This is a genomic window from Flavobacterium sp. C4GT6 (genome assembly GCF_036347315.1).
Lineage (GTDB): Bacteria > Bacteroidota > Bacteroidia > Flavobacteriales > Flavobacteriaceae > Flavobacterium.
Genome location: NZ_JAZGZU010000006.1, coordinates 173,015 through 215,802, shown reverse-complemented (window position 1 = coordinate 215,802; position 42,788 = coordinate 173,015). Strand labels below are relative to the sequence as shown.

Sequence of the window (42,788 nt, the reverse complement as noted above, 5' to 3'; positions counted from 1 at the left end):
TTTGGGTACGCTTTACATAATTGCTTTGTTCATCCATAATGATACTTTTTTGTGTATCGCTATTTCAGGACGTGACATATCTATATAAAGGAATTTACTCGGCAGAAACATCAACTGTAGTCTGCTCTGCAATTTTCTTATAAGTACCGTTTAAAAGTTTTTCACGAATCGCTTCATAAGCGCTAAGTGTAATATTAATATCCTCCATTGTGTGGGTAGCGGTAGGAATCATCCTTAAAAGGATAATACCTTTAGGAATTACAGGATACACAACAATAGAAAGGAAAATACCATAGTTTTCACGCAGGTCATTTACCATTACCATTGCCTCCGGGATACTACCTTCAAGGTAAACCGGAGTTACACAGGTGTTAGTATCACCAATATTAAATCCACGCTCTTTAAGTCCGTTTTGAAGTGCATTTACATTCTCCCAAAGTTTATCTTTAAGCTGAGGGGTAGTTCTAAGCAGGTCCAAACGTTTTAACGCACCTTTTACTAAAATCATTGGTAACGACTTAGCAAACATTTGCGAACGTAAGTTATATTTAAGGAAATCAATTACATCTTTATCGGCAGCAACAAAAGCACCAATACTTGCCATAGATTTAGCAAAAGTAGAGAAGTAAACATCAATACCATCCTGACATTCCTGCTCTTCACCTGCTCCGGCACCTGTTTTACCAAGTGTACCAAAACCGTGTGCATCATCTACCAACAATCTAAAGTTATATTTCTCTTTTAAGGCAACTATTTCTTTTAGTTTACCCTGCTGACCTCTCATACCAAAAACACCTTCGGTAATTACAAGAATACCTCCACCGGTGGTTTCAGCCATATTTGTAGCACGCTCAAGGTTTTTCTCTAAGCTTTCTACGTCATTGTGCTTATAAGTAAAGCGTTTACCCATGTGAAGGCGAACACCATCTATAATACATGCGTGAGAATCTACATCATATACAATAACATCATTTTTAGAAACAAGGGCATCAATAATAGACACCATACCCTGATAACCGAAATTTAAAAGGTAAGCCGACTCTTTTTGTACAAAAGCAGCAAGTTCCTGCTCTAATTGCTCGTGTACAGAGGTATGCCCAGACATCATTCTTGCTCCCATAGGGTAAGCAGCACCATACTCAGCCGCAGCTTCTGCATCTGTTTTTCTTACTTCTGGGTGGTTTCCAAGTCCAAGGTAATCGTTTATGCTCCAGTTAATAACTTCCTTACCGTGAAACATCATCCTGTTTGCCAAAGGACCTTCCAGTTTAGGGAATACATAATAACCTTCAGCCTGAGAAGCCCATTTACCTAAAGGGCCCTTATTTTTTTGTATTCTGTCAAATAAATCTTTTACCATGTCTTGAGAATTTGTGTTTTAAAAAACGCGTCAAAAGTAATTATTATATTTTTCCCGTCATAATTATTTTCAACAATACATGTAACAAATATACGGGTATTGCTACTTATATTTCAAACTTCATTATATATTTGAAGCTCACAAATCATTTATAACCAAAAACAATCAATTATTATGGACGCACAAAAAGTTGACATGTTCATCATGACTAGCGGAAAATTCTTTCAGGGACAACACCTTAACTACATTCGCGAAAGTCTTTTAAATGCAGATGAGTCTAAATGGACTATGATTCAGTCGTTAGATTTTAAAGACCCTACAACAACCTTAATCATATCACTACTTGCCGGTTCTCTGGGTATAGATCGTTTTTTTATTGGCGATACAGGCTTAGGAATAGGTAAACTTATTACCTGTGGTGGTTTGGGTATTTGGGCAATTGTAGACTGGTTCCTTATTATGGATGCTACACGTCAGAAAAACATGGAAAAACTACAGGCTATTCTGTAAAACATGACAAGAAATAAGCTATACCTGATTGTTTTTTTAGGACTTATTGCCGGATACAGTTGGCTAACATGGTCGCTCTTAGATCATAAAAGCCATACAAACGAAATCACAGTATGTTTCTTTAAAAACACAACAGGTATAGCCTGTCCTTCCTGCGGGAGCACCCGTAGCTTAATAGCCATAACAAAATGTAATTTTAGCCAAGCCTTTTTACTTAATCCTTTTGGCTACATTATCATAACCGCATTATTGGTTTTGCCTATATGGCTACTGTTTGATATTACCACAAAAAGCAACTCACTACACAAAGCTTATATTCAGTTTGAAAAAACCATAAAAACAAAGTGGATTGCTATCCTTCTTATCATACTAACTCTAGCCAACTGGGCTTGGAATATATATAAAGGATTATGAATGCATCCAAAATACAACAGGAAACTATACATCCAAATGAATACGAACAGGCATCAAACAGTTACCTTACCGCTATTGTTGCCGTTATAGCAGGATTACCGTTACCCATAGTTAACCTTATAGCTGCTATAATATTTTACTTTGGGAAGTCTAAATCATCCTACTTTATACGCTGGCATTCTATACAGGCCATATTAGCACAACTTATACTTGTACCTTTTAACAGTATAGCATGGGCATGGACAGTCGCTATGTTTTTTAGGTTAGGCAATTTTGTAGAACATCCTCAAAACCGCGACAGTAGCATTTGGCCTTATGTGATTTATATTTTTATTATTGTCCTTTTTAATATCTTTGAATTCTTCGCTGTGCTTATCACAGCCGGAAAAGTGCGTAATGGCGAAAATGTTCGCTGGTTTTTAATAGCCGGCATTACCGATCGCCTCTGTTCAAAAGAAAAAAGAGACATTTATAATATATAACACATGAAACTTGTTTTCGCTTCAAACAACAAGAACAAAATACAGGAAATAAAACATCAGCTACCGGAAGATATCGAGCTGCTAAGCCTTGAAGACATAGGTTGCACTGAAGACATCCCCGAAACAGCCGATACCATTGAAGGCAACGCCATATTAAAGGCCGATTATGTAACCCAAAAATACGGGTACAACTGTTTTGCAGATGACACCGGGCTTGAGGTAGAGGCTTTAAACGGCGAACCTGGAGTGTATTCGGCACGATATGCCGGAGAACAAAAGGATGCTAACGACAACATGGACAAGCTACTTTTAAACCTTAAAGACAAAAGTAACCGTAACGCCATGTTTAAAACCGTGATTACCCTTAACCTTAACGGAGAGCAACATTTATTTACCGGAATTGTAAATGGTGTAATAACTACAAATAAGGCAGGAGACAAAGGTTTTGGCTACGATCCTATATTCAAACCGGAAGGTTTAGACCTCACTTTTGCTCAAATTTCTATGGACGAAAAAGCCAAACTTAGCCATCGTGGCAGGGCTGTACAGCAGCTCATTGCTTTCCTAAAAAAGTAACTCCTTGATTTTCAATTTATTTAATTAAAACAATTCTGTTAAAGCTATTAGTTTATCTCGCTAATAAACAGTACCTTTGCAGCTATTTTAAAAATATATATGAATAAATTTGAACAATTAGGATTGAATGAATCGCTGCTGAGGGCGATAAACGATCTAGGATTTGAAAGTCCGTCGGAGGTACAGGAAAAGGCGATTCCCCTATTATTGGAAAAAGACACAGACATCGTCGCGTTAGCGCAAACAGGTACAGGTAAAACTGCTGCTTTTGGTTTCCCGCTAATTCAGAAGATAGATGCCGAAAATAAAAATACTCAGGCTTTAATATTATCTCCAACACGTGAACTTTGCCTGCAAATCACTAACGAGATAAAATTATACTCTAAATACGTTAAAGGGTTAAACACTGTTGCTGTATATGGCGGTGCCAGTATTACAGAACAGGCTAAGGAAATTAGGAGAGGTGCGCAAATTATTGTAGCAACCCCGGGTAGAATGCAGGACATGATTAATCGTGGCCTTGTAAACATATCTAAAATTGATTACTGTGTACTTGATGAAGCAGACGAAATGCTTAACATGGGATTCTATGATGATATCGTTTCTATTCTTTCTACATCTCCTACAGACAAAAGCACTTGGCTTTTCTCGGCTACTATGCCACAGGAAGTAGCACGTATTGCACGTGAGTTTATGAGAAAACCACTTGAAATTACAGTAGGTCACAAAAACTCAGGTTCATCTACAGTATCACACGAATTTTACCTTGTAAATGCCCGTGATCGCTATGAGGCGCTAAAACGTCTTGCAGATGCTAACCCAGATATTTTCTCGGTAGTATTCTGTCGTACAAAAAGAGATACTCAGGCAGTAGCCGAAAAACTTATTGAAAACGGATATAACGCTGCTGCACTTCACGGAGACCTTTCTCAGGCTCAGCGTGACGCGGTAATGAAATCATTTAGAAACAGGCAAATACAAATGCTTGTTGCTACTGATGTAGCTGCAAGGGGGATTGACGTAGACAATGTAACTCACGTTATCAACTACCAGTTACCGGATGATATAGAAACCTACAACCACCGTAGTGGTCGTACAGGGCGTGCAGGTAAACTGGGCACATCTATCGTTATTATCACTAAAAGCGAACTTCGAAAGATATCGGCTATCGAAAGAACTATCAAACAGAAGTTTGAAGAAAAATCTATCCCGTCAGGTATCGAGATTTGCGAAATACAGTTATTCCACTTAGCAAACAGAATTAAAGATGTTGAGATAGACCACGAAATAGACCCTTACCTTCCTGCTATTTATGAGGTAATGAAAGACCTTAGTAAAGAGGAACTTATCAAAAAAATGGTATCGGTAGAGTTTAACAGGTTTATCAACTATTATAAAAAGAATAAAGATCTATCTACTCAAAAAGGTGGTGATAATCGTGACTTTACCCCAACAGGAGGTGCGGTTCGTTACTTTATCAACATAGGTTCACGTGACGATTTCGACTGGATGAGCCTTAAAGATTTCCTTCGTGACACACTAGGTTTAGGTCGTGACGATATCTTTAAAGTGGATGTAAAAGAAGGTTTCTCTTTCTTTAATACAGAAGCTGAACATGCAGAAACGGTTCTTGATACCTTTAACAGCATGCACCTTGAAGGTCGTAAGATAAATGTTGAGATCTCTAAAAATGATGGTGGCGGAAGACGCAGAGACCACAACGGAAGAAACAGTGGCGGCGGAAGCGGAGGCTTTAAACGTAACTCACCTAGAGGTGGCGGAGACGGAAGAGACAGCAGAAACTCAAGAAGAGACGGGTCTTCTCCTAGAAGAAAAGACGGCAAAAGCGCTCCAAGAGACAGAAAGCCGAGAAGAAGCAATTAATTTTTTTTAATATAATTGTATACTAACTACAAAATATCACGTTTGTTTATTACTTTTACTTTACTAAAGCAAACAATGAGATATTTTGTAGTTATTTTATTTTTATTACTATCGTTCCCTTCTTTCGCACAAACCGAGAAGCAGGAAGACACTACCAGTGTAAGTGGTACAATAGTAAACGAGAGCAACCTGTTACCTATTGAGAACGCAACCGTTATCAATATTAATACTGTTAAAGGTACCGTGACCGATAAGCAAGGTCATTTTAACATAGCTGCAAAAACCAACGACACACTACACATTACCCTTATAGGCTACCAGCCTATTAAAGTACGTGTTACAAACGACTGGATTAAAAATACAACCTCAACAAAAATACCGCTAACAGAAAAGGCTTACGCACTGGAAGAGGTGGTTATTAACCAACACAACCTTACCGGATACTTACAGGTAGACTCTAAGCTTGTACCTGTTAAACAAAACTACCGTTACAGTATATCAGGACTTAATTATGGCTATGAGGGCGGACACACCTCTCCTAACGCTTTTAAGAAAATTATAAACTCTGTCTTCAACCCTGCCGACCTGCTTCATAACATTTTTGGTAAAAAACCTAATGAGATGAAAAGACTTAAGCAAATGAAAAAAGATGATACTGTAAGGAATTTGCTTGCTTCAAAATTTGACAGGGAAACACTGGCTGCTCTTTTAGGGGTTACCAAAGAAGATATTTCTGAAATACTGGAACAATGCAACTATTCTGAAGAGTTTATACGAACAGCAAACGATCTCCAGATAATGGATGCTATTAGCGGCTGTTATGAAGAATATAAGGCTATTAACAGGAAATAATACTATTCCTGCTCCAGGTATTTTTGAGTAATGAAATCGATATCCTTTATTGATTTCCTGCTCCAGTCAATCCTTTTATCCAGTATCTCATCATCGGTAAGCCTCCAGTTAATATCAGACTTTCTCAACCTGTTAGTTATATCCTGAATTACAATTGCTGCCGAAGACGATATATTAAGGCTTTCGGTAAAACCTACCATAGGGATTTTTAAAAACCCGTCAGCCTTCTGCATTACCTCTTCAGAGAGTCCGTTTTTCTCAGTACCAAAAAATATGGCAGCAGGCTGTGTAATATCAAACTCATCCAGCATGCACGAGTTTTCATGAGGTGTAGTAGCTATAATCCTGTACCCTTTAGCTTTTAAGCTATCAACACACTCGGTTGCCGAAGCATATCGTTTAACATCTACCCATTTTTGTGCGCCAAGAGCAATTTCCTTATCTATACGCTTACCATACTTCTCTTCTATCACATTTAATTCCTGCACACCAAAAACCTCACAGGTACGCATTACCGCACTGGTATTATGTAATTGAAAAACATCTTCAATGGCAACCGTAAAATGTTTGGTACGGGTTTGCAATATATTTAAAAATGTTTCTTTACGGTTTTCAGTAATAAACTCTTCTAAGTAATTAAGATATTGGATATCTGAGGTATTTTTCATTATTTAAGCTAAATGTTAAAAATCTTTTAGTATTTTAGAAGTGCCAAATCCAAGAAATTATATATGACACAGGAAGAATTACTCGAGCAAATCTACAAAAAAGACAGCAAAGCATTCACGCTATTGTATGACATGTATTCCAAAAGCCTTTTTGGAGTGATATTCAACCTTTTAAAAGATAAAGAAGAATCAGAAGATGTTTTACAGGAAGTTTTTGTAAAAATCTGGAAAAATATCGATTCTTACAATGAAAGTAAAGGCCGCTTTTTTACCTGGATTCTTAATATAGCACGTAACGCAGCTATAGATAAATTAAGATCTAAGGGACATAATAACAGTTTAAAAAACCTCTCTGTCGACAATTTCGTAAATATTTTAGACCACAATACTTCGGTAAGCAATAAAATTGACGCCATAGGTATTCGTGAGTTTGTAAAGAAACTAAAACCGGTGTGTGTACGCATTATCGACCTGCTTTTCTTTAGGGGATACACCCAACAGGAAGCATCGGAAGAACTTGCCATACCACTGGGCACAGTGAAAACGCAAAACAGAAATTGTATTAGAGATTTAAGAACTATATTAGAGGTATAATGAACACAGAGTATATTGAATCAGGAATTTTGGAACTGTATGTCTTTGGGTTACTTTCGGAAGAAGAAAACCTGAAGGTTAAAGAGATGGCAGACAGCAATAAGGATGTAAAAGCAGAGATACTGTCTATAGAAAAAGCCGTTATTGACCTTTCATACAGTGTATCGCCCTATCTATCGGCAGAGGTGTATAATAAAATACGCCAACAGCTTATTGAGAAACACGAAGGTGTTGTACAAATGCCACGCAAAAGCACAACAGGTTCTTACCTTGGGTGGGCTGCTGCTGTTATACTGTTATTCGGACTTGGTTTCCAATATTACCAGTACAATCAGGCTACAGAGGAAGTTCAGGCTACAAGAACAGAACGTGATAAGTTTGAGCAGATGCTTGCCAATGTAAGCGACGAGAACACACAAAACGAAAAGGCACTTGCCATTATTCGGGACAAAAACAACAATGTGGTTTCTCTTGCCGGGCAAACAGTTGCCCCGGAAGCTTATGCTAAAGTATATTTAAACAACGAAGACAATAAAATTTATGTGGATATAGCCGGTTTACCGGAACCTCCTAAAGACAAAGTATACCAGGTTTGGGCACTTAAACTGAAGCCTCAGCTTGACCCAACAAGTATTGGTGTTCTTGACGACAGTCAGAGAACTGAAAACAAAGGTATATTTGCTGTAGAGAACTTTGAAGGAGCCGAGGCGTTTGGTATTACACTTGAGCCTGCCGGTGGTAGCCCTTCACCTACTCTTGAACAATTATATACTTTAGGGGAAGTAAAATCATAAATGAAAAAAAAACTTGTTGTACTATCGGGTGCCGGTGTTAGTGCCGAAAGCGGAATAAAAACGTTTCGTGATGCAGGCGGCCTTTGGGAGGGTCATAATGTAATGGAAGTGGCTTCTCCCGAAGGCTGGCGCAAAAACCCTGCACTGGTACTCGATTTTTACAACAAACGTCGCCAACAGCTTTTTGAGGTTACACCTAACAAGGCTCACAACATAATTGTTGAGCTTGAAAACCATTTTGATGTTACCGTTATTACCCAAAATGTAGATGACCTGCACGAACGTGCCGGAAGCACCAATGTTTTACACCTGCATGGCGAACTCCTAAAAGCCCGCAGCGTTAACAACCATTATGACATTATTGAATGGACTACAGATATTTATGAAGGCGACCTGCATACCGACGGGCATCAGCTACGCCCCCATATTGTATGGTTTGGAGAGGCAGTTCCTGCCATAGAACCTGCAATAAAAATTATGGAAAAAGCCGATTACCTCATTGTAATAGGCACCTCGCTACAGGTTTATCCCGCAGCCGGATTAATTGATTTTGCAAAGCCCCATGTTACCATTTATTATGTTGACCCCAACCCTACCCAAATTCCCAATTTAAGGAATAAACTTGAAATATTTTCGGTTTTGGGATCGGAAGGTATGGAAATGGTGAAAGAGAGATTATTATCCTTTTAGTATAAAACAAAAAACAAAGGGGCTGTCTTAAAAAGATAGCCTCTTTTTGTTTTATATAAAATATTGGATTTTCTTCATATCTGATTTTGGGTATTTTCACTACCTATTTTTAGACTCACAAACAATTTTTCGTCATGAATAGGAGTTAATAAAAAAGAATAATCCTACAATATAATTATCTTAAACTTTTTCATACTTTTGTTCAAAACCACACTTTTCATTATAAAAACACATTAAGCTTTATGCTTTAACTGTATTATTTAGCCTGAAAAGATTTTAAAATTTGGAGACCATCGAACAACTTGAAAAACTAGACAATAACCTAAAAATCAAATAATTAACACAAAATGAAATTAAAATTAATACTTATAACACTTTTATTGACAGGTTCAATAGTAAAAGTTTTTGGACAAGAACGTGTAAATAGAGAAAAACTAAATTTTGAAACGACATCTGATACTCTCATAAAAGCAACTGGATGGGCTTATAACTCTACACTAGGAGAATGGATAGATTATGAAAATGTTATTTCAGACGATAAGGATTATAAGGACAAATACGAAAGTTTGCAAGGGGCTTATATGAAGTCTAAAACAAGCCAAAACTTTCAAAAAGTGCAAACAAAAACAGTTACTTATAAAGGAACAACATATTATGTATTGATTGTAAACAAATGGAATGGAAGATTCGAATATCCTTCTATCCGAGAAGATTGGTATGAATATGAACAAACTTTTGGATATATTTTTACCAAACAAGAATATCAAAAGTTATTAAAAATTGAGAATCTTATAGAACTTAAAACAAAATATATGGTAAGTATGGGTTCTAAATATCAAAAATATGACGAACAAAAATTTCTTGATTTAATTCAAACAGAAATATCAACAGAGAAAAGAAAATATTCAACTGAATACACTTTTCCTGTTATGAAATCAACAGAAGGTACTATTAGGTTTTATTTGCCAGCTAGTTTTTCAACTCAGTCAAATAATATCTTTGAAAAAAAATACTTTGAAACAGATTTTGAAAACTTCTCAAAAATAATAATAAAATAACCTACCCATAAAAAACTTACCCAAGATTTGGTATATGAGAGATTTAAAGTTGTTTTGTTCTTAATAAAAAGTTCACAGCTTAAATCTCTTGTAACGCATAATGTTGGTTATAAAAAATGTAGGGGCTGTCTCATTTTTGAGACAGCCCCTTTGTTTATATATAGTTAAAGCATAAACTACAATTGCCAGCCTACTTTTACACTAAGCTGATTAAAACTATCCCCATTTGTATCATTACCAATAATCATAGATGGAACAATGATTAACTTTTCAATCTGAAAGCGTAATGCAGGGCCAAACTCATAACCTAAAGTAACATTTTTATTACCTACATCATAAATAGAATAATAACTACCATTATATATGTTTTGATGATAATACCCAGTACGAACTCCTCCATACACTATTAAATCGAAGTATTTTGTATTAATGGGCATTAACTGAACAAAAGGAGTCACTTTAAATTCTCTTATCCGTCCATAAAATTGTTGTCGTTGCCCGGTATACGGATCATCAAAATCCCATTCTAATTTTGTATTATCCCAATAGCTTAAATTAAGCCCTACTCCTAACCATTTTTTAATATCTTTGGATATTTCTGCCCCGCCACCTAAACCAAGCATATCACCGGTTCCATAACTCCTGAAAATATATTCACCGGATATATAAGCGTTTTTAAAAAAAGATTCTTTTTTAGTTTGTGAGTAACCAAGAGAACATACTATTATTAAAAATAGAATTGTAAGGTGTTTTTTCATTATAGAGTATTTAATTGCCAGGCAAATTAAAAGTAAGTTGTACTATTTTCAAAAAAACTAGCCGGAAAAACAGCGCAGTTCCTTTAGGTATTTTTCTATTCTTCCAAATACTTATCTATTACTTTGAGAAGCTTACGACTATACCCCGGAGCATGAGCACTTACCAACTTTCCTTTTTTATCAATTACCATATACCGCGGTATAGACATTATTTTATGTCCTTCAAGCACTTTAGCATTTTTAGCCTGAGAGATTAGCAGGTTAATATCGTTTACTATCCCTTCGGACTCCATAGCTTTTACCCATTTGTCTTTTTCAGTATCCATGGAAATAAAAACATAAACCACATCTTTGCCTTTAAGTTTCTCCTTAAACGAAGGCAGTTTTCTCATTTCACTACGACAGGGTTTACACCAGCTGGCCCAAAAATCTATCAGAATAACTTTCCCTTTATTTTCCTGTACAATCACATCCAGTGATTTATTGGTTTGGCAAAAAGCAGTAAGCGAAGTAAAAATCAGTAAAAAGACAAATAGTTTTTTCATAGCCTGGTGGTTTTATGGTTAATTACAAAACAGAAAGGTAGCCGTTTTAGTATAAAAACTACCTATTTAATTGTTTTTGTGCCTTCTTTAATTGCCTGTAAAAGTTTATCTTTGCGGCTATACGTATTTTTAAACAACAAACAATGCAAAGTTTATCTGAACTGAATGCCATTTCCCCAATAGACGGGAGATATAGGAGTAAAACCGTATCGTTATCAGGATATTTTTCTGAAGAAGCACTTATAAAATACAGGGTGCTTGTAGAAATTGAGTATTTCATAGCATTATGCGAATTGCCACTACCTCAGCTACAGGGTGTAGATAAAGCTGTGTTTGAGCCGCTTCGTGATCTTTACAGAAACTTCTCGGCACAGGATGCACTACAGGTAAAAGACATAGAAAAAACAACCAACCACGATGTAAAAGCGGTTGAGTACTTTATAAAATCGGCTTTTGATAAGCTTGGACTTGAGCAGTACAAAGAGTTTATTCACTTTGGTTTAACTTCTCAGGATATTAACAACACTGCAATCCCTCTATCAACTAAAGAGGCTTTTGAAGATGTGTATATGCCAACACTTATTAAAGTAATCTCTAAACTTAAAGAGCTTACTAAAGAGTGGGCAGATGTACCAATGCTTGCCCGTACTCACGGACAACCGGCATCTCCTACCCGTTTAGGTAAAGAAATACATGTTTTTGTAGAGAGACTGGAAGAGCAGTTACGCCAACTTTTCAACGTACCTTTTGCTGCCAAATTTGGTGGTGCTACAGGTAACTTTAATGCGCACTTTGTGGCTTATCCGCAAAACGACTGGAGAAAATTCGGACTTGATTTTGTTGAAGGAACACTTGGGTTAAAACACTCCTTCCCTACTACACAAATTGAGCACTACGATCACTTTGCTGCATTTTTTGATGCTTTAAAACGTATTAATAATATCCTTATAGACCTTGACAGGGATATCTGGACTTATGTGTCTATGGATTACTTTAAGCAAAAAATAAAAGCGGGAGAGGTTGGTTCTTCTGCAATGCCACACAAAGTAAACCCTATTGACTTTGAAAACTCTGAAGGTAACTTAGGTATTGCTAATGCCATATTTGAACATCTTTCTGCTAAACTACCAATATCAAGACTGCAAAGAGATCTTACAGACAGTACAGTGCTAAGAAACATAGGCGTACCTATAGGGCATACTCTTATTGCTTTTGAAGCTACTCTTAAAGGACTTAACAAACTTCTTTTAAATGCTGATAAGTTTGAGCAGGACCTTGAGAAAAACTGGGCTGTTGTGGCAGAGGCTATCCAAACGATATTACGTCGTGAGGGCTACCCTAACCCGTATGAAGCTCTTAAAGAGCTTACAAGAACAAACCATATTATCAATAAAGATTCTATACATGCCTTTATAGGAACACTTAACGTTTCAGACAGCGTTAAAGCGGAGTTAATGAACATTACTCCTTCCAATTATTTAGGTATATTACCATAAATAAGAAATACAATGTATGCCCAACAAGATACTCATTCTATTTGCACACCCGCTGTTCGAGAAATCGAATGTGAATGACGTACTTGTAAACCACATTCCGGATAGTCCTAACATCACGTTTCATGACCTGTACCAGGAGTATCCGGAATTTGATGTTGATATGCAGCGTGAACAGGAGCTGCTTTTACTACACGACATCATTATATGGCATCACCCTATGTATTGGTATAGTTGCCCTCCCCTTTTAAAACAATGGATAGACATTGTACTGGAACACGGCTGGGCATATGGTAAGGAAGGTACGGCCCTAAAAGGTAAACTGCTCTTACAAACCATTACAACCGGCGGACGCAAAGAAAACTACTGCTCTACAGGACGCGACCGCTTTACAATACAACAACTTTTAGAACCATTCAATCAAACTGCAAAAGTTTGTAATTTGACCTACCTACCTCCGTTTGTAGTTCATGGTACACACTCCATGACCGTGGAAGGATATATAGAGAACGGAAAACTCTACAGGCAAATTCTGGAATACCTGGAAAACAAAACCATTACCCCTGAAGATCTCTCCGGCTATCAGTATTTTAACGATTGGTTTAAAACTAAATTAGGCTAAAAACATATGGAAAACGGATTATTTTTTGAGTCAATTATTTATTTGGCTGCTGCTGTTATATGTGTACCTATAGCTAAAAAACTGGGGCTTAGTTCTATATTAGGTTATCTGTTTGCCGGTATTTTAATAGGTCCGTTTGTACTTGGACTTATCGGGCAGCAGGGAGAAGATATTATGCACTTTGCCGAATTTGGTGTAGTTATGATGCTGTTTCTTATCGGGCTGGAACTTGATCCCTATAAGTTTTGGCGGATGCGGCGTTTTATTATCGGCATGGGGTCGCTACAGGTTTTAGGAACCTGTACCATACTATTTCTGGCATGTTTACTGGTTTTAAAATGGGAATGGGAAGCCACATTAACTATAGCATTAGCTTTAACATTATCGTCTACTGCTATTGTATTGCAAACCCTTAAAGAGAAAGGACTGTCGCAAACCTCAATGGGGCGTTCGGCATTTGCAGTACTATTGTTTCAGGATATAGCCGTTATCCCGATACTTGCTATATTACCCCTGTTAGCCGATGGCGATATTCAAAATAAAGGGATAAACGAATCACTTATTTCCGACTTACAGGGATGGCTGCAAACATTTATTGTAATAGGTACTATCGCCCTTATATACCTTGCAGGCAGATTTATAATTGTACCCCTACTACATGTTGTAGCAGCTACAAGATTACAGGAACTCTTTACCGGAGCAGCACTATTACTGGTACTTTCGGTATCTTATATAATGCAGATGGTTGGGCTTAGCCCCGCTTTAGGTGCATTTATGGCAGGAGTCGTATTGGCCAATAGTGAATTCAGACATGAGCTCGAAGGCGATATTGCCCCCTTTAAAGGACTCCTCTTAGGGCTTTTCTTTATTGGGGTAGGTGCTTCCATTAACTTTAGCCTTATCATGGTAGACCCTGTGTTTATCATTGTTTTCTGTACCCTGTTTAATGTTATCAAATTCCTTGTATTACTGGGAATAGGTAAAATTTATAAGAAAAGTTCTGACCAAAACCTACTTTTCGGGTTTGCCCTGAGTCAGGGAGGGGAATTTGGGTTTGTAATATTAGGCTTTGCCACTCAGCTCAACCTCATGCCTACCTACCTTGCCAGCCAGATGATGGCTATTATAGCACTGAGTATGATAGGCACACCTATATTTCTTTTTATCAATGAAAAATGGATAGACCCTTTCTTTGGTGTTAAGGAAAAAGATTCAGGCAACAAGTATGACGATATAGAAGATGAAAACAATGATGTTATTATAGCCGGGTTTGGGAACTTTGGTAGTACCATAGGCCGTTTACTAAAAACAAACGGCATAGGCACAACAGTATTGGATATGGATTCTGACAGGGTTGATTCCCTGCGTAAAATGGGCTTCAAGGTATATTATGGAGATGCCTCAAGACTGGAGTTACTTAAAGCTGCCGGATGCGAAAATGCCAAACTGTTTATTGCCGCTATAGATAACCCTACCGTAAACCTTATTGTGGTAGAAATGATACGCAAGCATTTCCCTCACCTAAAAGTATTGGCAAGAGCCCGTAACCGAAGTAATGCTTTTGAACTGGTAGATATGGGGATCAATCAGTTTTACCGTGAAAACCTATACAGTGCCGTTCACTTAGGTGTAGATGCCTTGGTAGAACTGGGCCACCGCCGTTATACTGCCACAAGGCAAGGACAACGATTCATTAAATATGATGAGCAGGCGGTATTGAGACTTTCGCAGAAACGACATGATAAAAAGGCCTTCCTTATGACTGCCAAAGAAGAGATTGAAATGCAGGAACAACTGCTTAAAAACGATTTATATGCCCAACTGGGAGCTAACGACCATGCCTGGGAAAGCGAAGACCTGAGAAAAGAAAACCTGGAGAACAGCAACGGAGATAAAAAATAAAATATCCCTATCCCCCTTTGTAGGGGAATAAAAACAAAAAGGCAGAAGTTAGTAACTTCTGCCTTTTTTATGTTTTAGTCTTTCGACCTCAAATTATCTTGAATAGTTTGGAGCCTCTTTAGTAATAGTTACATTGTGAGGGTGACTCTCAGATATACCGCTTGAAGTTAAACGTACAAAACGGCTGTTTTCCTGTAGTGTTGGGATATCTTTAGCACCACAGTAACCCATACCTGCACGCAGACCTCCTATAAACTGAAGCATGCTTTCAAAAAGCTCTCCTTTGTATGGTACACGGCCTACAATACCTTCCGGTACAAGTTTCTTAACATCATCTTCTACATCCTGGAAGTAACGGTCTTTAGAACCTTCTTTCATAGCCTCTACAGATCCCATACCACGGTAAGATTTAAATTTCCTGCCTTCAAATATGATAGTTTCTCCCGGAGACTCTTTAGTACCCGCAAGTAATGAACCAAGCATTACACAGTCGGCACCCGCTGCAAGCGCTTTAGGAATATCACCTGTGTAACGTATACCACCATCGGCAATTACAGGAACACCTGTACCTCTCAATGCTGCAGAAACTTCAAGAACTGCAGAGAACTGAGGGAAACCAACACCTGCAACTACACGTGTAGTACATATAGAACCGGGACCGATACCTACTTTTACAGCATCTGCACCGTTTTCAGCAAGGTATAAAGCCGCTTCAGGAGTTGCAATGTTACCCACAACAACGTCTAGCTCAGGGAATTTTGCTTTTACTTCTTTAAGTACTCCTACCACACCTCTTGTATGTCCGTGAGCCGTATCGATAATTACCGCATCAACTCCGGCAGCTACAAGTGCTTCTGCTCTCTGTACCGCATCGGCAGTAACACCAAGGGCAGCAGCAACACGAAGTCTTCCGAATTTATCTTTGTTAGCGATAGGCTTTTGGGTAAGCTTAGTGATGTCTCTAAAAGTAATAAGACCAATAAGTTTATTTTCGCTGTTTACTACAGGTAATTTTTCAATTTTATGCTCCTGAAGAATTCCTTCTGCCACATCAAGAGTAGTACCCTCACCTGCAGTAACAAGGTTTTCAGAAGTCATTACTTCTACAATAGAACGTGTACCATCTTTTTCAAAACGAAGATCACGGTTAGTTACAATACCTTTTAGTATTTGGTTTTCGTCTACTACCGGAATACCTCCGATACCAAACTCACGCATGGCGTTTTTAGCATCTGCAACTGTAGCATTAAGAGGAAGCGTAACAGGATCGATAATCATCCCTGATTCTGCTCTTTTTACTTTTCTAACCTCTGTAGCCTGATGCTCAATCGTCATGTTTTTGTGTAATACACCTATACCACCTTCACGAGCCATAGCAATAGCCATAGCGCTTTCCGTCACCGTGTCCATAGCCGCCGAAACGATAGGCACGTTTAATGTTATGTTTTTTGAGAATTTTGATTTGATACTTACTTCGCGTGGAAGAACCTCAGAATAATTTGGAACCAGCAGTACATCATCGTAAGTAAGACCTTCACCGATGATTTTAGTTGTGTGTGCTTTCATGTTGCAATTTGTCGTTAAATTGCATGCAAATATAGTACTTTTTAACCTAATAAGAAAGCGTTTGTTTTATAAAAAATCGTTATGTCTTTATAAAGAAAATTTATTCTTAATGATACTGGGTAAAAATTTTGGTCGCTTCGTTGTACGAACTCTCAAAACTAAGTGAATTTAAGTTGGTTACCACCTTCTCTGCAGTAAAGTAAGAAAGCATTTTTTCGGTAGGCATATTTCCGGTTAGGTCATCTTTTGCCATAGGGCAACCGCCAAATCCCTGTATAGCTCCGTCAAAACGTATGCACCCGGCCTTGTAGGCTGCGTCTACTTTTTCAAACCATCTGTCTGGTGTAGTGTGTAGGTGTGCCCCAAATTCAATTTCAGGATACTTAGGTATAAGATTAGAGAAAAGATAATCGATAACCTCGGGTGTTGAACTACCAATGGTATCTGACAGTGAAAGTATTTTAACCCCCATTGCCGCGAGCTTCTCGGTCCAATCCCCTACAATTTCCACGCTCCACGGGTCTCCATAAGGATTACCAAAGCCCATAGAAAGGTAAGCCACAACCTCTTTATTACTTTTATCGGCAATGTTTAGTATTTCCTGTAAAGTAATAATAGACTCGGCTATGGTTTTATGCGTATTACGCATCTGGAAGTTCTCTGAAATGGAAAACGGATATCCCAAATATTGTATTTCAGGATGTACAGAGGCTAACTCTGCTCCTTTTGTATTGGCTATAATAGCCAGTAGTTTACTTTTTGTGGCACTCAGGTCAAGTTTTGCAAGCACTTCGGCAGTATCCTGCATTTGCGGAATAGCCTTAGGCGAAACAAAACTACCGAAATCAATAGTATCAAAACCCACCCTTAACAGCGACTGAATGTAAGCTACTTTCTTCTCTGTGGGAATAAATTCTTTGATGCCCTGCATGGCATCTCTTGGACACTCGATAATCTTAACCTGTTTCATAGAGGTTCAAAGATAATTAAAGAATCGGGTTTACGAAATCGTTTTCTTTGAAAAATTACCATAAAAACAGTCCGTAAACTATTTTTTTGATAACAACTTCTTGTTTATCGCCTTAATAAGCCCCGGCCCCTCATATATAAATCCGGTGTAAAGCTGTATTAGGCTCGCTCCTGCCTCCAGTTTTTCAATAGCATCTTCGGCAGTATGTATACCTCCCACTCCTATTATAGGGAATGCTTTATTACTTTTTTCAGATAGAAACCTTATTACCTCGGTAGACCTTTTGGTTAACGGCTTACCACTAAGTCCGCCCGTTTCCTTTTTGTTTTCAGATTGTAACTCTTCTCTCGAAATAGTAGTATTAGTTGCTATAACACCTGCTATTTTGGTAGTTTGTACTATATCAATAATATCAAGCAACTGACTATCGGTCAAATCAGGAGCAATTTTAAGCAGTATCGGTTTTTGTACCGGTTTCGTTTGGTTTTTATCCTGAAGCGTTTGCAATAACTGGGTTAAAGGCTCTTTATCCTGAAGTTCACGCAGGTTTGGTGTATTAGGCGAACTCACATTTACCACAAAATAATCCACATAATCATACAGTGCATCAAAGCATATTTCGTAGTCACTTACAGCATCTTCATTTGGAGTCACCTTGTTTTTACCTATGTTACCACCTATAAGCACATGGCCTTTACCTTTAGGATTCTTTTTAAGGCGCTCTACAGCTTCGGCTACACCACCATTATTAAAACCCATACGGTTTATAAGTCCGCCATCTTCCCTAAGCCTAAACAGTCTCTTTTTAGGATTACCGTCCTGCGGTTTTGGGGTAAGCGTACCTATTTCTATAAAGCCAAAACCCAGATTACCCAGTTCTTTGTACAACTTAGCATCTTTATCAAGTCCGGCAGCAAGCCCTACAGGGTTTTTAAATTTTAATCCAAACACTTCGCGCTCCAGTCTTGGGTCGTTTACCTCAAACATTGATTTAAGTACAGAGGGCATACCCGGTATACTGTTTAAAAATCTGATGGTTGAAAATGTGAAGTAATGAATTTTTTCCGGATCAAAACGGAATAATACAGGCCTGATTAGAGATTTGTACATAGCTAAATTATTGTGGCTGCAAAAGTAATAAATTATCCTAAGTTTATTGTTTATAAAAATTTTAACATTCCTTTTAGAATCTCCCCTTTCTTTGATTATATTTGAAAATAGTATGCAACTTACCTTATATAATGAATAAAGAGCTAGAAAAATTAATTGATTACGCAATTACTGATGGTTTTATAACCGAAAAAGAAAAAAAAGTACTTATTAAAAAAGCTGAAAAACAAGGGTTTGATATAGACGAACTTGAAATGATCCTGGAAGGAAAGCTTTTTGATGCACAACAAACACGAAAAAAAGAAAATCCTATACAAAAATGTCCAAGCTGTGGTGAAATTATGGTTGGTGTAAGCAGGGTTTGCCCTTCCTGTAACTATGTTGTTAATGCAAGATCAAAAAATACCGCTACTCTGGATGAGTATATGCATGATGTGGAGAAAAAGCTCCTAAAGCTAAAAAACACTCCTAAACAGGGCTCAGGGAAAATAATGCAGTCTGTAATACTTACTTACCTAACCTTAGGTACCTATATTATATTTAAAAAGGTTATAAAAAGAGAAGATCTTTTTGAAGACAGTAACAACTATAGCAAATTAAACAATGAAATCAACGCTACCCTTAGCCTAATGAGAAGTAATTATGGCGAAGACGGCACAGTTGCTGAATTTATCAGTAAAATTGAAGCAGAAAAAGCACAATACATCAAACAAAGGGAGTCTGGAAGTTTTGTATCTATAGCTGCTGCATTTTTACTTGTAGGCGGAGTATTATTTGCTATTACCCGTATACCTTCTCCAGAACCAAGTATTGATAAAAAAATAGACCGCCTTATTGCAGAAGGAAAAAGGGATTCAGCCAAAATACTTATACCACAACTGGAAAAAGAATCTACAAGAGAATTTTATCTTTCTAAAATAGAAGTCATAAATATTGACAGTCTTTATAAAGCAGGAGCTTATGAAAAGGCTCTTGAAAAGGCTAACTTTCTTACCTTTAAAACAGAAAGAGAAGAGCTTATAACCAAAATACTTATAACACAAATAGGTGAACTTCTAACTAAAAAGGAGTTTAAAACAGCTAAAGATAAGGCAGAACTTATACCTGATTACTCAACAAGATTTGAGGAACTGGACAGAATTAAAATAGCAGAACAACTAAAAAAATAAGCCATGGGGATTAGAAACTTTTTTACAGGTAGAGAAGGCGGTTTTATGGATGTTATCCGTTGTGATGAAACTGATTACCTTATTCACAAATGGAGACCGTCGGGTGAAGCCGGATCTACAAAAAAAGAAAATGCCATACGTTACGGCAGTAGCATAAGGGTGAAACAAGGCGAAGTTGCCCTATTTGTGTATCCGCAAAAAGACGGTTCTCCCTATGATGTCATTGAGGGACCTCATGACAAGTTTATTGAAACCTCTAACTTCCCGGTATTATCAGATATTGTAGGAGCTGCATTTGGCGGGCACTCCCCTTTTCAGGCTGAAGTCTATTTTATTAACCTTGCGGGAAATATAACCGTAAAATTCGGTATACCCTATTTTGATGTTTTTGATCCAAGGTTTATGGATCTTGGTGTACCATGTGCCGTGAGGGGTTCATTTATATTTAATCTTTCTGATTATCCTAATCTGATTAGATTAAACCGACTTAAAAATATCACTACAGACAACCTTAGAGACCAGGTTAAAGACGCCTTTATAAGAAAGGCTAAAAATGTAATCATCAATATCCCTACAGAAACCACAATACCGGTTATGCAGCTGGAAAGTAGGATTGATATGATTAGTGATCATATAAAACTAAAGCTGGAAGAGGATTTTAGAAATGATTTTGGCATCAACCTTAAACGTCTTGATGTAAGTGCTATTGAGCTGGACAAAAGTCATCCGCATTACCTACAGCTTAAAAAGAATACAGCCGACCAGCAAACCAAATTCATCGATTCTAAAACCGACATCGAAATAACTCACCTTGGTGAGAATAAAAGGATTGAACGTAAAGAAACTGAGCTTGGTGTTGAAGGAAGAAACTTTGCTGCCCATCAGTTAAACCTGCAGGCTGATGTTTTAAAAACCGCTTCCGAAAGCTTGGGTGCTATGGGGAACATTGATGGCGATGGCGATGGTCACGGCTATAATCCAATAGGTATTATGACCGGACTTACACTGGGCAGAACAATGGGTAACCAAATGAGCGGTATGCTAAATAACATACCTAACACTCCGCCTCCACCTCCTACTGTAAGCTTTCATATTGCCATTAACGGACAACAGTCTGGACCTTTTACAATACAACAGTTAAAAGGAATGGCACAAAACGGACAGTTTACAAAAGAACACTATATATGGAAACAGGGAATGACCGAATGGCAGCCTGCAAGCACAAGTTCTGAACTTGATGTTGTATTTGCATCTATTCCTCCACCTCCACCAACCAAATAATACAAGCTATGAGAGTTAATTTTGTAAAATCGGTTTTAGGGCTATTATTCAGCCTGTTATTTTCTTATGCATTATATAGTTTTTCCGGTATAAGCATAGAAGAGAAAAACCTTTTAAGTTTGGGAGGTTTTTTAACCTCATTCTTTATCATGTTGTTTTTAATTGCGCTTAGGTTTGATTCTCCCAGAACAACTATCAATGCAAGGTTTACTTCTGCATTTTTTTTAGGAGGTACAATGATAACACATATTATCCTTGCTTTTACCGGACTAACACAACAAATATATATAACCATTATAGGCTTTATAATGCTGTTTTATATCTTCATATTATATTCTGTTGCAAGAGTAAGATAAAACATGCTTGAAGAACTTTTTATAAATACAGTAAATGTTTACAGTAAAGAATTATCTGCTGTTTTATGGCAGGAAATAAAAGACTATTACAGCCATAAAAGCCGAAAGTACCATAACCTTACCCATCTTGAAAACCTGTACAACGAACTTCATTTATGTAAAGAATTGATTGAGGACTGGGACACCGTGCTTTTTGCCTTGTTTTATCATGACATTATTTACAAATCTACCCGTAATGATAATGAGGAACAAAGTGCCGAATTAGCCGTACAAAGACTAAAGAAAATTAATTATCCTGAAGACAAAACCGAAAGGTGTAGACAAATGATACTTGCCACCAAATCACACTTACCGGTTAGCGATAATGACATTAACCTGTTTACCGATGCCGACTTATCAATACTAGGTTACTATTGGAGTAAATATGCGAAATATTATAAACAGGTAAGGGAAGAATATTCTTTTTACCCCGACATACTCTATAAGCCGGGACGAAAAAAAGTTTTAAAACATTTCCTCTCCATGAGCTTTATATATAAAACTGATTTCTTTCGTGCTAAGTATGAGGCGAATGCTAAAGAAAATATAAGAAAAGAATTAACCAAACTTTAGCTATTGTTAGCTAAACCAATTATAGCAAATCATTATCTTTGGCTATCACCATACTGCAAAAACCATGTCAACAATTAAAGACGATACAGCGAATACCATGCTTCAAAAGAATAACGACACTGCTGTCGAACTCATGAAGCTGGCTTTTGATGCACCTAATAACAGGAGCATCTTTTTTACGCCTGTATTTAACGATGGTGAAATTATAGATTTTAGGTTTGCACTCCTTAGTCGTGGAACCATAGACTTTTTTAAAGGTATTGACTACACGGGGCAAACACTACTTGAAGTATTACCTGACCAAATGAACCAGATTGACAGCCTTATAGCTGCTTACAAGACCGGCATACAACAAAACTGGGTGAGACATTACGAAAATCTTGATGATGTACAGCGATGGTTCAAGGTATCTGACACTAAAGCAGGAGAAGGTGTTTACAGGGTTTGGGAAGATATAACCGAACAAACAATAGCCGAGCGAAACTTCAATACTGTTATTGCTGAACAAATAGAAAACAAATATGCCTCCCTTTTCAACTCTGTTGATCAGGGCTTTTGTATTATTGAGGTGATTTTTGATGAAAACAAAAAACCTATTGACTATATTTTTGTAAAAACCAATCCGGCATTTGAAAACCAAACAGGACTCGTAAATGCTACAGGTAAGTACATGAAAGAACTGGAACCTAATCATGAAAGCTACTGGTTTGAAACTTATGGCGAAATTGCACTTACCGGTAAACCGAAGTATTTTGAGCAGGAGGCTAAACACCTTATTAACGGATGGTATGAGGTATCAGCCTTTCCATTAAGCGATGCTAAAGACAATAAAGTTGCAATTATATTTAACGATATTACCAATCGTAAAAATGTTGAGCGCGAACTCAGCGAATTCAACACCCGACTGGAAGAAGAAGTTAAAGAACGTACTGCCTCTCTTAAAGAGGTTAACGCACAACTTGCCGAAAAAAATGTTCAGCTGGAAAAGTCTAATAAAGAACTGGAATCATTCAATTATATAGCAAGTCATGACCTACAGGAACCCCTGCGCAAAATACAAACCTTTATCACCTTTGTAAAGGATAGAGACATGACCCGCGAGGAATCAGAACCCTATATTAAAAAGATACATGATTCTGCCGAACGTATGACTCAGCTTATAAAAGATGTTTTAGTATACAGCAGGCTATCGGCAGAGAAAGAGTTTGTAAATGTTAACCTTAACGATATACTGGATATTGTACTGGCAGACTATGAACTGCTTATTAAAGAAAAAAATGCTGTTATTAACAGGAACACACTACCTACCATAAAAGCTATTCCGTTACAAATGGAACAGTTGTTCTCTAATCTTATCAGTAACTCATTAAAATACTGCTCAGAAAAACCCGAAATAAGTGTTACCGCTCAAACAGAAGGCAATTTAGCTCATCTTACCTTTAAAGATAACGGTATTGGTTTTGATGCACAATACAGCGAACAGATATTTAAACTGTTCCAGCGCCTGCACGGTAAAGGTGACTATGCCGGTACGGGTATAGGGCTAAGTATCTGTAAAAAGATCACCGAACAGCATAACGGCTCAATATCAGCCGAATCACAACCCGGAAACGGAGCTACCTTTAACATAACATTACCTCTAAAATAAACTATTAAAACGGTTTAAGATTATTGTACTTCTGTACAAAATTGTAACTTTGATGCTCATTTAAAAAACACAGAAAATGCAGCATATAATTGACCGCTTTATTAGCTATGTCACAGTTGATACTGAATCAGATCCAAATTCTGACACAACTCCAAGTACAGCAAAACAATGGGATCTTGCCAATCAGCTTGTAGAAGAGCTTAAGGCTATAGGCATGGAAGATGTTACCATAGATGAAAATGCATATATCATGGCTACGCTTCCGTCAAATGTAGATCACGATGTACCAACAATAGGTTTTGTTTCTCACTTTGATACTACTCCTGATTTTACAGGTGCTAACGTAAAACCTCAAATTATTGAGAATTATGACGGTGGTGATATAGTACTTAACAAAGAACAAAACATAGTACTTTCTCCCGGCTACTTTAAAGACCTTTTACAATACAAAGGGCAAACCATAATCACTACAGACGGTACTACCCTTTTAGGAGCCGATGACAAAGCAGGTATTACAGAAATTGTTACTGCTATGGAATACCTAATCAAAAACCCTGAAATTAAACACGGTAAAATACGCGTAGGTTTCACTCCCGATGAGGAAATTGGTCGTGGTGCACACAAGTTTGATGTAGCGAAGTTTGGTGCAGATTGGGCTTACACAATGGATGGTAGCCAAATTGGCGAACTTGAATATGAAAACTTCAATGCTGCCGGAGCTAAAATCACTTTTAAAGGAAAAAGCGTACACCCTGGTTATGCAAAAGGAAAAATGATAAACTCAATGCTATTAGCTAATAAGTTTATCTCTCAGTTACCGGAAGGCGAAGTTCCTGAGCAAACTACAGGTTACGAAGGCTTTTTCCATGTAACAGGACTAAACGGAAGCATTGAGGAAACTACCGTACAACTTATTATCCGTGATCACGACAGAGCTAAATTTGAAGCACGTAAAGAGCTTATCCATAAAATAGTAGCAGATATCAATGCTCAATATGCAGTACAGTTTGGCGAAGACATCGCTATTGCTGTAGTTAAGGACCAGTACTTTAACATGAAGGAAAAAGTAGAACCGGTTATGCATATTGTAGACGTTGCCGAAAAAGCAATGAACGAACTGGGTATTACTCCGCTTATCAAACCTATACGTGGTGGTACAGATGGTTCTCAGCTTTCGTACATGGGATTACCTTGCCCTAATATTTTTGCAGGCGGACATAACTTTCACGGGAAGTATGAGTATGTACCTGTAGAGAGCATGCAAAAAGCTGTTGAAGTTATCGTTAAAATTGCCGAACTTACAGCTAAGAAATAAAAATCACTATGTCTGAAAAGAAAACATGGGATAAAACGAACCAGTGGACAGAAGAGCTTGAGCTCCTTAAAAACATTATTGTAAAAACTCCCCTAACCGAAACTACAAAATGGGGCGGTATAGTTTATACTTACAATAACAAGAATGTTTTAGGAATAGGTGGCTTTAAGAACTTTTTTACCATTTGGTTTTTGAAAGGTGTTTTTTTGAAAGACGAAAAAAGTGTGCTTGTTAATGCAAACGAAGGCAACACCAAATCACTAAGGCAATGGCGTTTTACCGATAAGAGTGAAGTTAACGAGAAACTGATACTAAGCTATATTAACGAGGCTATTGAAGTAGAGAAAGACGGACTGGAAATTAAAGCTGAAAAAAGGGAAACCGTTATACCGGAAACCCTTCAACAGGAACTTGAAACCAACAAGGCTTTAAAAAAAAAACTGCTTTTGAAGCACTAACTCCTTTTAAGCAAAGAGAATATGCCGAGTTTATGAAAACAGCCAAAAGAGAGGCTACAAAACTCTCACGACTGGAAAAAATAAAGCCCATGATCCTTAAAGGAATTGGGCTTAATGATAAATACAGATAAAAAAATCCTCAGCTTACGCTGAGGATTTTTTATTATTGTTGTTGAACTTTCTTGCTCAATTCAAGTGAGATTGCCGAACGTTCCATTTTAAGCTTTCCTGCCATAGTTTCAAGAACTACACTTGTTTCAGCAAGCTCAGCTATTTTACCATGTATTCCGCTTTTTGTTATGATCTTATCTCCAACTTTAAGCTGGCTTTCAAATTCTTTTTCCTGCTTTTGCCTTTTCTGTTGCGGGCGTATCATTAAAAAATACACAACCACAAACATTAATAATAAAGGACCAAACTTCGAAATTTCTTCCATTTTATATGTCTAATTAGTTTTTAGCTCCTATGCCTTCCGGCTTTTCAATCTCAGCTGTAAACTTAAGTACATCTGTACCAGCCTCTGTATTAGAGTGTACGTTTACAGTTTTGTTTTGCTTACCTGATTTACCATGAGAATCAAAAACAACTTTAATCTCACCAGATTCACCCGGTGCAACAGGAGTTTTAGTCCAATCTGGAGTAGTACAACCACAACTTGGCTTAACCTGGCTTAATACAAGCGGTGCAGCACCTTCGTTAGTAAACTTATACACATACTCCACTTTATCACCCTGCTTAATAGTACCAAAGTCGTGCTCCATAGTTTCAAACTTAATAACAGGTACCTGTCCTGCTTCTGCATGAGCTATTTCAGCCTCTTTTGCTTTATTTTCATCAATTTTAAGTGCAGCATTTTCTTTACATGAAACTGTAAAAATAAGAGACGCTATGCCTAACATAGCTACTGATTTTTTCAACATAACTTATAATTTTTTAATTTGGTTTTACATTAAACCTCTACCGGTTTTTACTAATTTATTGCTGTTTTGGTAATCCTTAATTAAGTTATCCAAAATACCGTTGATAAATATACTACTTTTTGGCGTAGAATACTCTTTAGCAATCTCAAGATACTCGTTAATTGTTACTTTAACAGGAATAGACGGGAATTTTAAGAATTCGCAAATAGCCATTTTCAGTATAATAGCATCAAGCTCAGCAATACGCTCTGCATCCCAGTTAGGTGTCTTATCGGTAAATTCCTGAGACAGTTCTCTTTCATTTAAAACCGTTTTTCTAAACAGGTTTCTCACAAAATCACGATCATCAATATCCTTATATAGTTTAGGGATATGTATTGCATCATACTCCTCATCTGCTGGTTTTTTGATTTGTTTAAGCTGCTTTGCAACCATTGTATTAACTAAAGGAATATCATCTACCCAGGTTAATTTATGGTCTTCAAGATATTCATACAGCTTTTCGTTTGGAGCAATAACTTCGGTAAACAGGTTTACTACAAATTCTTTGTCCTGAGCAAAACTGTTTTCCTCATCACTCATATATTCCTTATACAGCTCACTTTCCTTAACGGCTTCAAGAAGGATAAGAATATAATCGTCATTATTTTTCCAGTTGTAAACCCTACGATCTTCAATAGCTATACTAAGCGAGTTGCTTTCTGCTAAAAGATGTAAAACTTTGTTATTGACAAACTTCCTGTTTGGATTTCTTTCTATGGCTGTAGCAAGGTGTTTTTTGCTTGACCTGTCTAAAAACCCCTCTTCACTGTTTCTGATTTCAACCAGTGCAGAAAGCATGATAAGGTACAGATCCTGTATATTTTCTATACTCTGAAAAAGGAATTTTTCTTCCTTATCCAAACTGTCTGAACCATTTTGATGCATCGCATAAATGGACTGCATCACTTTAACACGAATATGTCTTCTGTTTAACATCCGTCGTAAGAACATTTAAAAATTAGCGAAGCGAAAGAGGTCTTCTTTCGCTTCGCAAAAATAGTAATATTATTTTAAGGCTATATAATTATTTAGCCATTTCTTTTTTTCTGTCGTCAATACGTTTTTGAGCGATAGACATTGCAGCCTGATGAGTAGTAACACCATTAGCTTCAGCAAAGTGGAAAATCTCTAATGTAGTATTATAAATATTTTCAGTTCTCTTCATAGCCTCAGCTTTATCATATCCGGCAATCTCTGCATATACATTGATTATACCTCCGGCATTGATAAGGAAATCTGGAGCATAAAGAATACCTTTATCCTGAAGCATTTTTCCGTGAACATTCTCTACAGCAAGCTGGTTGTTTGCAGCTCCTGCAATTACTTTAGCTTTAAGCTTTTCAATAGTTTCATCGTTAACAGTAGCACCAAGTGCACAAGGAGCATAAATATCTACATCTGCGCTGTAAATATCATCACCCATAAAGATTTTAGCACCATATTTAGCACCAACTTCTTCCATTCTTGCCTCATTGATATCAGATATCTGTACAAGAGCACCTTCTTTAGTAAGGTAATCAATAAGTGTTTCACCTACGTGACCTGTACCCTGTACTAATACTTTTTTACCTGCAAGGTTTTCTGAACCAAACTGATGCTTAGCAGCAGCTTTCATACCCATATAAACTCCGTAAGCAGTTACAGGCGACGGGTTACCCGATCCACCTCTTTCTTCAGAGATACCTGTTACGTGAGGAGTCACATCACGAATAAGGTCCATATCAGGAGTTGTAGTTCCCACATCTTCTGCTGTGATATATTTACCGCTTAGAGAATTAACAAACTGCCCGAATCTTGTAATCATTTCAGGAGTTTTATCAAGTCTTGAATCACCAATAATAACAGCTTTACCACCACCAAGGTTTAGTCCGGAAATGGCCGACTTATACGTCATACCACGAGACAACCTCAATACGTCATTTAAAGCCTCCCATTCGTTCGCATACTTCCACATTCTCGTTCCACCAAGCGCAGGCCCTAAAACTGTATTATGAATACCAATTATTGCTTTTAAACCAGTATCTTTGTCATGACAAAAAACGATTTGTTCATGGTCATTAAAAGAAGCTTGTCCAAAAACCGGATCAACTTTTACAAGTTCGTTAGCATTAACAACTTCTGTTATCATGATATTATTTTTTAAATTGAAATTTATTCAAAAACTGGTTACAAAAATACACTTAAATTTAAGATGTAGCAAAATAAAACCTTTTTTTTAATTTTTCGATAATTAAAATAGTTTATTTTTGATAATGCCTTTTACCGACCAAAACACAAGTTTTAACAATTTTACCTAAAAATATTCTGAGTTAAAAACAGAAAAATGAAAGAACTTCAACATTTAAACAAATACTTTATAAAATATAAATTTCAATTTCTTTTAGGAATTTTAATTACCATTTTAAGCAACATATTCTCCCTGTTTACACCACAATACACAGGAGCCATTATAACTGCCGTTGAGAACTATACAGGAGGCAAAATAGGTATGGATGGGGTTAAGCATGAAATATTACAAAGCGTACTTATTATTATAGGAGCAACTCTTGTAGCCGGTATACTTACCTTTTTTATGAGGCAAACCATTATTGTAATGTCACGCCACATAGAGTTTGACCTTAAAAACGAAATTTTTGAACACTACGAAAAGTTATCTCAAAGCTTTTATAAAAAGAACCGAACCGGTGATTTAATGAACCGTATTAGTGAGGACGTAAACAAAGTACGCTCTTACGTTGGGCCGGCAATTATGTATAGCCTTAACACCATTATACGCTTTATCATTATTATTACCCACATGTCAATCCTGTCGCCAGAGCTAACACTATACACTCTAATACCATTACCTATATTATCGTATAGTATATTTAAAATTAGTGTAGAGATTAACAAACGAAGTACACGCTATCAGGAAAACCTTTCTAAACTGGCAAGTTTCACTCAGGAAATGTTTTCGGGCGTTAGGGTAATAAAAGCCTACGCTCTGGAAAAACAAAAGCAGGACGATTTTACCCAACTATCACGCGATAGCAAAGCAAAAAACATGAGCCTGGCCAAAGTTAGCGCAATGTTTGGACCATTTATGATACTACTTATAGGACTTAGTAACCTTATAGTTATATACGTAGGCGGTAAATTATACATAGATGGCACCATTAAAAGCATAGGTATGATAGTAGAATTTATACTATATATAAATATGTTAACCTGGCCGGTAGCCTCACTAGGCTGGATATCCAGCATGGTACAGGAAGCCGAAGCTTCTCAAAAAAGGATTAACGAATTCCTTAAAACCGAGCCCGATATTCAAAATAACAACCCAGAACAATCGGTTATTGAAGGTAACATTGCCTTTAATAATGTAACCTTCACTTATGAAGACACTAATATAACAGCACTTAAAAATGTGTCGTTCAACATTAATAAAGGAGAAACGCTCGCTATATTAGGCAAAACAGGATCGGGAAAATCTACCATACTTTCACTTATAAGCCGACTGTATGATATAGAACAGGGAACAGTAACGATTGACAATACCAATATAAAAGAGTTAAATCTTTACGACCTGCGCAATAGCATAGGTTTTGTTCCACAGGATGCTTTCCTGTTTTCTGACACCATAAAAAACAACATTAAATTTGGTGACGAAGATGCTACAGATGAAGAAGTTATTGCCGTTGCCAAAAAAGCCGTGGTGCACGACAATATCGCCGCTTTTAACAAAGCTTACGAAACCATATTAGGAGAAAGAGGTATAACACTTTCGGGCGGACAAAAACAACGTGTATCTATAGCCAGAGCAATGATTAAAAACGCCCCAGTATTATTGCTGGACGACTCACTTTCGGCAGTAGATACTGAAACTGAGGAAGCTATACTTAACAACCTTATGGAGTTTTGCAGAGACAAAACCACCATCATTGTGAGCCACAGGGTATCATCTGCCAAAAATGCCGACAGGATAATTATACTGGAAGACGGTGAAATTATACAACAGGGCACCCACAATGAACTTGTAAATCAGGCTGGTTATTACAAGGAGCTTTACCTTAAACAACTATCCGAAAAAGAAATAAATTAATTTGTTGGATTTTTAAGATTTTTTTTAGATTTTTGGTAGCTACATAAACCAATTAAAAAACTACGAAGGATTATGAGAGATAATGACATGCTTGAAAAGGAAGAGATTTTTTCTAAAGTTTTAAGAGCGGGAAGAAGGACTTATTTTTTTGACGTAAGAGCTACTAAAGCCGAAGATTACTACATTACAATCACTGAGAGCAAAAAATTTACTGAAGAGGATGGCTCTTTCCACTTTAAAAAACACAAAATTTATCTTTATAAAGAAGATTTTGCAGCCTTCAGAAGCATTCTGGACGAAATGACAGAATATGTTCTTGATAGCAAAGGAGAAGAAGTAATCTCTGAAAGACATCAAAAAGACTTCAAGAAAATGTTTGCAGAAAAAACTCCTGAACCTGTAGGAACAGAAAGTTTTACAGATGTAAACTTCGAAGACATTTAATAAAAAAACTGCCTCTAGGCAGTTTTTTTTTGTTTTTATCCTATACGCAATCCATTTTCTACTTTAAAATCGGGTGCCAGTAATACAATATCATTATCAGCTCCCATTACGCCAAGCACCAGGCATTCGCTCATAAATTTTCCTATTTGCTTTTTGGGAAAGTTTACCACCGCTACAATCTGTCTTCCGGTTAGCTGCTCTTTTGTATAACGTTTTGTGATTTGTGCCGATGATTTTCGCACACCTATCGTTTCTCCAAAATCAATAACCAGCTGATAGGCCGGTTTTCTGGCTTCAGGAAAATCGTTCACTTCTGTAATAGTACCCACACGCATTTCTGTTTTTTCAAATTCTTCCCAAGTTAACATAGCTTTTGTATTTATTTTATTTTAAAATTTATCGTAATTTGCTAAAGTAATTTATTTCTTTCAAAAATGGCAAACACACCGTCAAACATGTTACCGCTAGGCACCATAGCCCCTGATTTTTCATTAAAGGCAACCAACTTTGATGAAAGCTTCTCCTTTAGTGATATTAAAGGAGAAAAAGGTACACTGGTATTATTTATATGCAACCACTGCCCTTTTGTATTGCATGTTATTGATGAAATTGTTATGATTGCTAACGATTATAGGGTGCAGGGAATAGGCATGGTAGCCATAAGCAGTAACGACCCGGTAAAGTATCCGCAGGATGCTCCCGACCAAATGACAGAATTTGCCTTTAAAAACGATATTGATTTTCCTTATCTGTTCGATGAAACACAGGAAGTAGCTAAAGCTTATGACGCAGCCTGCACACCTGACTTTTACCTTTTTGATTCCCGAAACCGACTGGTATACCGTGGTCAGCTTGACGACTCACGCCCCGGCAATAATATCCCCGTAAGCGGTAGTGACCTGCGTAATGCTATTGATGGTGTTTTATACAACCGCAATATACCCGAACCTCAAAAACCAAGTATAGGCTGTAATATTAAGTGGAGGTAATTAATACTTCAATTATCTAATTTTTTAATGTAACAATTCTGAGCTTATTAATTGCTGCATTAAAAACTGGTAAATTAGATAATTACTGTTTTTCCAGTACTATTTCAAGAGGCTTGTTCATTTTACGACCAAACTTCATAGCCGCATCCCTACTTTCGTTAGAGCAAAGCACATACATATTGTAAGCATAAAGCTGAATAATAACCGGTTTGTAAGTACCTGTAGTATCTTCAACCTTTACACTAAAATTATCTGCCTTAAAAGTATTAGCTACAGATAGCAGGTAATTATCTTTAGCAAAAGGAAAAAACCAACGCTCTTTAGTAGCCGTAGCGCCCTCTACTAACCTCTTGTTGTTATCGTCTATCTTGTAGTTAAGTGAGAACTCAAGTGGCTTATTAGCATTACTCCAGCTGTACATGTTATTTACATTAATAAGATCTCTGCCTAAACTATCTACCACCGTAACCTTTAAGTTTTTTATGTTATCTTCATTTCCCTGCTCGTGCACATGCAACACTAAGTAAGATGTGAAATCATACCCACAGTGCATACTTGAGCCCGGTATTTGTGCTTTTGCAGAAATCCCAAATAATATAACAAACAGTAATAATAGCTTTTTCATAATCATATTAATGTGTTTTACAAAAGTAATCCATATATGTATGACTTTCAAAAAGTATTCCAAATAAAAAGGCTGCCCTACAGGCAGCCTTAAATATAATGTGAGATGTTATTATTTTACATCCATTAACTCAACATCAAAAACAAGTGTTGCATCTGGCGGGATAACGCCACCTGCACCACGTGAACCGTAACCTAAGTGAGAAGGAATAACAAAACGAGCTTTATCTCCTACCTGTAGTAAAGCAATACCTTCGTCCCAACCTGAAATTACCTGTCCTACACCCAGAGCGAAAGAAATTGGGTCTTTTCTTTTGTAAGAAGAGTCAAATACCTGACCGTTATCAAGAGCACCTGTATAGTGTACTGAAACAGTTTTACCTTTCTCAGCTTTTTTACCGTTACCTTTCTGAATTATTTTATAACGTAGTCCGCTTTCAGTTTTATCAAACCCGGCAGCAAGTTTCTCCATTTCTGCCTCAGCTTTTTGTTTAGCCTCTTCAATACGTTTTTCACGCGCACCTTCAAAAGTTCTGAAAGCCTCAATAGCATTCCAGTTTTTAGCCTCATCACCTTCACGGATAATTTCAATGCTTTCAATTTCGTCACCCTGAGCAACAGCATCTACCACATCCTGACCTTCAACCACGTGACCGAAAACAGTATGCTTACCGTCTAACCACGGAGTCTCAACATGAGTAATAAAGAACTGAGAACCGTTTGTACCAGGACCTGCATTTGCCATAGAAAGTACACCGGGACCACTGTGTGTAAGTTCCGGATGGAACTCATCATCAAACTGATAACCGGGACCACCAACACCTGTACCTACCGGGCATCCTCCCTGAATCATGAAATCAGGAATAACCCTGTGAAATTTAAGTCCGTTATAATATGGTTTACCTTGTGGTTTAGCATCGTTTTCAAGATTACCTTCAGCAAGACCTACAAAGTTACCTACCGTTCCCGGAGTCTTGTCATGCGTAAGTTTCACTAAAATAGAACCTTTTGGTGTATTGAATTTAGCGTAAATTCCGTTTTCCATCTGTCTTTTTGTTTTTATTATGAAGTGCAAATTTACAAATTAATTACTACTAAACCTGACTCGTAATTATAAGAAAAAGGTAAATTTGAACAACCAATCTTTTTATTATGGAAGCAAAAGACAACTATATCAATATAAATAAAGAAGCCTGGAATCAAAAAACCACATTTCATGTAGAATCATCTTTTTATGATATGCCATCGTTTTTAAGCGGGAAATCAACCCTAAACAATATAGAGCTTGAGCTTTTGGGCGATGTTACAGGCAAAAAAATACTACACCTGCAATGTCATTTCGGTCAGGATACTATTTCCCTTAGCCGTATGGGAGCTAAAGCAATAGGAGTCGATTTTTCAGATGCCGCCATAGCCAAAGCACATGAACTGGCAGAAACCACAAATACAAACACTCGGTTTATATACTGTGACATATATAGCCTGCCCGATAACCTTAACGAGCAGTTTGATATTGTATTTACAAGCTATGGTACTATAGGCTGGCTGCCCGATCTTGATAAATGGGCTAAAGTGATAAACCACTTCCTTAAACCGGGAGGCAGTTTTATTTTTGCCGAATTCCATCCTTTCGTATGGATGTTTGACAATGGATTCAACAAAATAGATTACAGCTACTTTAACGAAGAGGCTATTATTGAAAACGAAACAGGCACTTATGCCGATAAAGCCGCCAATATGGAAGTAAAAACCATATCATGGAACCATGATCTTAGCGAAGTATTTAGTAGCCTGATAAACAACAACCTCGAAATTAAGACTTTTAAAGAATACAATTACTCCCCATACGACTGTTTTAACGACATGGAAGAGTTTGAACCCAAACGCTACAGAATACCACACCTGCAAAATAAAATTCCTTTTGTTTACGCACTAAAAGCTGTGAAAAAGTAAAGCTATTTATTCTTAATTTTGAGGCTCATTAATCAAAAAAACAACATGAAAAGCATTTTTAACCCTACCGATAATAGTGAAATTATCGACAGAATAAATCAGCTTTCCCCTATTACACTTTCACAGTGGGGTAAAATGACCGTTAGCCAGATGCTGTTACACTGCCAGCAGATTATTAAAGTAGCACACGGTACACTAGAACTGAAACCAAATAAATTTCTTGTTTTCTTTTTCGGGAAATCGGCCAAGAAAAAACTAATGGAACCACAACCCTTCGGGAAAGGGATGCCCACGGCAAAAGAATTTAAAATTTCCCATGAACCTGATTTTGAAATTTCTAAAACAGAATTAATCGCACTGGTAGAGACTTTTTCAAAAGAAGGACACAATTGCATAAAAAATATGAAACACCCTTTCTTTGGTGAAATGACCATTGAGGAATGGGATACATTACAATATAAACATCTTGACCACCACCTTAAACAATTTGGTGTATAAATGTAAAAATAAGTCAGTGGCTTAATGTTGCAATTATTGTAGCTTCGGTAATTTCGTTTTACTTTTGCACCCTCATTGGTACATTAAACCACTGGTTCATTTAAAAATTAGCAAAATGCGCATCGACATTATCACTGTATTACCCGAACTTTTAAGGAGTCCGTTTGAAGCTTCAATACTAAAAAGAGCTATAGACAAAGGACTTGTAGAGGTACACCTGCACAACCTTAGGGATTACAGTACCAACAAACACAAAAATGTAGACGACTACCAGTTTGGCGGTGGTGCCGGTATGGTTATGATGATCGAACCTATAGATGCCTGCATTACTAAACTGAAAAGTGAAAGAGAATATGACGAGGTAATATACATGACTCCCGATGGTGAAACCCTTAATCAGGGAATGGCCAATCAGATGTCTATGCTTAAAAACATTATTATTCTTTGCGGACACTATAAAGGTGTAGACCAGCGTGTGCGTGATCATTTCATTACAAAAGAGATTTCTATTGGCGACTTTGTACTTTCGGGTGGTGAGCTTGCTGCTGCCGTGGTTGCTGATTCTATAATCAGACTTATACCGGGAGTATTAAGTAATGAAACATCGGCACTTACCGATAGTTTTCAGGACAACCTGCTTTCTCCTCCTATTTACACACGCCCTGCCGAATACAAGGGTTGGAAAGTACCCGATGTACTTTTAAGCGGGAATTTTTCTAAAATTGACCAATGGAGAGAAGATAAAGCACTGGAGCATACCAAAAACAGAAGACCCGATTTACTTGAATAGCAACAACTTACAGCCTTAAAATTTATATTTAATTTAAGGTCAAAATATTTCTGCATATTAAAAAAATATTTATATTTGCAGCCAATTTCGGACCAACCTCTGGCGATACCCGTGCATGTTGCTCTGATTCAAACGTTTAAATTAAAAAATCATGTCTGATTTAGTAAAATTCGTTCAGGACGAGTTCGTAACAAAAAAAGATTTCCCTGAGTTCAATTCAGGAGACACAATTACTGTGTACTACGAAATTAAAGAGGGTGAAAAAACAAGAACACAGTTCTTTAAAGGTGTTGTTATCCAAAAAAGAGGTGCTGGTATCACTCAAACTTTCACCATCCGTAAAATGTCTGGTTCAGTAGGTGTAGAGCGTATCTTCCCTGTTAACATGCCTGCATTACAAAAAATCGAAGTTAACCAAAGAGGTAAAGTTAGAAGAGCACGTATATTCTACTTTAGAGACCTTACTGGTAAAAAAGCAAAAATCAAAGAGAGAAGAAGATAATTTCTTTGAAAAGCTACATAATAGAATCCCTGTGTTTTACACGGGGATTTTTTTTGCTCAAATTTTAAACAATTATGCATGCATCACATCTTATTATTTAATATCTTTGAGGGAGCCGCAAGGTATTTCTGCAGGAGGCTAAAAACATGCATTGCGGCACAGTTTTTCACCCTTTTAAACCCTTTATTCTTATGGATGTCGAAATACTTTCCCGCATTCAGTTTGCCTTTACGGTAGCCTTTCACTACATCTATCCCCCTTTAAGTATTGGTCTAGGCCTTATAATGGTAATCATGGAAAGCCTGTACATTAAAACAGGTAATAAAGAATATGAGAGCCTTGCCCGATTTTGGACAAAAATATTTGCACTCACCTTTGGTATTGGTGTTGCCACCGGTATTGTTATGGAATTTGAGTTTGGCACTAACTGGGCTACCTATTCCCGCTATGTAGGCGACGTATTTGGAAGTGCACTCGCGGCCGAAGGTATATTTGCCTTTGCACTGGAAAGCGGCTTTTTAGGCATACTCCTTTTCGGTTGGAACCGTGTAAAGCCCTGGGTACACCTCACGGCAACGATAGGTGTGTTTTTAGGATCTATGTTCTCGGCAGTATGGATAGTGGTTGCCAACAGCTGGCAGCAAACCCCGGCGGGTTATCATATTGTAGGTGAAGGGCTCAACGCCCGTGCAGAAATAACCGACTTCTGGGCTATGGTATTTAATCCATCAAGCGTAGACAGGCTTATTCACACCTGGCAGGGAGCTTTTCTGGCAGGAGCCTTTTTAGTGCTTAGTGTACATGCTTACTATTTAAGGAAAGGGAAGTTTGTAGCCATTTCCAAAAAAGCTTTTAAAATAGCTCTTACCGTAGCTACTATATTTTCTTTATCCCAATTAATATCGGGACACAGTTCAGCCGAAGGCGTAGCACAAAACCAGCCGGCAAAACTCGCTGCACTGGAAGGGCACTTTGACACTTCTGCCCCTGCCGATATGTATGTTATGGGCTGGGTAAACAAAGAAGAACAAACCGTAAACGGAATCAAAATACCCGGAGGGCTATCGTTTCTGCTTAGTTATGACTTTGATACACCCGTTACAGGCCTTAATGCCTTCCCCGAAGAAGACAGGCCTTCACAACTCAATGCCATTTTCCAGTTTTACCATATTATGGTTGCTATAGGCAGTTTTTTAATACTGCTTACACTTTATGCCTGCTACCTGTGGTGGCGTGGCAGGTTGTTTGACAAACGATGGCTGTTGTGGATATTCTCCTTCTCGGTATTGCTGCCACAAATAGGGAATCAGGTAGGCTGGTTTGCTGCCGAAATGGGCAGGCAGCCTTGGGTAGTATATGGTCACTTGCGTACCAGTGATGCCTTATCACAAAGTGTAAGGGAGAATCAGGTACTATTTTCACTTATACTGTTTTTTCTGGTGTACTTTATACTATTCCTGCTATTTATCTATTTGCTCAATAAAAAGATAAAGCACGGGCCATATGACAGCAGCAGGGATAACGACAGGCCGATGCAGAAAGAAATTACAGAATTTATAACAGGAGGATAACATGGAAACATTTTTAGGAATAGATTATCCCACTTTGTGGTTTTTGGTTGTGGGCGGACTTTTTTCCGGCTACGCTATTTTAGACGGATTTGATTTTGGTGCCGGTGCCTGGCATCTGTTCTTTAAAAAAGAGGAAAGCAGGCGCATAGCCCTTAATGCCGTAGGGCCTGTTTGGGATGGTAACGAAGTATGGCTTGTTATTGGAGGTGGTGCTTTGTTTGCAGGTTTCCCTGTTATGTATGCTTCCATGTTCTCTGCCATGTATATCCCTTTTATACTTTTCCTGCTCTTTATTATTTTAAGGGCTGTTTCCATAGAATTCAGGAGTAAGGAAGAAATGCTTTGGTGGCGCAAAATGTGGGACATCAGCTATAGTGTTTCCAGTATTATGCTAGCCTTTTTACTGGGTGTGGTATTAGGCAATGTATTACAGGGAATCCCTCTTGGTGAAAACTTTGAGTATCAGGGTGGCCCTTTACTGGAATTCCTAAATCCTTATGCCATTATGGTAGGACTTACCACCCTAGCCCTTTTTATGACACACGGAGCCATATACCTGCTCATGAAAACCGAAGGGCGATTGTTTGCCAAGCTTACTATATTGGTAAAAAGAGGAATCATCTTTTTTGTGGTTATTTTTGGTATAACTACTATCTATACACTGATTTACATTCCTCACCTTTCAGACACCTTTAGGAAAGATCCTGTTATGTTTGCCGTACCGCTTGCCACATTCCTGTGTATTGCAAACGTACCAAGACTTGCAATGAAGCACAGGTATAAACTTGCCTTTTTATTCTCGGCACTCAGCATGAGCTTTATGCTTATGCTTGTAGCTATAGAGCTTTACCCTGTATTACTTATCTCTACGATAGACCCTCAATACAGCATAACGGTATATAATGCTGCTTCTTCAGAAAAATCATTAGGCATCATGCTGAACATTGTAGCTATTGGAGCACCGTTAGTATTAGCCTATACCGTTTTCGTATACAGCACATTTAAAGGCAAAGTAAAGATGGACGAAACCAGCTATTAAACAATAAATGTTTGGGATTCAATCATTTTTTTAAAGTTTACAAAAGGGGAATTAAGTTAGTTTTTGCTATATTTGCGAGCCTTGATATTAAAAGGAATACGACTTTCGTATGCAAATACACTCCTTTTAATGAACCGGCTTCACATAATATAGATTAACTCATTAATAATTAACCTTTCGGCTTCACGAGGTAAAGCCGTAGGGCGCTTTAAAAAACGTAAAAAAATGTCAAAAACATCTAGGATTATTTACACAATAACCGATGAGGCTCCAATGCTGGCCACCCACTCTTTCCTTCCTATCGTTCAGTCATTCGCTGCTCCGGCAGGAATTGAAGTTGAAACAAGAGACATTTCACTTGCGGGAAGAATTCTTGCTAATTTCCCTGAAAACCTTACTGCCGAACAAAAAATAGGTGACGCATTAAGCGAACTTGGAGAACTTGCTAAAACTCCTGAAGCTAACATTATAAAATTACCAAACATTTCTGCTTCTGTTCCTCAGCTTAAAGCTGCGATCAAAGAACTTAAAGCTCAGGGATATGACCTACCGGAATATCCGGAAGAGCCTAAAACAGATGCTGAAAAAGAAATAAAAGCACGTTATGCTAAAGTATTGGGTTCTGCAGTTAACCCTGTACTGCGTGAAGGTAACTCAGACCGTAGGGCTCCAAAAGCAGTTAAAAACTACGCTAAGGCTCATCCACACTCAATGGGAGCATGGAGCGGAGATTCTAAAACTAACGTTGCAAGCATGACAGAAGGTGATTTTTACGGAAGTGAGAAATCAGTTACCGTAAAAGATGCTACCGATGTAAGAATCGAATTTGTGGCTAACGACGGTACAGCTACAGTACTTAAGCCAAGTACTCCGCTTAAGGCAGGAGAAATAATTGACTCTTCTGCACTAAACCTTAACAAGCTTAAAACTTTCGTTTCTGAGCAGGTAGAGATTGCTAAACAACAGGGAGTATTATTCTCTGTTCACCTTAAAGCTACGATGATGAAGGTTTCAGATCCTATCATTTTCGGTGCTATCGTAGAGGTATTCTTTAAAGAAGTATTCACTAAATATGCTGCTCTATTTGAAGATCTGGGTGTAGATACAAGAAACGGTTTAGGTGATGTTTATGCTAAAATTGCCGGACACGCTCAGGAAGCTGAAGTTAAGGCTGCTATTGATGCAGTATATCAAAATGGTCCTGCCATCGCAATGGTAAACTCTGATCAGGGTATTACTAACCTTCACGTTCCTTCAGACGTAATCGTAGATGCTTCTATGCCGGCTATGATCCGTACTTCAGGACAAATGTGGAATGCAGCAGGTAAACAACAGGATACACTTGCTATTATACCGGACAGAAGTTACTCTGGTATATATACAGCTACTATTGAAGACTGTAAAGCTAACGGTGCATTTAATCCTTCAACTATGGGTAGCGTACCAAACGTTGGTCTTATGGCTCAAAAAGCAGAAGAGTATGGTTCTCACGATAAAACATTTCAGCTTTCTGCAAACGGTGTTGTTAAGGTTGTAGACAACAACAACAGTACCGTTTACATGGAACAGAATGTTGAGGCTGGTGACATTTTCAGAATGTGCCAAACTAAAGATGCTCCTATCCAAGACTGGGTTAAACTTGCTGTAAACCGTGCAAGACTATCTGAAACTCCTGCAGTATTCTGGTTAGACGAGAACAGAGCACACGATGTTCAGATTATCGAAAAAGTAAAAACGTACCTTAAAGACCACGATACTAACGGTCTTGAAATCCATATTATGAACCCTATCGAGGCTACTAAATTCTCTTTAGAGAGAATAAGAAAAGGTCTTGATACTATCTCTGTAACCGGTAACGTACTACGTGACTACCTTACTGACCTGTTCCCTATCCTTGAACTTGGAACATCAGCTAAGATGCTTTCAATCGTTCCGTTAATGAATGGTGGTGGTTTATTTGAAACAGGTGCAGGAGGTTCTGCCCCTAAACATGTTCAGCAGTTTGTTGAAGAAGGATACCTTCGTTGGGATTCACTTGGTGAGTTCTTAGCTCTTGGTGTTTCTTTTGAGCACTTAGGTCAAACTCAAAACAACGCTAAAGCTATCGTACTTTCTGAAGCTCTTGATATTGCTAACGAGAAATTCCTTGAAAATGACAAGTCTCCTGCTCGTAAAGTAGGACAAATTGACAACCGTGGTTCTCACTTCTATCTTGCTCTTTACTGGGCTCAGGCTCTTGCAGGTCAGGATAAGGATGCTGAACTTAAAGCTAAATTTACTCCAATTGCAGAAGAACTTACTGCTAACGAAGCTAAAATTAACGACGAGTTAATTGGCGCTCAGGGTAAAGCTCAGGAAATAGGAGGTTACTACCACCCTGATTTTGCTAAAACAGACAATGCAATGCGCCCAAGCCAAACGCTAAACACCATATTAGCTAAACTGGCTTAATACAAGCATTCAATATAGTTAAAAAGCTGTCCTAACGGGCAGCTTTTTTTATACACTTAAACCTGCTCATTCAACACTTCAGCTACTTTTTAAGTAGGTTCAGGAAAAATAAGTTTGTTATTTACCACAGCCACTCTATTTTTGACATAATAATGAAAAAATGAGCCCTAGTATACATAAATACCTAACTTATAAAATCATAGCCCGAATTATAGTACTTGTACTTTTCGGGCTTATTTTCAAGTCGTTTGATTTGTCATTTATAAAGGATAACCCTGATTATAATACACGCTCACTTGTATTTGTAACAATGTATGTTATAGTGGGTTTCCTGATATGGGAAGGTGCTGTTAGGATATCAAAATTTACAGAACGTAAATTAAGCCAATCCGGTAACCGTAAAAAACTAATTGTACTTTGCTCGGTATTTTTATTATATGGTGTTATAGCTGCATTTGCTTTTGGTTTTATCTATGCTGTAACTGATATTTTCTTTTTTAACCGTTATGAAGCCTGGGACAGTTTTACTTTACCAAGTTACGATCTCATCTTTGGAAGTTTTCTTTTCTATTTTCTGATACTCGCTTTTAACGGAATTATTTTTTATTACAAACAATGGCGGGAAAACCTCTTACATACAGAACGACTGATTAGGGAAAACACAGAAGCAAAATATGAAGCCCTAAGAAACCAGATTGACCCGCATTTCTTTTTTAATTCACTAAGTGTATTAACAAATCTTGTTTATAAAGACCCCGATATTGCTGCCGATTATATAACACAGCTTGCAAAAACTTACCGCTATATACTCGATAAGAAATTTGAAAACATGGTTACTTTAGAAACCGAATTAAATTTCCTTGAATCCTATCTGTTTCTTATCAATATAAGGCACCAGGACAGTATTAATATTAATATCAATGTTGATGACGATATCATTAAAAAATGCCTTATTGCTCCCGCTACGCTACAAATGTTATTTGAAAACGCTATAAAGCATACTCGATTCTCTTTGACATCTCCGCTTTTTATCTCTTTAAAAAGAGAAGATAACTGGCTAATTGTAAAAAACAACCTCTGTAAAAAACAAAGTACAGAAGCCTATTCAGGACTGGGACTGGAAAATATTAAAAAACGTTATGAGCTAATAGGAAACAACAGCATTATTATCTGTGAAAATAATGATTCGTTTATTGT

Annotated in this window: 46 protein-coding genes (1 of these 46 cut by a window edge); 32 read left to right on the top strand and 14 right to left on the bottom strand. The window is 37.5% G+C overall.

Annotated features, from left to right (window positions below):
* Positions 1 to 94 precede the first annotated feature (94 nt).
* Positions 95 to 1,360, bottom strand: a complete 1,266-nt coding sequence (locus V3Z67_RS09895; protein ID WP_330443148.1) for an aminotransferase class I/II-fold pyridoxal phosphate-dependent enzyme — start codon at positions 1,358 to 1,360, stop codon at positions 95 to 97.
* 174 nt (positions 1,361 to 1,534) lie between these two features.
* Here V3Z67_RS09895 and V3Z67_RS09890 point away from each other — a divergent pair, with 174 nt between their 5' ends.
* The 6 genes from V3Z67_RS09890 to V3Z67_RS09865 all read left to right on the top strand — a co-directional run bounded on the left by V3Z67_RS09890 (position 1,535) and on the right by V3Z67_RS09865 (position 6,078).
* Entirely contained in the window at positions 1,535 to 1,870 is a 336-nt protein-coding gene (locus V3Z67_RS09890; RefSeq protein ID WP_330443147.1) for a TM2 domain-containing protein, read from the top strand.
* 3 nt (positions 1,871 to 1,873) lie between these two features.
* Positions 1,874 to 2,284: a DUF2752 domain-containing protein gene (locus V3Z67_RS09885; protein ID WP_330443146.1), complete on the top strand. Its 411-nt coding sequence runs from the start codon at positions 1,874 to 1,876 to the stop codon at positions 2,282 to 2,284.
* The gene (locus V3Z67_RS09880; RefSeq protein ID WP_330443145.1) at positions 2,281 to 2,766 is read left to right on the top strand and encodes a DUF4870 domain-containing protein; all 486 of its coding nucleotides are present in this window, start codon (positions 2,281 to 2,283) and stop codon (positions 2,764 to 2,766) included. Before V3Z67_RS09885 ends, V3Z67_RS09880 begins: the two co-directional genes overlap by 4 nt.
* A 3-nt stretch (positions 2,767 to 2,769) precedes the next feature.
* Positions 2,770 to 3,342, top strand: coding sequence for a non-canonical purine NTP diphosphatase (locus V3Z67_RS09875; protein ID WP_330443144.1), 573 nt, complete (start codon positions 2,770 to 2,772; stop codon positions 3,340 to 3,342).
* A 99-nt stretch (positions 3,343 to 3,441) separates the two neighbouring features.
* Positions 3,442 to 5,226, top strand: coding sequence for a DEAD/DEAH box helicase (locus V3Z67_RS09870; RefSeq protein WP_330443143.1), 1,785 nt, complete (start codon positions 3,442 to 3,444; stop codon positions 5,224 to 5,226).
* 75 nt (positions 5,227 to 5,301) lie between these two features.
* Positions 5,302 to 6,078 (top strand): carboxypeptidase-like regulatory domain-containing protein, encoded by a 777-nt coding sequence (locus tag V3Z67_RS09865; protein WP_330443142.1) that lies wholly within the window; start codon positions 5,302 to 5,304, stop codon positions 6,076 to 6,078.
* Between the two features lie 2 nt (positions 6,079 to 6,080).
* Here V3Z67_RS09865 and V3Z67_RS09860 read toward each other — a convergent pair whose 3' ends face one another.
* Entirely contained in the window at positions 6,081 to 6,746 is a 666-nt protein-coding gene (locus V3Z67_RS09860; protein ID WP_330443141.1) for a TrmH family RNA methyltransferase, read from the bottom strand.
* Between the two features lie 63 nt (positions 6,747 to 6,809).
* Here V3Z67_RS09860 and V3Z67_RS09855 point away from each other — a divergent pair, with 63 nt between their 5' ends.
* The 4 genes from V3Z67_RS09855 (at position 6,810) to V3Z67_RS09840 (ending at position 9,882) form a co-directional block, all read left to right on the top strand.
* Positions 6,810 to 7,340 carry an RNA polymerase sigma factor gene (locus V3Z67_RS09855; protein ID WP_330443140.1) on the top strand — a complete coding sequence of 177 codons (531 nt, stop codon included), beginning with the start codon at positions 6,810 to 6,812 and terminating at the stop codon, positions 7,338 to 7,340.
* Entirely contained in the window at positions 7,340 to 8,134 is a 795-nt protein-coding gene (locus tag V3Z67_RS09850; RefSeq protein WP_330443139.1) for an anti-sigma factor, read from the top strand. The genes V3Z67_RS09855 and V3Z67_RS09850 overlap by 1 nt, the downstream gene beginning before the upstream one ends.
* Positions 8,135 to 8,824, top strand: coding sequence for an SIR2 family NAD-dependent protein deacylase (locus V3Z67_RS09845; RefSeq protein WP_330443138.1), 690 nt, complete (start codon positions 8,135 to 8,137; stop codon positions 8,822 to 8,824). It begins immediately after the preceding gene.
* 347 nt (positions 8,825 to 9,171) lie between these two features.
* On the top strand, positions 9,172 to 9,882 hold the full coding sequence (locus tag V3Z67_RS09840; protein ID WP_330443137.1) for a hypothetical protein: 711 nt from the start codon (positions 9,172 to 9,174) through the stop codon (positions 9,880 to 9,882).
* Positions 9,883 to 10,058: 176 nt separating this feature from the next.
* Here the strand turns inward: V3Z67_RS09840 and V3Z67_RS09835 are convergent, their stop codons facing one another.
* Together V3Z67_RS09835 and V3Z67_RS09830 are read right to left on the bottom strand one after the other, a co-directional pair.
* Positions 10,059 to 10,640: a hypothetical protein gene (locus tag V3Z67_RS09835; RefSeq protein ID WP_330443136.1), complete on the bottom strand. Its 582-nt coding sequence runs from the start codon at positions 10,638 to 10,640 to the stop codon at positions 10,059 to 10,061.
* Between the two features lie 95 nt (positions 10,641 to 10,735).
* Positions 10,736 to 11,185 (bottom strand): TlpA family protein disulfide reductase, encoded by a 450-nt coding sequence (locus V3Z67_RS09830; protein WP_330443135.1) that lies wholly within the window; start codon positions 11,183 to 11,185, stop codon positions 10,736 to 10,738.
* 143 nt (positions 11,186 to 11,328) lie between these two features.
* Between V3Z67_RS09830 and purB the strand changes: the two genes are divergently transcribed.
* Genes purB through V3Z67_RS09815 form a run of 3 tightly spaced genes read left to right on the top strand, consistent with a single transcriptional unit; the run spans position 11,329 to position 15,202 of the window.
* Positions 11,329 to 12,681, top strand: a complete 1,353-nt coding sequence (purB, locus tag V3Z67_RS09825; protein WP_330443134.1) for an adenylosuccinate lyase — start codon at positions 11,329 to 11,331, stop codon at positions 12,679 to 12,681.
* Positions 12,682 to 12,697: 16 nt separating this feature from the next.
* Positions 12,698 to 13,300, top strand: a complete 603-nt coding sequence (locus V3Z67_RS09820; protein ID WP_330443133.1) for an NAD(P)H-dependent oxidoreductase — start codon at positions 12,698 to 12,700, stop codon at positions 13,298 to 13,300.
* 6 nt (positions 13,301 to 13,306) lie between these two features.
* Positions 13,307 to 15,202 (top strand): monovalent cation:proton antiporter-2 (CPA2) family protein, encoded by a 1,896-nt coding sequence (locus tag V3Z67_RS09815; RefSeq protein ID WP_330443132.1) that lies wholly within the window; start codon positions 13,307 to 13,309, stop codon positions 15,200 to 15,202.
* Between the two features lie 93 nt (positions 15,203 to 15,295).
* Here V3Z67_RS09815 and guaB read toward each other — a convergent pair whose 3' ends face one another.
* From guaB to V3Z67_RS09800, 3 genes are all read right to left on the bottom strand, one after another.
* Complete coding sequence (gene guaB, locus V3Z67_RS09810; protein WP_330443131.1) at positions 15,296 to 16,768, bottom strand: IMP dehydrogenase; 1,473 nt, start codon at positions 16,766 to 16,768, stop codon at positions 15,296 to 15,298.
* Positions 16,769 to 16,874: 106 nt separating this feature from the next.
* Positions 16,875 to 17,738 (bottom strand): hydroxymethylglutaryl-CoA lyase, encoded by an 864-nt coding sequence (locus V3Z67_RS09805; protein ID WP_330122392.1) that lies wholly within the window; start codon positions 17,736 to 17,738, stop codon positions 16,875 to 16,877.
* Positions 17,739 to 17,816: 78 nt separating this feature from the next.
* Positions 17,817 to 18,848, bottom strand: a complete 1,032-nt coding sequence (locus V3Z67_RS09800; protein WP_330443130.1) for a quinone-dependent dihydroorotate dehydrogenase — start codon at positions 18,846 to 18,848, stop codon at positions 17,817 to 17,819.
* Positions 18,849 to 18,979: 131 nt separating this feature from the next.
* On the opposite strand from V3Z67_RS09800, the gene V3Z67_RS09795 reads away from it, so the two are divergent.
* The 8 genes from V3Z67_RS09795 (at position 18,980) to V3Z67_RS09760 (ending at position 25,818) form a co-directional block, all read left to right on the top strand.
* Entirely contained in the window at positions 18,980 to 20,017 is a 1,038-nt protein-coding gene (locus tag V3Z67_RS09795; protein ID WP_330443129.1) for a hypothetical protein, read from the top strand.
* 3 nt (positions 20,018 to 20,020) lie between these two features.
* Entirely contained in the window at positions 20,021 to 21,298 is a 1,278-nt protein-coding gene (locus tag V3Z67_RS09790; protein WP_330443128.1) for an SPFH domain-containing protein, read from the top strand.
* Between the two features lie 8 nt (positions 21,299 to 21,306).
* A complete protein-coding gene (locus tag V3Z67_RS09785) occupies positions 21,307 to 21,654 on the top strand; it encodes a hypothetical protein (RefSeq protein WP_330443127.1) in 348 nt (115 codons plus the stop codon).
* A 3-nt stretch (positions 21,655 to 21,657) separates the two neighbouring features.
* The gene (locus tag V3Z67_RS09780) at positions 21,658 to 22,266 is read left to right on the top strand and encodes an HD domain-containing protein (protein WP_330443126.1); all 609 of its coding nucleotides are present in this window, start codon (positions 21,658 to 21,660) and stop codon (positions 22,264 to 22,266) included.
* A 64-nt stretch (positions 22,267 to 22,330) separates the two neighbouring features.
* Entirely contained in the window at positions 22,331 to 23,914 is a 1,584-nt protein-coding gene (locus V3Z67_RS09775; RefSeq protein ID WP_330443125.1) for a sensor histidine kinase, read from the top strand.
* A gap of 76 nt (positions 23,915 to 23,990) precedes the next feature.
* Positions 23,991 to 25,229, top strand: coding sequence for a peptidase T (pepT, locus tag V3Z67_RS09770; RefSeq protein WP_330443124.1), 1,239 nt, complete (start codon positions 23,991 to 23,993; stop codon positions 25,227 to 25,229).
* Between the two features lie 8 nt (positions 25,230 to 25,237).
* The gene (locus V3Z67_RS09765) at positions 25,238 to 25,687 is read left to right on the top strand and encodes a DUF1801 domain-containing protein (RefSeq protein ID WP_330443123.1); all 450 of its coding nucleotides are present in this window, start codon (positions 25,238 to 25,240) and stop codon (positions 25,685 to 25,687) included.
* A 32-nt stretch (positions 25,688 to 25,719) separates the two neighbouring features.
* Positions 25,720 to 25,818: a hypothetical protein gene (locus V3Z67_RS09760; protein WP_330443122.1), complete on the top strand. Its 99-nt coding sequence runs from the start codon at positions 25,720 to 25,722 to the stop codon at positions 25,816 to 25,818.
* A gap of 32 nt (positions 25,819 to 25,850) precedes the next feature.
* On the opposite strand, the gene yajC is transcribed toward V3Z67_RS09760, so the two are convergent.
* The 4 genes from yajC to V3Z67_RS09740 form a co-directional block, all read right to left on the bottom strand.
* On the bottom strand, positions 25,851 to 26,123 hold the full coding sequence (gene yajC / locus V3Z67_RS09755) for a preprotein translocase subunit YajC (RefSeq protein WP_330443121.1): 273 nt from the start codon (positions 26,121 to 26,123) through the stop codon (positions 25,851 to 25,853).
* Between the two features lie 13 nt (positions 26,124 to 26,136).
* Positions 26,137 to 26,607, bottom strand: a complete 471-nt coding sequence (locus V3Z67_RS09750) for a DUF1573 domain-containing protein (protein WP_330443120.1) — start codon at positions 26,605 to 26,607, stop codon at positions 26,137 to 26,139.
* Positions 26,608 to 26,631: 24 nt separating this feature from the next.
* Positions 26,632 to 27,585 carry a transcription antitermination factor NusB gene (gene nusB, locus V3Z67_RS09745; protein WP_330443119.1) on the bottom strand — a complete coding sequence of 318 codons (954 nt, stop codon included), beginning with the start codon at positions 27,583 to 27,585 and terminating at the stop codon, positions 26,632 to 26,634.
* A gap of 88 nt (positions 27,586 to 27,673) precedes the next feature.
* Positions 27,674 to 28,777: a Glu/Leu/Phe/Val dehydrogenase dimerization domain-containing protein gene (locus V3Z67_RS09740; RefSeq protein ID WP_330443118.1), complete on the bottom strand. Its 1,104-nt coding sequence runs from the start codon at positions 28,775 to 28,777 to the stop codon at positions 27,674 to 27,676.
* A gap of 195 nt (positions 28,778 to 28,972) precedes the next feature.
* Between V3Z67_RS09740 and V3Z67_RS09735 the strand changes: the two genes are divergently transcribed.
* Together V3Z67_RS09735 and V3Z67_RS09730 are read left to right on the top strand one after the other, a co-directional pair.
* Positions 28,973 to 30,730, top strand: a complete 1,758-nt coding sequence (locus V3Z67_RS09735) for an ABC transporter ATP-binding protein (protein ID WP_330443117.1) — start codon at positions 28,973 to 28,975, stop codon at positions 30,728 to 30,730.
* Positions 30,731 to 30,802: 72 nt separating this feature from the next.
* Positions 30,803 to 31,174, top strand: a complete 372-nt coding sequence (locus V3Z67_RS09730; protein ID WP_330443116.1) for a PUR family DNA/RNA-binding protein — start codon at positions 30,803 to 30,805, stop codon at positions 31,172 to 31,174.
* A 35-nt stretch (positions 31,175 to 31,209) separates the two neighbouring features.
* On the opposite strand, the gene V3Z67_RS09725 is transcribed toward V3Z67_RS09730, so the two are convergent.
* The gene (locus V3Z67_RS09725; protein ID WP_330443115.1) at positions 31,210 to 31,542 is read right to left on the bottom strand and encodes a tRNA-binding protein; all 333 of its coding nucleotides are present in this window, start codon (positions 31,540 to 31,542) and stop codon (positions 31,210 to 31,212) included.
* A gap of 66 nt (positions 31,543 to 31,608) precedes the next feature.
* Here V3Z67_RS09725 and V3Z67_RS09720 point away from each other — a divergent pair, with 66 nt between their 5' ends.
* Positions 31,609 to 32,163 (top strand): thioredoxin family protein, encoded by a 555-nt coding sequence (locus V3Z67_RS09720; protein WP_330443114.1) that lies wholly within the window; start codon positions 31,609 to 31,611, stop codon positions 32,161 to 32,163.
* An 82-nt stretch (positions 32,164 to 32,245) separates the two neighbouring features.
* On the opposite strand, the gene V3Z67_RS09715 is transcribed toward V3Z67_RS09720, so the two are convergent.
* A complete protein-coding gene (locus V3Z67_RS09715) occupies positions 32,246 to 32,788 on the bottom strand; it encodes a hypothetical protein (RefSeq protein WP_330443113.1) in 543 nt (180 codons plus the stop codon).
* A gap of 111 nt (positions 32,789 to 32,899) precedes the next feature.
* Positions 32,900 to 33,832: a peptidylprolyl isomerase gene (locus tag V3Z67_RS09710; RefSeq protein WP_330443112.1), complete on the bottom strand. Its 933-nt coding sequence runs from the start codon at positions 33,830 to 33,832 to the stop codon at positions 32,900 to 32,902.
* Positions 33,833 to 33,939: 107 nt separating this feature from the next.
* Here V3Z67_RS09710 and V3Z67_RS09705 point away from each other — a divergent pair, with 107 nt between their 5' ends.
* From V3Z67_RS09705 to V3Z67_RS09670, 8 genes are all read left to right on the top strand, one after another.
* Positions 33,940 to 34,740, top strand: a complete 801-nt coding sequence (locus tag V3Z67_RS09705; protein WP_330443111.1) for a class I SAM-dependent methyltransferase — start codon at positions 33,940 to 33,942, stop codon at positions 34,738 to 34,740.
* A 45-nt stretch (positions 34,741 to 34,785) separates the two neighbouring features.
* Entirely contained in the window at positions 34,786 to 35,238 is a 453-nt protein-coding gene (locus V3Z67_RS09700; RefSeq protein WP_330443110.1) for a DUF1569 domain-containing protein, read from the top strand.
* A 115-nt stretch (positions 35,239 to 35,353) separates the two neighbouring features.
* Positions 35,354 to 36,028, top strand: coding sequence for a tRNA (guanosine(37)-N1)-methyltransferase TrmD (gene trmD, locus V3Z67_RS09695; RefSeq protein ID WP_035132002.1), 675 nt, complete (start codon positions 35,354 to 35,356; stop codon positions 36,026 to 36,028).
* A 151-nt stretch (positions 36,029 to 36,179) separates the two neighbouring features.
* Positions 36,180 to 36,530, top strand: a complete 351-nt coding sequence (gene rplS, locus V3Z67_RS09690; protein ID WP_035131999.1) for a 50S ribosomal protein L19 — start codon at positions 36,180 to 36,182, stop codon at positions 36,528 to 36,530.
* Positions 36,531 to 36,721: 191 nt separating this feature from the next.
* The gene (locus V3Z67_RS09685) at positions 36,722 to 38,101 is read left to right on the top strand and encodes a cytochrome ubiquinol oxidase subunit I (RefSeq protein ID WP_330443109.1); all 1,380 of its coding nucleotides are present in this window, start codon (positions 36,722 to 36,724) and stop codon (positions 38,099 to 38,101) included.
* Position 38,102: 1 nt separating this feature from the next.
* Positions 38,103 to 39,140 (top strand): cytochrome d ubiquinol oxidase subunit II, encoded by a 1,038-nt coding sequence (cydB, locus tag V3Z67_RS09680; RefSeq protein WP_330443108.1) that lies wholly within the window; start codon positions 38,103 to 38,105, stop codon positions 39,138 to 39,140.
* A 225-nt stretch (positions 39,141 to 39,365) separates the two neighbouring features.
* Complete coding sequence (locus tag V3Z67_RS09675) at positions 39,366 to 41,591, top strand: NADP-dependent isocitrate dehydrogenase (protein WP_330443107.1); 2,226 nt, start codon at positions 39,366 to 39,368, stop codon at positions 41,589 to 41,591.
* A gap of 160 nt (positions 41,592 to 41,751) precedes the next feature.
* Positions 41,752 to 42,788, top strand: the 5' portion of a protein-coding gene (locus V3Z67_RS09670; RefSeq protein WP_330443106.1) for a sensor histidine kinase. Its footprint extends 28 nt past the window's final position; 1,037 of the gene's 1,065 nt are visible here — the first part of the coding sequence; its start codon is at positions 41,752 to 41,754; its stop codon lies off the right edge, out of view.

Coding starts and splice junctions, on each gene's coding strand:
- V3Z67_RS09895 (WP_330443148.1), bottom strand. CDS start 1,360: ATGGTAAAAGATTTATTTGACAGAATACAAAAAAATAAGGGCCCTTTA.
- V3Z67_RS09890 (WP_330443147.1), top strand. CDS start 1,535: ATGGACGCACAAAAAGTTGACATGTTCATCATGACTAGCGGAAAATTC.
- V3Z67_RS09885 (WP_330443146.1), top strand. CDS start 1,874: ATGACAAGAAATAAGCTATACCTGATTGTTTTTTTAGGACTTATTGCC.
- V3Z67_RS09880 (WP_330443145.1), top strand. CDS start 2,281: ATGAATGCATCCAAAATACAACAGGAAACTATACATCCAAATGAATAC.
- V3Z67_RS09875 (WP_330443144.1), top strand. CDS start 2,770: ATGAAACTTGTTTTCGCTTCAAACAACAAGAACAAAATACAGGAAATA.
- V3Z67_RS09870 (WP_330443143.1), top strand. CDS start 3,442: ATGAATAAATTTGAACAATTAGGATTGAATGAATCGCTGCTGAGGGCG.
- V3Z67_RS09865 (WP_330443142.1), top strand. CDS start 5,302: ATGAGATATTTTGTAGTTATTTTATTTTTATTACTATCGTTCCCTTCT.
- V3Z67_RS09860 (WP_330443141.1), bottom strand. CDS start 6,746: ATGAAAAATACCTCAGATATCCAATATCTTAATTACTTAGAAGAGTTT.
- V3Z67_RS09855 (WP_330443140.1), top strand. CDS start 6,810: ATGACACAGGAAGAATTACTCGAGCAAATCTACAAAAAAGACAGCAAA.
- V3Z67_RS09850 (WP_330443139.1), top strand. CDS start 7,340: ATGAACACAGAGTATATTGAATCAGGAATTTTGGAACTGTATGTCTTT.
- V3Z67_RS09845 (WP_330443138.1), top strand. CDS start 8,135: ATGAAAAAAAAACTTGTTGTACTATCGGGTGCCGGTGTTAGTGCCGAA.
- V3Z67_RS09840 (WP_330443137.1), top strand. CDS start 9,172: ATGAAATTAAAATTAATACTTATAACACTTTTATTGACAGGTTCAATA.
- V3Z67_RS09835 (WP_330443136.1), bottom strand. CDS start 10,640: ATGAAAAAACACCTTACAATTCTATTTTTAATAATAGTATGTTCTCTT.
- V3Z67_RS09830 (WP_330443135.1), bottom strand. CDS start 11,185: ATGAAAAAACTATTTGTCTTTTTACTGATTTTTACTTCGCTTACTGCT.
- purB (WP_330443134.1), top strand. CDS start 11,329: ATGCAAAGTTTATCTGAACTGAATGCCATTTCCCCAATAGACGGGAGA.
- V3Z67_RS09820 (WP_330443133.1), top strand. CDS start 12,698: ATGCCCAACAAGATACTCATTCTATTTGCACACCCGCTGTTCGAGAAA.
- V3Z67_RS09815 (WP_330443132.1), top strand. CDS start 13,307: ATGGAAAACGGATTATTTTTTGAGTCAATTATTTATTTGGCTGCTGCT.
- guaB (WP_330443131.1), bottom strand. CDS start 16,768: ATGAAAGCACACACAACTAAAATCATCGGTGAAGGTCTTACTTACGAT.
- V3Z67_RS09805 (WP_330122392.1), bottom strand. CDS start 17,738: ATGAAACAGGTTAAGATTATCGAGTGTCCAAGAGATGCCATGCAGGGC.
- V3Z67_RS09800 (WP_330443130.1), bottom strand. CDS start 18,848: ATGTACAAATCTCTAATCAGGCCTGTATTATTCCGTTTTGATCCGGAA.
- V3Z67_RS09795 (WP_330443129.1), top strand. CDS start 18,980: ATGAATAAAGAGCTAGAAAAATTAATTGATTACGCAATTACTGATGGT.
- V3Z67_RS09790 (WP_330443128.1), top strand. CDS start 20,021: ATGGGGATTAGAAACTTTTTTACAGGTAGAGAAGGCGGTTTTATGGAT.
- V3Z67_RS09785 (WP_330443127.1), top strand. CDS start 21,307: ATGAGAGTTAATTTTGTAAAATCGGTTTTAGGGCTATTATTCAGCCTG.
- V3Z67_RS09780 (WP_330443126.1), top strand. CDS start 21,658: ATGCTTGAAGAACTTTTTATAAATACAGTAAATGTTTACAGTAAAGAA.
- V3Z67_RS09775 (WP_330443125.1), top strand. CDS start 22,331: ATGTCAACAATTAAAGACGATACAGCGAATACCATGCTTCAAAAGAAT.
- pepT (WP_330443124.1), top strand. CDS start 23,991: ATGCAGCATATAATTGACCGCTTTATTAGCTATGTCACAGTTGATACT.
- V3Z67_RS09765 (WP_330443123.1), top strand. CDS start 25,238: ATGTCTGAAAAGAAAACATGGGATAAAACGAACCAGTGGACAGAAGAG.
- V3Z67_RS09760 (WP_330443122.1), top strand. CDS start 25,720: ATGAAAACAGCCAAAAGAGAGGCTACAAAACTCTCACGACTGGAAAAA.
- yajC (WP_330443121.1), bottom strand. CDS start 26,123: ATGGAAGAAATTTCGAAGTTTGGTCCTTTATTATTAATGTTTGTGGTT.
- V3Z67_RS09750 (WP_330443120.1), bottom strand. CDS start 26,607: ATGTTGAAAAAATCAGTAGCTATGTTAGGCATAGCGTCTCTTATTTTT.
- nusB (WP_330443119.1), bottom strand. CDS start 27,585: ATGTTAAACAGAAGACATATTCGTGTTAAAGTGATGCAGTCCATTTAT.
- V3Z67_RS09740 (WP_330443118.1), bottom strand. CDS start 28,777: ATGATAACAGAAGTTGTTAATGCTAACGAACTTGTAAAAGTTGATCCG.
- V3Z67_RS09735 (WP_330443117.1), top strand. CDS start 28,973: ATGAAAGAACTTCAACATTTAAACAAATACTTTATAAAATATAAATTT.
- V3Z67_RS09730 (WP_330443116.1), top strand. CDS start 30,803: ATGAGAGATAATGACATGCTTGAAAAGGAAGAGATTTTTTCTAAAGTT.
- V3Z67_RS09725 (WP_330443115.1), bottom strand. CDS start 31,542: ATGTTAACTTGGGAAGAATTTGAAAAAACAGAAATGCGTGTGGGTACT.
- V3Z67_RS09720 (WP_330443114.1), top strand. CDS start 31,609: ATGGCAAACACACCGTCAAACATGTTACCGCTAGGCACCATAGCCCCT.
- V3Z67_RS09715 (WP_330443113.1), bottom strand. CDS start 32,788: ATGAAAAAGCTATTATTACTGTTTGTTATATTATTTGGGATTTCTGCA.
- V3Z67_RS09710 (WP_330443112.1), bottom strand. CDS start 33,832: ATGGAAAACGGAATTTACGCTAAATTCAATACACCAAAAGGTTCTATT.
- V3Z67_RS09705 (WP_330443111.1), top strand. CDS start 33,940: ATGGAAGCAAAAGACAACTATATCAATATAAATAAAGAAGCCTGGAAT.
- V3Z67_RS09700 (WP_330443110.1), top strand. CDS start 34,786: ATGAAAAGCATTTTTAACCCTACCGATAATAGTGAAATTATCGACAGA.
- trmD (WP_035132002.1), top strand. CDS start 35,354: ATGCGCATCGACATTATCACTGTATTACCCGAACTTTTAAGGAGTCCG.
- rplS (WP_035131999.1), top strand. CDS start 36,180: ATGTCTGATTTAGTAAAATTCGTTCAGGACGAGTTCGTAACAAAAAAA.
- V3Z67_RS09685 (WP_330443109.1), top strand. CDS start 36,722: ATGGATGTCGAAATACTTTCCCGCATTCAGTTTGCCTTTACGGTAGCC.
- cydB (WP_330443108.1), top strand. CDS start 38,103: ATGGAAACATTTTTAGGAATAGATTATCCCACTTTGTGGTTTTTGGTT.
- V3Z67_RS09675 (WP_330443107.1), top strand. CDS start 39,366: ATGTCAAAAACATCTAGGATTATTTACACAATAACCGATGAGGCTCCA.